Source organism: Saccharopolyspora galaxeae, assembly GCF_016526145.1.
Lineage (GTDB): Bacteria > Actinomycetota > Actinomycetes > Mycobacteriales > Pseudonocardiaceae > Saccharopolyspora_C > Saccharopolyspora_C galaxeae.
In genome coordinates this window covers 1-57,671 of the sequence record NZ_JADDUE010000005.1, presented here as the reverse complement: position 1 = coordinate 57,671, position 57,671 = coordinate 1, and the positions used below count along the sequence as shown (strand labels likewise).

Genomic DNA, 57,671 nt, shown 5'->3' with positions numbered 1-57,671 from the left:
GTGTCGAGTTCGCCCTTGCGCCAGTAGGAGCGCTTCGGCTCCAGGAACACGACCGGATCGTCGCAGCGGACGGCCTGCCCGATCAGGTCGTAGGCGTCCTGCGCGGTGGACGGGCTCAGCACCCGCAATCCGGCCGTGTGCGCGAAGTACGCCTCGGGCGACTCGCCGTGGTGCTCGATCGCCCCGATACCGCCGCCGACGGGAATCCGGATCACCACCGGCAGCGACACCAGACCCCCGGACCGGTGCCGGTACTTCGCCAGCTGAGTCACGATCTGGTTCATCGCCGGGAAGGTGAAGCCGTCGAACTGGATCTCGCAGACCGGCCGGTACCCGGCCATCGCCAACCCGATCGCGCTGCCGACGATCCCCGCTTCACCGAGCGGCGCGTCGACCACCCGCGACTCGCCGAAGTCCTTCTGCAACTCGGCAGTGACGCGGAAAACGCCGCCGAGACGCCCGATGTCCTCGCCGAGCAGCAACACCTTGTTGTCCGCGGCCAGCGCGTCGCGCAGACCGCGGTTCAAGGCGTGGGCGAGCGCGGTGCCCGTCATGCCTGCTGCCCTTGCACGAACGCGAGGTGCTCCTCGAGCTGCTTGGCCAGTTCCCGCGGCAGCTCGGCGAAGGTGTGCCGGAACGGCGAATCCGGGGCAGGCACGGGAAGTTCGCGGCAACCGCGGCGCAGCCGGTCGGCCAGCCGGTCCTCTTCGGCCCGCAGCGATTCGCTGGATTCGCCGAGGTGCGACCGCAGCCGTTCGATCGGGTCCCGCTGCGCCCAGTCGTCGTTCTCCGCCGCGGCGCGGTAGCGCGAGTCGTCGTCGGAGGTGGTGTGCGGGTTGCGGCGGTAGGTGACCGCCTCGATCAGCGTCGGCCCGCCGCCGCGCCGGGCGGTGCTGAGCGCGTCGTGCGCGGCCGCGTGGCAGGCCACCACATCGTTGCCGTCGACCCGCACGCCCGGGAAGCCGAATCCCTGCGAACGCTGCGCGGCGGGAACCCGGCTCTGCACTGAATAGGGCGCGGAGATCGCCCACTGGTTGTTCTGGCAGAAGAACACCACCGGCAGGTTCTGCGCCGCCGCCCAGACGAACGCCTCGTTCGTCTCGCCTTCGCTGAGCGCGCCGTCGCCCAGGAACACCAGCACCGCGCGGTCCCGCCCCGGGTCTCCGGTGCCCACGTCGCCGTCGCGCACGATGCCCATCGCGTAGCCGACCCCGTGCAACGTGTGCGCGCCGATCACCAGCGTGTACAGGTTGAAGCCGCGCTCGTGCGGATCCCAGCCGCCGAGGGTCGTGCCGCGGAAGAGCCCCAGCAGGTCCACCGGGTCCACGCCGCGGCACCAGGCGGCCGCGTGCTCGCGGTAGGTCGGGAACACCACGTCCCGTTCGTGCAACGCCGAGGCGGCGCCGACCTGCGCGGCCTCCTGTCCCAGCAGCGACGGCCAGAGCCCGAGCTCGCCCTGGCGCTGCAAGGCGATCGCCTCGGTGTCCAGCCGCCGCGCCAGCACCATGTCGCGGTGGGCGCGGTGCAGGTCGAGCGCATCGTCACCGCTCGGCAGCAGCTCGTGCGCGGTCAACCGGCCTTCGGCGTCGAGCGCGGACCACGGCTCGGGCGGGGACGGCGAGGGGTCCATGGCGCTCCAAGGGGACGGGCGGATCAGCGGGCACGCGGTGCGCACCGTTTCAGCGCCGCGCCGACAGCGACAACTGTTTGGTTCAATCAGCGCACGAAACGCAGCGGAACAAGCCTGCCGAGCCGTCCCGGACGCAAGATCTCGGCTGGCGGCGCAAGATACGTGCGAGGTGCTCCATGGACGACACGGACCGGCGGATCGTCGAGATCCTGCGAACCCGGGCGCGCACGCCCGTCAGCGAGATCGGCAGGCAGGTCGGGCTCTCCGGCGCGCCGGTGTCCCGCCGGATCGAACGCCTCGAACGCGACGGCGTGCTGAAGGGCTACGTGGCGATCACCGACGACGCCGCGGTGGGGGAGTTGGACGCCTTCACCGAGATCCGCCTGACCGGCGCCACCGACACCGCCGAGATCGAGCAGATCGCCAAGCAGGTGCCCGAGGTCCAGCAGTACTTCACCACCTCCGGCGACCCGGACGCGCTGGTGCGCTTCCGGGTGCGCAACGTCGACGACCTGCAGCGGGTCGTCAACGCCATCCGGCGCACCGGGAAGGTGGCGGGCACCAAGACGCTGATCGTGATGGCCTCGTGGGACCGCAACTTGGACGGTTGAGCCCTTCCCGGTCGGCCCTCGCGCACGGCCGTGAGTCCGGGCTCGTCGACTTCCTGCGGGTGAGGAGTTGCTTCGAGTTCGCCGCGTTCAGCGCGACTCGGGCAGCGTGGTCGCGGTCGCGATCAGCGTCCTGGCGGCGGCTTCGATCCTGGGGACGTCGCCGGTGACGATCCGGTCCAGGCACAGCCCGCGCAGCCCGGAGATGAGCAGGCTCGCCCGGGCGCGCGCCTCCGTCTCGTCGAAACCGAGATCGCGGTGTACCGGGACCAGCGGATCGACCATGGCGGTGACGGCCTCGGAAGCCACCGCGCCGTACCGGTCCGGTTGCGTCGGCGCCAGGCTCAGCACTTGGAACAGGATGCGGATCGGCCGCTGCTGGTGGCCTTCGGTGATCGCCGTCCACAGCGCCCACGCCGCCTCGCGCAGGCTCGCGGCGTCGTGCACACCGCTGAACAGCCCGGCGACGTCCGGCCTGCTGGCGGCGATCGCCTCGGCGATCAGGTTGTCCCGGCTGCCGAAGTAGTACAGCAACATGCGCTTGCTGGTGCCCAGCTGCGCGGCCAGCGGGCTCAACGACATGTCGGCGATGCCGTGCTCGGCCAGCTGGTCCACCACCTGCCGCAGCAGTTCGGCGCGCTTGTCGGACCTGGAACTCACCAGCCGAGTGTACCGACCGGTACATGTCGTGTTCAACGCGCGCGCTCGTGGCGGTGAGCCGCCGTTCGGGGGTTTCCGCTAGGCCGGGCGGCCCTCGGCTCCGCTGCTCTGAACGCGAAGCCGGCGGCTCGCCGTTGTTCACCGTTAGCGATCTGCGTCGACTCCGGGAGCTGATGCAGGTATTCCTGGAGAGCGGGCCGCGCTCGGCGAACCGGGCGGGCTCGTTGTTGTGTGCAGGTGTTGGCGGAATTGCGGGGGTTTGGTGCAGATGCCGGTAGACGATCGCGCGGCCGGTGCAGGTGCCGAGCGCCCGGACTCGGATGAGGCGCTTCGGCCGATCGAACCGGACGACCTGTTCCGCCTCCGGTTCGCGACCTCGGCGGACCTGTCGCCGGACGGCGAGTCGGTCGTGTTCGCCCTGTCCCGCACCGACGTCGAGGCGAACACCGACCACACCGACCTGGTGCAGGTGGCGGTCTCCTCGGGCGGTCAACGGCAACTCACCAGCGTCGACGCGGTGCACGCGCACCCCGCGTTCGCGCCGGACGGGCGCGAAATCGCGTTCCTGTCCACCCGCACCGGCGTGCCGCAGATCTTCGCGCTGCCCCTCGACGGCGGCGAAGCGCGCCAGCTCACCGCCTTCCCGGACGGGGTCGGTGGTGGGCCGGTGTTCTCGCCGGACGGGACGCGCATCGCCTTCACCGCCGTGCCACCCGGAACGCGGCGCGACCCCGCCCTGCCGTATCGAGTCGACCGCGCGGCCTGGCGGGCCGACGGTGTGGGCGTCATCGAGGACGCGCTGCAGGACGTCTACGTGGTCGCGGCCGAAGGCGGCGAACCCGTGCGGTTGACCGAAGACCGCTCGTTGAACACCGCTCCGCAGTGGACACCGGACGGTGCGGCGCTCGTGTTCAACGCGAGCTTCGACCCGGAATCGATGGGGATGCTCAACCGGCTGCGAAGGGTCGACCTCGACGGTTCGGTGTCCGATGTGGCCAGTGGCGGGGCCATCGCGAGCCACGCGGTGTGCCCCGACGGGCGCATCGCGTACGTGCTGACCAATGAGGACGGTCGGCGCGCGGGATCGAAAGCCGACCTGTGGGTCTACGACCCGGAAACCGGGGTTCACCAGCGGCGCACGACGGGGCTTGTGGACGATGTCGGCGGACGGCTCGTCCCGGACATGCCCGCGTTCGCCTTCACGATGGCGGGCGTCCTGATCTCCGCGGACTCCCGGCACGCTTACCTGCCCGCGCAACGCGGAGGTGAAGTGCGGGTGCTGCGCGTGGGATTGTCCGGGGCCGAGTCGCACGAACCCGTGGCGGGGGGTGAGCGCGGGTGCGCACCGGTGCGGTTGCGCGGGAACCGGCTGCTGTTCGCCGCCTTCGGCATCCGCGACCCCGGTGACCTGCACGTGCTCGACACCGCCACCGGGACCGAGAGTCGGCTGACCGAACTCAACGCCGAGCTGCTGGCCCGGCTCGAGTGGCCCGCCGTGCACCACCTGGAGTTCACCAGCACCGACGGCACGGCCGTCGAGGGCTGGTACCTCGAACCCGCGCGCGCGAAGCGCCCGTTGCCGACACTGCTGGGAATCCATGGTGGACCGCACGCCGGATGGGGCCACACCTTCGTCTTCGACTTCCTGATGCTGGCCGGTGCGGGATACGGCGTGCTGTTCGTGAACCACCGCGGTTCCACCGGTTACGGCGACGACTTCGGTACCGCGATCACCTCGGATTGGGGCAACCTCGACTGCGCCGACCTGATGGCCGGTGTCGATCACGCGATCGCGATCGGCCTGGCCGATTCCGACCGCCTCGGCGTGTTCGGCGCTTCCGCCGGCGGCACGCTCAGCGGCTGGCTCACCACCCAGACCGACCGGTTCCGGGCGGCGTGCCCCGAGGACCCGTTGTTCGACTTCTCCAGCATGTACGGCACCAGCGACATCGGAATCTGGGCGGGCCGCTCGTTCATGGGCGGCGACCCGCACGAACGCGCCGAGCTCTACCGGCGCTGCTCACCTGTTACCTACGCGCACAGGTCCAGCACGCCGACCTTGTTCTTCCAGCACGAGAGCGACCACCGCGCGCCGCCGGGGCAGACCGAACAGTTCTACACGGTCCTCAAAAGCCGCGGCGTCACGGCGGAAATGCTGCGGTTTCCCGGAACCTCGCACGTCGGTTCGGTGCTCGGGCCGGTCACCCACCGGCGCGCGCAGAACGAGGCGCTGCTGGAGTGGATGGACCGCTACGTCCTCGGCGAAAAGTAGCCGGGGACTGCCAAGAGGCTGCTAGGCCGAACCGGACCCGAACGGATCGCGGACGTGCTCGATGATGTCCGCGACCGAATCGACGATCGCAGTCGGCTGATACGGGTGCCCCGCCACGGCATCGGGGCCGGAGAGCCCGGACAGCACCAGGATCGTCCGCATCCCGGCCTCGATGCCGCAGCGCACGTCGGTGTCCATCCGGTCGCCGAGCACGATCGCGTTCGCCGAGCGCGCGCCCACCGCCCGCAGCGCGGAGCGCATCATCAGCGGGTTCGGCTTGCCGATGTAGTAGGGCTCGTGCTCGGTCACCCGTTGCACGAGCGCGGCGACGGCCCCGGTGGCGGGCAGCGGCCCTTCCGCACCCGGCCCCTTCTCGTCCGGGTTGGTCGCGATGAACCGGGCGCCGCCTTCGATCAGCCGGATGGCGTGCGTGATCGCCTCGAAGCTGTAGGTGCGCGTCTCACCGAGCACGACGTAATCCGGATCGTCGCCGGTGAGCACGTAACCGGCGTCCAACAGCGCCGCGGACAGCCCGGCCTCACCGAGGACGTAAGCCGACCCGCCGGGACGCTGTTCGCGCAGGAACCGGGCAGTGGCCAGCGCCGAGGTCCAGATCGTGTGCTCGGGGACGTCCAGGCCCCGTTCGAGCAGCCGCGCGCGCATGTCCCGCGGCGTGTGCACGGACTCGTTGGTGAACACCAGGAACGGAATTCCCGCCGATCGCAGGGCTGCCAGGAACTCCTCGGCGCCCGGCACGGCGTTCTCCTCGTCGCGCATCAACACGCCGTTGAGGTCCATCAAGTAAACCCACGAATCCGCATCCACCACATCGGGATGGTCCCATGCGGCGCCCGGCGCGACTGCCCGCCCGCGCGGCTCGCAGCGCTCAGGGTCGGCCGGTGCTCACGACCGGCCAGCGCGGCTGAGGGTCGGCAGGATCGTCCGCTGGTGCACGTCCTGCAGTGCGAAGGCCGCGGCCGCGTAGAGCGCGACCACGCACACCCCCAGGCCCAGCCAGCCATCGCAGAGCCGTGCGATCGGTAGCTGCCGGTACTCGACCACGCCGGTCAACGCGAACCGGCACCCGGCGAACGTGAGCACGATCGCCACCAGCGGTTTCCCGGCGGCGGTCACGACCGCGCACAGCAACACCGCCGCGGCGAGGAACAGCACGGCCACACCCAGCACCGGGCTGTGCCCGCCGGGTGCGCTGCGCAGCGTCAGCACGCTCGTCGTCAGCCAGGTGGCGCTGAGCGTGCTCATCCCGATCGCCAGGACCGGGTCCCTGTTCAGGAAACCGAAAACGCCCGCGAGCAGTTGCAGGGGCACCGCGATGGTCAGCACGGCGGCGGCTCGCGGTGCGCACCCCGCGATTCGACCGTCTTCAATGGACAGTCGTGCTGCCCGCCGGACGCGCCGGATCAGCGGTCGTCGCGGCCGTTCCCCGGAAGCGCCACGTGCCGTGCGGCGAGGTCGGCGCTGCGACGCACTCCGAGCAGTTGCATGCAGCGCTGGTACTCCTCGGCGAGGAGTTCGTAGGCGCGCACGACGCCGTCCTGGCCCCCGGCCATGATCCCGTACAGGTAAGCGCGCCCGATCATCGCCGCGTCCGCGCCCAGCGCCCGCGCGACCGCGATGTCCGCGCCGTGCCGGACACCGCCGTCGATGAGCACGGTCGCCCGCTCGCCGACGGCGGCGCGGACGGCGGGCAGCACCTCCAGCGTCGCGGCCGAGCGGTCGAGCTGCCTGCCGCCGTGGTTGGACACGACCACGCCGTCGGCGCCGCGACGCACGACCTCGCGCGCGGCCTCGGCGGTGTTGATCCCCTTGACGATGAGCCTGCCGGGCCAGCGCTGCCGCAGCCGCTCCAGCGCGGCGAAGTCCAGACCGGGGTCGAACAACGTGCGCGCCAGGTCCTCCGAGGTGTAGTTGCCGCGCACCCCGTCGAGGCAGGCGAAGCCGATGCCCGGGGTGGTCAGCTTGTGCAACCACCACGCCGGGAACATCGACATGTTCAGGAACGTCCTGGCCGTCAGCGCAGGCGGGATGGTCAGCCCGTTGGCCACGTCCTTGAGGCGCTTGCCCGGCACCGAGGTGTCCACGGTCAGCAGCAGCGTCGAGCAGCCCGCGGCTTGGGCCCGCGAGATGAGCAGTTCGTTCAGCTCGGCGTCCTGCGTGTAGTAGAGCTGGAACCACAGCGCGACGCCGGGCGCGGCCTCCCGGACGTCCGCGACGGACGTGGTGGCCATGGTCGACAGCGAGTACGGGACGCCGAAGTGCTCGGCGACGCGGGCCACCGCCGCCTCGCCGTGGTGGTGCATCATCCGCGTGTAACCGGTCGGCGCGAACACCAGCGGCAGCGCACTGCGTTCGCCCGCGAGCTCGATCGCGGTGTCCGGATCCGTCACCGGGCGCAGTGGTTCCGGACGCAGCGTCACGCGCCGGAAGGCGGCGATGTTGCGGGCGGCGGTGATCTCCTCCTCGGCCGAGCCGTCGACGTAGTCGAACACCGCGCGGGGAGTGGTGCGCCGGGCCGCGGCGCGCAGCTCGCCGATGGTGCGGGCGTTCTCCAGGCGGCGGGCGGTGCGGCCGAACGCCGGCTTGCTGAACTGCACGACCTCGCGCAGCTGCGACCACTTCGGCAGTTGCCGCGCCCGCGAGACGGCGGCCAGGGAGATCTTGTTCGGCATCGGTTCCTTCCTCGGGCGGGACATCATCACACGATTGCCCCGCTTCGGTCACCGGCAGCGGGCGACGGCCCGAGCGCGGGCCGGGGTTCGCTCGTGCGCTGGTGCCACCGGGCTCGGACCCGAGGCCGCTCGGCGCCGATTCCCGGCCGCACCGGGCCGGACGTGTAATTCGCTCTCCCCGCCGGAACGGGAGTTCTGCTGCGGTAGGCTGAAACGAGTCGGTGCTGGGGGCGGCAGCCGCACTGGGGTTCTGGCGCTGGGGTTTCCAGCACTGCGGATCACGGCATTGCGGGCTGCGGCATCGGGGGTCGCGGCGCTGGGGGCGTCGTTTCGCCGACTGTGATTTTCCTTGCGACCGGGGAGCTGGGGACGATCAGCGGCATCGGGAGTGCAAAGCTGGCCGTGCCGTGCAACGCCGTCCGATCCCCGCTCGCAGGCGATGCGGAGCGGATCGCCGCTCTTGCACGACCGGCCGCCCGCGCGCTGCGAACAGCGCCGGACGGCGAACCGGAACTACCGCTGCGAGGTGTGCCCACCCATGACCGACTCCGCGAGCACCGCGACAGCGGACTCCGGCCGGGACGTCGCAGCACCGCGGGCGGCGGTGCTGATCGCCGTGCTGGTCGTCTCGGCCTTCGTGATGATCCTCAACGAGACGATCCTGAGCGTCGCGTTGCGCGATCTGACCGAGGACCTGGGCGTGTCCACCACCACCGTGCAATGGCTGACCAGCGGGTTCCTGCTGACCATGGCGGTGGTCATCCCGATCACCGGATTCCTGCTGGAGCGGTTCACCCCGCGGCAGGTCTTCCTGGCCTCGCTGACGCTGTTCAGCGCAGGCACGTTGCTCAGCGGGCTCGCACCTGGATTCGGAGTCCTGCTCGCCGGGCGCGTGGTGCAGGCGTTCGGCACCGCGGTGATGCTGCCGCTGCTGATGACCTCGGTGATGCGGCTGGTCTCGCCCGCCAACCGCGGCGCGACGATGGGCACCATCACCATCGTCATCGCGGTCGCCCCCGCGATCGGTCCGACGATCGGCGGAGCGGTGCTGGCCTGGCTGGGCTGGCGGTGGATGTTCTGGCTCGTGCTGCCGTTGTCGTTGCTGGCGCTCGTGATCGGTGCGGTCTGGATGCGGCTGGACGCCGCGACCCGGCGGGTGCCGCTGGACGTCGGCTCGGTGCTGCTGTCCGCGCTCGGATTCGGCGGTGTCCTCTACGGGCTTTCCGCGATGGGGGAGTCCGCGGGCGGGCACCAGCCGGTGCCGCCGTGGGCGGCCATCGCCGTCGGCGCGGTCGCGCTGGTGGTGTTCGCAGCGCGCCAGGTGCGGCTGCAACGCGACGACCGCGCGCTGCTCGACCTGCGCCCGCTGACCTACCGCCCGTTCGTCGTCGCGCTGGTGCTCGCCGCGCTGCTGTTCATGTGCCTGCTGGGTGCCGGGGCGATCCTGCTGCCGCTGTACCTGCAGACGGTGCTGGGAACCAGCACGTTCGTCAGCGGCCTGGCGGTGCTGCCGGGCGGGCTGGTGCTGGGAATGCTCGGGCGCCCGGTGGGGCGGTTGTTCGACCGCTTCGGCGCGCGGCCGCTGGTGATCCCGGGGGCGCTGGCGATGGCGGTGTCGCTGTGCCTGTTCGCCACGCTCGGGCCGGACTCGGCGCTGGGCGCGGTCATCGGGATCCACATCCTGCTGATGACCGGGCTCGGGCTGATGATGACGCCGCTGATGACCGAGTCGCTGAGCGTGCTGCCGGACCACCTCTACTCGCACGGCAGCGCGATCCTGTCCACGCTGCAACAGGTCGCGGGCGCGTTCGGCACCGCGGTGTTCGTCACCGTCGCGGCCGCTGGCAGCGCGGCCGCGACCGGAGCGCCCGACGCCGCCGGGTTGCGGACCGCGTTCGTGGTGGCTGGAGGTGTCGGGGTGCTCGCGTTCGTCACCGCGCTGTTCGTGCGCGGGCGCGGGGGCGCCGCGGCTGCGGGCGCGACCATCGGCGACGGTCGCCAGGAGCCCTCGGACCGGACGTTCTCCAAGCGGTAGCGCGGAATCGTCCGTGCGCCGGAACGGGCGCTCAGCCGCCGGCGGGTGGTGGCCCGAGCGAGGCCGCCGCTCGCACCAGCTCGTCGATGTAGTGGCGTCGTTCCCCGAGGTCGACGTCCTGCCGCAACGGGCCGATGTGGAGCTCCCAGGCGGCTCGCCCGGTGCCGTCGAACACCGGAGCCGCCAGATGCGTCAGCGGCTGCCGTTTCCGCGAGCGCAGCTGCGCGGAACCGTAGGGCTCGCCGCTGATCCGCGCCAGCAGCGACAGCACGCGTTCGCGCAGCTGCGCGGCCGGATCGTTCGTGAGGTGTTCGACGACTTCCGAGAGCACGTCCAGCATCGCTGGGTCCGCGGCGTCGATGCCCCACAACGCCGCCCCGGTCGTGCGGATGTGTTCGAGCGCGTCGGCGAGGCCGGGCCGCTGCCCGGGTTCTGCGGTGTCCAGCCAAGCGCGCTGCCGCCGCTCGTCGGCGAAGGCCACCACGGCCGCGCCCGCGGGAGCGCGCAGCGGCAGTCTGGTGCCGGTCGTGATGCCCGCGGGCAACCTGCCCGGCCCTGCGGTCACCGCCACGAACTCCGACTCGGTGCGGGTGACCAGGCTCAGCGACGCTCCGCAGGCAACCCGCTCGGCGAGTTCGGCGAGCACGTCTTCCGTGCCGGTGGGCATCGCCGCATCGGTGCCCGACGCACCTGCGAGCGTGCGGAGTCGCGGTCCCGGCCGGTAGGTGCGGTCCGGTGCGCGGCGCACCCAGCCGCGCTCATCGAGGGTGTCGAGGATCGCCGCGACGGTCGACCTGCTGAGCTCCAGCTCGTCGGCGATCTCCGCGCCCTTCACCGGACCGGTGTCGCCCGCGATCAGTTCGACGACGCGGACCACTCGTCGCGTGGGCGGCGACGCCGACCGGTCGTTGCCCTCCGGCACAGCGCCCCCTAATCTCGATCGAACCGAATATCGGTGACCGTAGCACGAATAGTCGTGCCAGGAGGTTCGCGATGAAACCACCCGGACCCGCCGACCCGGAAGGCATCGACTTCGCCTTCGACGACATCCCCGAACTGCACGAAGTGCTGGCCCGCCTGCGCGCGGAAAAGCCCTATGCGAGCGTGCCGTTCGCCGGCACGCGCGCGGTGCTGCTGCTGACCCGGGAGCTGGTCAGCGCCGCGTTCAAGGACGAGGGCACGTTCCCGGCCGCGGCGATCTACCCGCTGACCACACAACCGGTGCTCGGCCGGACGTTGCAGTGCATGTCCGGCCGGGAACACCGCATCAACCGGGCCGTCGCCGCACCACCGTTCCGCCGCAGCAAGGTCGCCGAGTACGTCGAACCGCTGCTGGAGCCGCTCGCGCACGAGCTGATCGACCGGTTCGCCGCGCGCGGGGAAGCCGACCTGGTCGCGGAGTTCACCAGCCGCTACCCGGTGCTGCTCATCAGCCGCATGCTCGGGTTGCCCGCGGAGAGTGAGGGAACCGTGCGGCGTTGGGCGCAAGACCTGTTCAACTACCCGCTCGATCCCGATGCGGCCATGGCGGCGTCCGCGGAGTTCACCGAACACGTCCGCCCGATCCTCGACCGGCGCCGCCGCGAACCCGGTGCGGACCTGATCTCGATGCTGGTCACCGAAACCGCCGAAGACGAGCACCTCGACGACGAACAGGTGCTGGCGTTCCTTCGCCTGCTGTTCCCGGCCGGTGCGGACACCACGGTCTTCGCGCTGGCCAACACGCTGGCCGCGCTGCTGAGCCATCCCGATCAGCTGGAGCTGGTGCGCTGCGACCCGGACGAGCACGTGCCGTGGGCGATCTGGGAGGGGTTGCGCTGGGAGCCGCCGGTGGGCCTGCTGCCGCGCATCTGCCCGGAAACCACCACGTGGCAAGGAATCGAGATACCCGCGGGGACACCGATGATCTTTTCGATCAACGCGGCGCTGCGCGACCCGGCCGCGCACGCCGATCCGCACCGCTTCGACGTCACCCGACGCTCGGCCGACCTGCTGGCGTTCGGACAGGGGCCGCACACCTGCCTCGGCACGTGGTTCGCCGTGGCCGAGCTGCAAGCGGGCTTGAAGGTGCTGCTGCGGCGCCTGCCGGGGCTGCGGCTGCGCGCCGGGTGCGCCGTCCGCATCACCAGCCAGGTCGGCACCGCGTTGCGCGGCCCGGACGAGCTGCCCGTGCGGTGGGAGAGGTGACGGCGCCTGCGGCGGAAAGTCGCGTGCCGACGAGGAATCCGGTTGGCAGGATGAGCCCGTGAACGATCACCCCGATCCCACCCGCCGAGCGGACTGGATCAACACCCCGGTCACCGCGGAACTCCTGCGCGGTGCGTTCGAACTCGAACGCACCGAGCACGGCCTGTTACCGCACCGCCTGCCCGCCCGCGCCCGCGCGCAGAGCGCGGACGAGCGGCTGGCCATGATGGAGTCCCAGCCCGCCGGCGTGCGGCTGGTACTGCGCACCTCGGCGACCGCGCTCGAACTGGACACGCTGCCCACCAAGCTGGTCTACGCGGGCGCGCCACCTCGCCCGGACGGCGTGTACGACCTGCTCGTGGACGGTCGGCTGACCGGGCAGGCCACCGTGACCGGCGGGAACACCCGGAGCATCGACATGCGCACCGGCGCCGCCGAGTACCGGCCCGGACCGCCCGGCACGGCGCGGTTCACCGGCCTGGCCGAAGGCCGCAAGGACGTCGAGATCTGGTTGCCGCACAACGAGATCACCGAACTCGTCGCGCTGCGCACCGACGCTCCCGTGGAGCCGGCGCCGGATCGGGGCCGGCGGGTGTGGCTGCACCACGGCAGTTCGATCAGCCACGGCTCCAACGCAGCGAGTCCCAGCACGACCTGGCCCGCGACGGCGGCCGTGCGAGGCGATGTGGAGCTGATCAACCTCGGGCTGGGCGGCAACGCGCTGCTCGACCCGTTCACCGCCCGTGCCATGCGCGACACGCCCGCGGACCTGATCAGCGCGAAGATCGGGATCAACCTGGTCAACTCGGACCTGATGCGGCTGCGCGGGTTCACCCCGGCGGTGCACGGGTTCCTCGACACCATCCGCGACGGGCACCCCACCACGCCGCTGCTGGTCATCTCACCGATCCACTGCCCGATCCACGAGGACACGCCCGGACCCGGCGCTTTCGACCTCAGCGCGCTCAGCGCTGGGCAAGTGCGGTTCCGGGCCACCGGCGACCCGGCGGAGCGCGCCGCGGGCAAGTTGACGCTGGGCGTCATCCGGGACGAGCTGGCCAGGATCGTGCGCGAGCGGACCGCCGAGGACCCGAACCTGCACCACCTGGACGGCCGCGAGCTGTACGGCGAAGCGGACTTCGCCGAGCTGCCGCTGCCCGACGAGCTCCACCCGGACACGGCCGCCCACCGCCGCATCGGCGAGCGCTTCACCGGACTGGCCTTCGACTCCGGTGGGCCGTTCGGCATCCAGCGCTAGCCGGTGGCGGATCACCACCCGACGTTGAGGTGCTGCAGCCCGTAGATGGCTTGATCGGCGGCGTAGGCGATTTCCTCGTCGACCACGTGCAAACCCGGGAATCGCTGCAGCAGCGCGGGAAACGCGATCCGCATCTCCATGCGGGCCAGCGGAGCGCCGAGGCAGTGGTGGATGCCGTGCCCGAATCCGACGTGCGGCGCGGCGGAGCGGGTCACGTCGAACCGCTCCGGTTGCTCCAGCAGGCCGGCGTCCCGGTTCGCCGCGGGCAGGTTCACGTTCACCAGATCGCCGCGGCGGATCGTGACCCCGTCGAGTTCGACGTCGCGCACGGCCATCCGCGGAGAACCGCCGTTGACCACGCTGAGCCAGCGCATCAGTTCCTCGACGGCGCCGGGCACCGCGGCCGGATCGTCGCGGACGATCGCGAGCTGCTCGGGGTGGCGCAGCAGCGCCAAGGTGCCGAGACCGAGCATGTTCGACGTCGTCTCGTGCCCTGCGACCAGCAGCAGGTTGGCGATGCCGATGAGTTCGGCGTTGCTCAGCGCGTCGGCGTGGTCGCGGATCAGCATCCCGATCAGGTCCTCGCCGGGACGCTCGCGAGCCCGGTCGACCAGACCGGTCATGTAGGCGATGGATTCCTCGGAGAGCTCGATCCGGTCGGCTTCGGGCGCTGTGGTGTCCAGCTGGCGCCGGGTGCGCTCCTGGAACTCCGCGCGGTCGGTGGTGGGCACCCCGAGCAGTTCGCAGATGACCAGCGACGGGATCGGCAGCGCGTACTCGGCGACGAGGTCGGCGGGCGGTCCGTGCCGTTCGAGGGCGTCCAGGTGCTCGTCGACGATCTCGGCGATCCGGGGTTGCAGCCGCCGCATCCGCCGCACCGTGAACTCCGGTGTGAGCAACCGCCGCAGCCGGGTGTGGTCGGGCGGGTCGAGCGAGAGGATGTTCCCGCTGCGGTGCCCGGACAGCTGCCGCGGATCCCGGGCGGGCCGCTGCCCGGCGTCGAGGTCGGCGGGCCCCCAGCCGTTGATGAAGGAGTCGGCGTCGCCGAGCATCCGCCGCACGTCGGCGTGCCGGGTGAGCAGCCACGCCGGCGGGCCGAACGGGGTCGGCACCCGGACGATCCCTTCCGCCGCGCGCACCGCCGCCACCTCCGGGGCGGGGCCGAACCCGCTGCGGCGGGTGCTGATCGGCGTGGGCTCTCGGCCGGTGGTGGACGGCTGGGTCACTGGCGCTCCTGCGTGGTCGGTGCTCGTCGCGGCATCCCCGGGACCAAGTTAATTCAGTTGCCTGACTGAATGCAATTGCCTGGGTACGGCGCGAACTTCGGCCGAAGAATCCTCCGCGGCGCGCAGTCCCGCGAGCCGGATCAGCACGGCGGGGAGGTCTCGGCCGGGGCGCGCATCAGCATGTCGGCGACCAGCTCCGGCTCGGTGATCATGAGGTCGTGCCCGGTGTCGATCTCCCACAACCGGCCCGCCGCGCGGGCGGTGGCCAGCCGAGCGGGGTCGCGACCGTGCAGCGCCGAGGAGCACACGATCTGGGTCTGCGGGATCGCATTCAGCGCCGCCTCGTTCGTCAGCAGCAGCGGCTGTTCGAAGCACCGATACGGGTGCGGTGTGAGTTTGCTGCGCACCCATGCGGCGTCCTCCGGGTCGGTCACGCCGAAGATCGGGGACGACCCGGTGTCCGGGAAGTGGACGAGTTCGACCCCGTCGACCACCTGGGTGTGCTCGCGGATCGCGACGGGCGCGAGATCGATGATCGCCTCACCGTGCGCCGGGGTCGCGGCGTCCAGGTAGACGAGGTGCCGGATGCGCTCGGGCGCCCGGTCGGCGACGCCGGTGACGACCATTCCGCCGTAGCTGTGCCCGGCCAGGACGACGTCGAACAGGTCCTCGGTCCGCAGCACCGCCAGGACGTCCTGGACGTGCAGGTCGAGATCGACATCGGGACCGAGCAGATGCGCGCGTTCGCCGAGTCCGGTCAGCGTCGGTGCGTGCACGTCGTGCCCGGCCGCGCGCAGAATCCGCGCGACCCGCCGGTAGCACCACCCGCCGTGCGCCGCGCCGTGCACCAGGACGTAAGTGGACATGCCCGCCTTTCGGCTCCGGATCTTCGCCAGCGGATCGGATCGCCCGGGCAGCGGCGTTCGGCGAACCCGGCCGCCAAATCCTAAGACAGCCAAGTGACTCATCCGTCGCCGCGGGCGGACCCGAGCGGGTGCTCCGATGTTGGACTCGCACCCGCCGGACGCTCATCATCAACACCATGAGCGAGGTGGCAGCAGAGGACTTCGAGGCCATCAGGCGGCAGGTGCGCGAGTTCGTCCGCTCCGCGGTGCTGCCGCGCGAGACCGAGATCATGAACGCCGACCGGGTTCCGGACGACCTGCGCTCGGCCGCCGCGCAGATGGGCCTGTTCGGCTACGCGATCCCCGCGGAATGGGGCGGGCTCGGGCTCGACCTGGCCCAGGACGTCGAACTCGCGATGGAGTTCGGCTACACCACGCCGGCGCTGCGTTCGCTGTTCGGCACGAACAACGGCATCGCGAGGCAGGTGCTCGTCGGATTCGGCACCGATGCGCAGAAGCAGCGGTGGCTCGAACGCATCGCCTCCGGGGACGTGGTGGCCTCGTTCGCACTGACCGAGCCGGGCGCCGGCTCGGACCCGGCGGGCCTGCGCACCCGCGCGCACCGGGACGGCGACGAGTGGGTGATCGACGGCAGCAAGCAGTTCATCACCAACGCGCCGATCGCGGACCTGTTCGTCGTGTTCGCCCGCACCGCCGAGCCGCAGCCGGAGAACCCGGGCATCGCGGTGTTCCTGGTGCCCGCGGGCACGCCGGGAATCACCGTCGGCCCGAAGGACGCGAAGATGGGGCAGGAAGGCGCCTGGACCGCGGAGGTCGGCTTCGACCAGGTCCGGGTGCCCGCCGACGCGCTCGTGGGCGGCGACGAGGCCGCCGGGTACCGCGCGGCGATGACCTCGCTGGCGCGCGGGAGGGTGCACATCGCCGCGCTCGCGGTCGGCGCCGCCCAGCGCGCCCTCGACGAGTCCGTGTCCCACGCCGCCACGAACACCCAAGGCGGTCGGCGCATCGGCGAATTCCAGCTGGTGCAGGCGATGCTGGCCGATCAGCAGACAGATGTCCTCGCCGGTCGCGCCATGGTCCGCGAAACGGCGCGCGCCCACGTCAGCGGCGAGGACCGCCGCATCGGCCCTTCCGCGGCGAAGCTGTTCTGCACCGAGATGGCGGGCAGGGTCGCCGACTCGGCCGTGCAGGTGCACGGCGGCGCCGGCTACATGCGCGAGATCCCGGTCGAGCGGATCTACCGCGATGTGCGGTTGCTGCGGCTCTACGAAGGCACCAGCGAGATCCAGCGGCTCATCGTCGGTGGGGGACTGGTGCGCCAGGCGGTGCGCGGCTCGTGACCACCGGAGAGCTGCCGCTGGCCGGAACCACCGTCGTCGCGCTGGAGCAGGCCGTCGCGGGGCCGCTGGCGAGCCGCCACCTCGCCGACCTCGGCGCCCGCGTGATCAAGATCGAGCGGCCGGGGCAGGGCGACTTCGCCCGCGACTACGACGCCGCGGTGCACGGTTTGTCCACCCACTTCGCCTGGCTCAACCGCGGTAAGGAATCGCTGGCGATCGACCTGAAGTCGGACGGCGGGCTGCGCGCCGCCCGCGAACTCATCGCCCGGGCCGATGTGTTCCTGCACAACACCGCGCCGGGAGCGCTCGAACGGCTCGGGCTGGACGGCGAGACCTTGCGGGCCGCGCACCCGCGGCTGGTCGTGGTCAACATCTCCGGCTACGGGACCGGCGGACCGCGCCGCGACCGGAAGGCCTACGACATGCTCGTGCAGGCCGAGACCGGGATGGTCGCGGTGACCGGCACACCGGAGACGCCGTCCAAGACCGGAGTGCCCAACGCCGATATCGGCGCCGGTCTCTACGCGGCGATGTCCGCGATGAGCGCGTTGCTGCGGCGCGAACGCACCGGTGCAGGCGGCGTGGTCGACGTGTCGATGTTCGACGCGGCCGTCGAGTGGATGGGCCATCCGCTCTACATGCAGCTCTACGGCGGCGCGCAGATCCCGCGGATGGGACTGAGCCACGCGGCGATCGCGCCGTACGACGCCTATCCGACCGCGGACGGGCAGATCCTCATCGGGGTGCAGAACGACCGCGGATGGCGCCGGCTGGTGACGGAAGTCTTCGGCGCCCCGGAACATGCGGAAGATCCGCGGTTCGCCACCAACGTCGCCCGGGTGCGCAACCGGGCCGAGTGCGACGCCTTGGTGGCTGCGTGCACCGCGCGGTTCGCCACGGCCGAACTCGACGAGCGGCTCGCGGCCGCGGGCATCCCCGCCGCTCAGATCAACGGCACCGCGGAACTGGCCGAGCATCCCCAGCTCGCCGAGCGGGACCGGTGGCGCACGGTGCCGACCGAAGCGGGCGAGATCCGCGGGGTGCTGCCGCCGATGACGTTCCGCGACGCCGAACTGCCGATGGGGCGGATCCCGGCGCTCGGCGAGCACAACGCGGCGATCCTCGCCGAACTGGAACTCGATGATCAACCCGACGGCGGAGGGGACTTTGATGGCTGAGCAGCTGTCCGCGCAGCGCGTGGCGATCGTGACCGGCGCGGCCAGGGGAATCGGCGCGGCAACGGCGCTGCGCCTGGCCGCGGACGGGTTCGCGGTCGCCGCGCTCGATCTGGAGGAAGCGGCGGCCGAGGACACCGCCGCTGCGATCGCCGCAGCAGGCGGCACCTCGCTCGCGGTGGGTGCCGACGTCTCCGACGCCGCAGCCGTCGATGCCGCCGTCGCGCGGACCGCAGAGACGCTCGGCTCGCCTTCCGTGCTGGTCAACAACGCCGGGATCACCAGGGACAACCTGCTGTTCAAGATGACCGAGCCGGACTGGGACGCGGTCATGGGCGTGCACCTGAAGGGTTCGTTCCTGATGAGCAGGGCCGTGCAGCAGCACATGGTCGCGGCCGGGTACGGGCGGATCGTGAACCTCTCGTCGACGGCTGCGCTGGGCAACCGCGGTCAGGCGAACTACTCGACCGCGAAGGCCGGGCTGCAAGGCTTCACCAAGACGCTCGCCGTGGAACTCGGCAAGTTCGGCGTGACCGCGAACTGCGTCGCGCCCGGCTTCATCGCCAGCGACATGACCAAAGCGACCGCGCAGCGCATCGGCGTGCCGTGGGAGCAGTACGCGGCCGACCGCGCCGAGGCGATCCCGGTGCGCAGAGCGGGTGAGGTGGACGACATCGCCAACGCGGTGTCGTTCTTCGCCGACGAGCGGTCCGGCTTCGTGTCCGGGCAGATCCTCTACGTCGCCGGCGGTCCCAAGGCTTGAGCCTGCGAAGCTCGGTGCCGTCACCGGGAAACGTATGCTGCGGGCATGGCCCTCGTGGACACCTTCAGAGCGCTGCACCACCGCGGTGACGTGCTGCTCATGCCGAACCCGCCGGACGCGGGCGCGGCGAAGATCATGCAGTCGCTCGGGTTCTCGGCGCTTGCGACGACCAGCAGCGGTGCGGCCGCCGCCCGGGGACTGCCGGACGGCGGCTTGAACCGCGAGTCGGCGTTGCACGCCGCCGCCGAGATCGCGGCAGCGGTCGACGTGCCGGTCTCGGCGGACCTGGAGAACGGGTTCGCCGCGGAACCGGCCGGGGTCGCCGACACGATCCGGCTCGCGGTCGAGTGCGGGCTGGCGGGCGCCTCGGTCGAGGACTGGGACGGCACCGCGCTCTACGAGCCCGAACACGCCGCGGACCGGGTGCGCGCGGCCGCCTCGGCCGCGGCGGGTGAACTCGTGATCACCGCGCGGGCGGAGAACCACCTGCGCGGAGTGTCCGATCTGGACGACACCATCGCCCGGTTGCAGTCCTATGTGGAAGCCGGCGCCGATGTCGTGTTCGCCCCGGGGTTGAACACGGCCGAGCAGATCGGCGCGGTGGTGCGCAACGTAGATGTTCCGGTCAGCGTGCTGGCCGTGCCCGGCGTGCCGCCGGTGGCCGAGCTCGCGGAGCTGGGCGTGCGCCGCGTTTCGACCGGCGGTGCGCTGGCGTTCGCCGCGCACGCGGCACTGGCCGACGCGGCGCGGGAACTGCGCGAGCACGGCACCTTCGGCTATTTGGACGCGGGCGGGCGCGGGCGCGTCGCCCTCGACGAAGCGCTCGGCTGACGCGGCCGCCGGCAACCACGGAGTACGGAGGAGACCTCTCATGCCCACTGCACTGTCCCTTTTGGACCTCGCGCCGATCGCCCGTGGCGGTACCGCCCGGGAAAGCTTCGACGCCTCGATCGAGCTGGCGCAGGCCGCCGAACGCACCGGATACCGGCGCGTGTGGTACGCCGAACACCACAACATGGGCTCCATCGCCTCCAGCGCCACGAGTGTCCTCATCGGACACATCGCGGCGCGCACCGAGTCCATCCGGCTGGGCGCGGGCGGAATCATGCTGCCCAACCACGCGCCGCTGGTGATCGCCGAGCAGTTCGGCACGTTGGAGACGCTGTTCCCCGGGCGCATCGACCTCGGCCTCGGCAGGGCCCCCGGCAGCGACCAGAACACCGTGCTGGCGCTGCGCCGCGACCCCGCCCAGGCCGACGCGTTCCCGCAGGACGTCCTCGAACTGCAGGCGTACCTGGGCGGAAAATCGGTTCGCGGCGTCCGCGCCGTGCCGCACGCGGAAACCGCGCCACCGCTGTACATCCTGGGCTCGTCGCTGTTCGGCGCGCGGCTGGCCGCGCAGCTGGGCCTGCCGTACGCGTTCGCCTCGCACTTCGCGCCGGACGCCCTGCACGAGGCGGTGTCGGTCTACCGCGCGGAATTCACGCCGTCCGAGCAGCTGACCGAGCCGTACGTGGTGGCGGGGGCCAACGTCTTCGCCGCCGAGGACCACGACGTCGCGGTGGAGCAGAAGACCACCGCCTACCGCGCGCGGGCGCGCATGATGATCAAGTCCGGGCGGCCGGGGGTGAACCTGACCGACGCCGAGATCGACGCGTTCCTCGCCTCGCCGAGCGGCCGCCCGCTGGCTTCGATGACCAAGTACACCGCGGCCGGGACGGCCGACGAGGTCCGCGAATACCTGGAAGGTTTCGCCGAATCCAGCGGGGCCGACGAGCTGATGCTCGCCCACCAGGCCATCGGCACCGCCGAGCGGGTGCTCTCGGTCGAGCTGACCGCAGGGGCGATGGCCCGGTCCCGCTGACTCACCGGCACGAGTTCGATCCACTGTGGATGGAAAGGCGGTCGGGAATCTCGGAGATCCGCGGCGATCCTGGAGGTTCCCGCTGCCCGGCGGGCTCCGCGAGACCGGATCGGGCGAAGGCGTTCAGCCGGTGCTCGCCCACATGTCGGCGGTGAGCCGGAAGCTCGGCAGGTCGGCGAACGACATCTTCGCCTCGTAGAGGCGGACGTAGCCGGTGTGCGCGATCTTCCACGCGCCGTCCACGTGGCGGTACCGGTCCTCGTAGTAGGCGGAACCGATGATCGCGACCTCGTAGCGCGGCACCAGAACGGTGTCGCTCAGGCACCAGCTCCCGCTCGCGTGCTCGCCGTCGACGGTGATCTCCGGGCCGGTGCAGTGGTGCACGGTGGTCATCCCGGAGCCGAGCTGCTCGCGCATGTAGGACACGATCTCGTCGCGGCCGGTGAACGCCAGCGGGCGCCCGCCGGACGGCGACCCGTAGTCGGTGGTCGCGTCTTCGGCGAGGGTGGCTGCGAGCTCGTCCCACTGCTTGAGGTCGATGCTGCGCAGGTAGCGGTGTTTGAGGGCACGGATCTCTTCCAGCGCGATCAGGTCCATGCTCTCAGCCTGGAGCACCACCGGCGCGCGCACCAGACCCCGGATGCACCCGGTATCGCCCGGACCGAGCAAGCGCTCGGGGCGGCGATCACTGCGGACGCGGTATTGAACCTCGCCGGGGATGACCTTAGAGTCCTCGCTAGAACCTGTTCTAGCGAGGGAGGTTCCGGTGAGCGGCTCCGAGGATGCGGTGCGTTCCGGCCAGGCGTGGTCGGAGTTCTGCCGCGCGCTGGAACGGGCGGGCGAGGTGGTGCTGTCCGGCAGCGCCCCGGACACCCCGTTCGACCGCGCCGAAGGCTTCCGCTACCTGACCCGGCTCACCCGCGAGATGCTGTATTCGTGCGTCGACAACGCCGATCCCGACTTCCCGCGGCTGCACGAGCTGGACCTGGTCAAGATCGGCGCGGACAACCCGGACAACGTCTACCTGTCGGCCAACATCCGCGGTGACCGCGAATACCGGATCACCGGCGAGCGCGGCACGATCAGCTACTTCAGCATCGGGTCGAAGGCCAACCGCTACGCCAAGGACGGCACCATGGCCTCCACCGGCGAGCTGACCGACGCCGATCTCGTCGCCGAACCGGACGGCACGATCGAGATCATCGCGAGTGCGACCCGGCGGGGCCGGAACTGGCTGCCGCTGGCACCGGACTCGACCGGGCTCGTGGTTCGCCAGACCTACCTCGACCGCGCCGCCGAGGCACCCGGCCGATGGCGCATCGAGCGGCTCGACGGTCCGGGCGAACCCGCCGAGTTGGCGCCGGACTTCCTCGCCGCGGCGCTGCGCCGCACGGCGCTGGCGGTGCACGGCACGGCGGCGACCTTCGCCGGGTGGGCGGAGCTGTTCGCGACCAAGCCGAACGAGCTGCCCGACTTCGGCCAGGAGATGTTCCAGCGCGCAGGCGGTGACCCGGAGATCCACTACCTGCACGGCTACTGGACGTTGCGGCCCGGCGAGGCGTGGCTGATCGAGACCGACGTGCCCGAATGCCCGTACTGGAACTTCCAGCTGGACAACTGGTGGATGGAGTCGCTGGACAACCGGCGGCGCACCACCGTGAACAAGCACACCGCCCGGCTCGGCCCGGACGGCAGGCTGCGGATTGTCGTGGCCGACCGGGACCCGGGCGTGGGCAACTGGATCGACACCTGCGGGCACGATCGCGGCACCGCGCTGCTGCGCTGGCTCGGAGCCGATGAGCACCCGATCCCGGAATGCCGGGTCGTGCCGCTGGCGTCGCTGAGCTCCGAGGGGGACCGGTGACGGGCACCGAACTACGCGTGGACGACCTGCTCGCGGCCGCACGGGACAAGACCGGGTTGACGGAGTTCGGCGACGACTGGTTCCTCGAACCGCTCGGCGTACTGGTCACCTCGCTCAACGACGAGGCCCGGCTATCCGCGACCGGTCTGGAACTGACCCGCCGCAGGCTCACCGCGCTGCTGGCCGACCGCCTGCGGCTGCGCGCCGTGCAGCGGGCGCACCCGGAGATCCTGGAGGTGCGGCCGGTGGTCGCCGCCGAGATCTGCGGACTGCCGCGGACCGGGTCGACCTTGCTGCACCGGCTGCTGGCCACCTCGCCGCAGCTGACCTCCACGATGTCCTGGGAGACGACCTACCCGCTGCCGTTCCCCGGCGAAGGCCCGGACGCGGCCGAGCGCAAACGCCGCGCGCAGGAACGGATGCGGGCGTTCCTGGAGCTTTCCCCGGATTTCGGCGACATCCACACCGTGGCCTGGGACGAGCCGGAGGAGGACGTGATCCTCGTCGACCGGTCGTTCACGTCGATGAGTTTCGAGTCGTTCCACTGGGTGCCCGGCTACGGCGACTGGCTGCGTACCACCGATCAGACCAAGGCGTACGACGAGCTGCGCCAGTGGTTGCAGGTGCTGCAGTGGCAGCAGCCCGCGCGTTCCGGGCTGCGCTGGATCCTCAAGTCGCCGCACCACCTGACCGCGGTGGGCACCGTGCTGGACGCCTTCGAGGACTGCTCGATCGTGATGACGCACCGCTCGCCGGTGCGGGCGGTGCCCTCCTACGCCTCGATGGTCAGCAATCTTTCCGCGCAGTACAGCGAAAACGTGGACGACGCCGGGCTCGGGCGGTATTGGAGCGACCGGTTCGTCGCGTCGTTGCGGGAGTTCTGCGCGGTTCGCGAGGCGCGCCCGGACCGGTTCGTCGACGTGCGGTTCGACGCCTTGCTCGACGATCCGGTCGCCGAAGCGCTGCGGGTGCTGCGCGCGCTGGGCCGGTCACCGGGGGAGGGCGACCGAGCCGCCTTCGAGTCCTATGTGGAGCGCGACCGCGCGAGTCGCACCGCTGCGCACCGGTACTCCCCGGAGGAGTTCGGATTGTCCGAGTCCCGGCTGGAACGGGACTTCGCGTTCTACCGGGAGGCTTACCTGTGATGCTCTCCGACGAAGTGGTGCTGATCTCCGGAGTCGGCGCGGGGCTCGGCGCGAAGCTCGCCACCCGCGCTGCGGCCGAGGGGGCGAAAGTGGTCGCCGTGGCCCGCTCCGGCGACGTGCTCGCACAGGTGGAGCAGGACGTCGCCGCAGCGGGCGGTGAAGCGCTGGGAGTGCGCTGCGACGTTCGCGATCCCGACGACGTGAGCAGGGTGGTGCGCACCGCGACCGAGAGGTTCGGCCCGATCACCGGGCTGGTCAACTCCGCCTACGGGCACCCCGGTTTCACCGATCTGCTGGATACGCCGGAGAAGAAGCTGCGCCGGTCGATGGACATCATCCTGTTCGGCGCGCTGAACATGGCGCGCGAGGTCGTGCCGCACATGCGCGCCGCCGGCCGCGGCTCGATCGTCAACATCGGCACCATGGCCACTCGCAAGCCCCTCCGTGGTGAAGGCGGTTATGCGGTCGCGAAGGAGGCGATGGCCGCGGCGACCCGGTTCCTCGCGCTGGAGCTCGGCGAGTCCGCGATCCGCGTCAACCAGGCCGTGCTGGGCTGGCTGGACGGGCCGGGCGTGCGGTTCTACCTGGAGATGACCGCGCAGCAGCGCGGGGTGGACGAACAGCAGGTCTACGACGAGATCGCGGCGCGCAACCCGCTCGGCCGGATACCGACCGACGACGCGTGCACCGGCGGAATCCTGTTCCTGCTCTCCCGCTACGCCAGCGAGATCACCGGCGCGACGTTGGACGTCAACGGCGGGGAGTACATGCCTTCGTGACGGCCGGAGGCAGCCGTTGCCGCCGGGCCGTCTCTGAGCGAACGGACCGTTTGACCAATCTAGTGGGACCAACAGGCCGTTCACTCGTGACGGCTGAAGGCAGCCGTTGCCGCCGGGCCGTCTCTGAGCGAACGGACCGTTTGACCAATCTAGTGGGACCAACAGGCCGTTCACTGTCTGCGAGGCATGGTTACCGCCCGGTGCGGGAACTCGACGGGCAGGATGACCGGACGGGGCGCGGCCGAGGTGATCGGCGCGGTCTCGCGACGTGAGGACCGCCGGAGATGGTGCAGGTACTGACGTTCGGGCACGGCACCGCCACGCAGGACGAGATCATCCGGCTGCTCGGCGGAGCTGGCGTGGCCGGAGTGGTCGACGTGCGTTCCGCGCCGGGCAGCAGGCGCCACCCGCACGTGGCGAGGCACGAGCTCGAGAGCTGGTTGCCGCAGCAGGGCATCTCCTACCGCTGGGACCGGCGCCTGGGCGGATTCCGGAAGCTGCCGCCGGATTCCCCGGACTCGGTGTGGAACAACGACGCGTTCCGGGCCTATGCGGCGCACATGCGGACTTCGGAGTTTCAGTCCGCAGTGGACGGACTCGTCGACCAGGCCGTTGGCCAGGTGACCGCGATCATGTGCGGCGAAACGGTGTGGTGGCGTTGTCACCGGCGGATGATCGCCGATTTCCTGCAACTCGCGCGGGGGGTCGAAGTGCGGCACCTGATGCACGACGGCTCGCTGGCCGAGAACCGGCCCATCTCCGGTGTCCGGCTGCGCGACGACGGCCTGCTCGTATACGACGGGGGCAAGCCGACGCCGCAGCACGGATGAACCATCCACTATGGACGAAGGGCGTCAAGCGGTGCTCCGCCCGTGGCCGGCGCCGTGCAAATCGAGGTCCGCCGTGAGCGGTTTTCCCCCGCTGAAGCGGATTTCCCGAACCGCGGGCGTGTAGAGGCTCGCCACCACCACGTAGTCGCCCGGCGCGAGTCCGCCGAGTTCGTAGCGGCCGTCGGCGTCGGTGCTGGTACTGCCGATGACGTTGCCGCCGCTGTCGGTCACGGCCACGGTCACCTCCGGCAGAACACGTCCGCCGGGCGCGGTCACGGTTCCGGCGACGACACCGAGTCCGGCGAGCGTGAAGTCCTGAACGGCACCGGAACCGTTTACCGGGACCGACGCCGCTTCCGGGCGGCACTCGTCCGCGGTGGCGATGATCGTGTAGTGACCCGGCTGCAACGCGGGCACCGAGTAATTGCCCTCGGCGTCGCTGCGAACTCGGCCGACCTGGCGGCCGCCGGGCTCGGTCACCGTGACCACCCCGGCGACGGTGCTGCCGGACGCGGTCCGCAGCGTGCCCGCGATGCCGCCCGGCTCAGCGGCGGCGTCCTGCGCGTCGTCGCCGGATCGGCGCTGGGCGGGCAAGAACGCCGCGATCGCGAGGGCGACCAGCGCCGCGAGCGAACCGATGCCGAGCACGACGCGGAACCCGTTCTGCGCGGGCACGGCGACCGGGCCGAGGTCGACGGTCATGTGCGCGAGGATCACGCCGGCCACCGCGCTGGAGGTGGACGTGCCGATCGAGCGCATCAGGGTGTTGAGGCTGTTGGCCGCGGCGGTCTCCGAGACCGGCACCGCCGCCATCACCAGCGCGGGCATCGCGCCGTAGGCGAGCCCGACCCCGGCACCGATGATGCTGGAGGCCAGCATCAGCTCCCAGATGGCCGACATCAGCACCAGGTTCAGGCCGTAGCCGGCGGCGACCACGACCGCGCCGGTCATCAACGTCACCTTCGGGCCCATGGTCCGGGAGATCCACGCCGAGATCGGCGCCATCGCCATCATCACCAGCCCGTTCGGGGCCATCACCAGGCCGGCGGCGAGCACTGTCTGGCCGAGCCCGTAACCGGTCGCTTCCGGCAGCTGCAGCAGCTGCGGCAGCACCAGGGACATCGCGAACATCGCGAACCCGAACACCACCGATGCGATGTTGGTCAGCAGCACTTGCCGCCGGGCCGAGGTGCGCAGGTCCACCAGCGGCCGCGGGCTGCGCAGCTCCCACCAGCCCCACACCAGCAGCACGACCAGCGCGGTGGCCAGCAGGCCCAAGGTCATGCCGCTGCCGAAACCCCAGTCCGCGCCTTTCGAGATCGCCAGCAGCAGGCACAGCAGCGCGATCGACAAGCCCACTGCGCCGGGCAGGTCGAACCGGCCTCCGGTGCGGACCCTGGACTCCGGCACGAGACCGAGGACTCCGGCCGCCGCGATGGTGCCGAGCCCGGCGGCGACCCAGAACAAGACGTGCCAGTCGGCCGTCTCGGCGATGAACGCCGCCGCGGGCAGGCCGAGCGCGCCGCCGACGCCGAGCGAGGCGCTCATCAGCGCGGTCGCCCCGCCGAGCCGCTCCGGCGGCAGCTCGTCGCGCATGATGCTGATGCCCAGCGGGATCACGGCCGAGGACAACCCTTGCAGCGTCCGGCCGACGATCATCATCCCCAGCCCGGCCGACAGCGCGCACAGCGCCGAACCGAGCACCAGCATCGCGAGGCTGAACAGCAGCATCCGGCGCTTGCCGTACATGTCGCCGAGCCGCCCCACCGTCGGCACCGCCACGGCGGCGGCCAGCAGGGTGGCGGTGATCGCCCACGCGGTGTCGGCCGCGGGTGCGCCCAGCAGCGCGGGCAACTGCGGCACCAGCGGGATCACCAGGGTCTGCATCAGCGAGACCACGATTCCGCTGAAGGCCAGCACCGGGACGACGACGCGCGGGTGCGCCGGTTGCGCCGGGTCGGCAACGGGCGGCGAGCTGAGCGTGCGGGTCATCGGCGGAAGGCTCCCGTCGGTGCGGCGTGGCCGACTGGTGATTCAGTCACGTGACTTACGCTAGCAAGCCGGCCCGCGCTCTTCAGCCCTTCCGGATTGTTGTGCGGTGACTCACGTCCGCTCGACGCGGTTTCACCGCACGGCTCCCGGCCTCACCGCCCGGCGCCGATCAGCCGCTCCCGCAGCCGGGAGGTCAGCCCGGCCAGCATCGACGAGCGCCGCTGCGGCTCGGGGAGTGCGCCCGAAACCGCGTCGTCGAGTAGCGTGCCGACCGTTTCCCGCGCGCATTCCCGGTTCGCGCCGATGCCGCCGGACGGGCCGCGCTTGATCCACCCGACGACGTAGGTGCCGGCACGCCCCTCGACGCGCCCGTCGGAATGCGGGATCGTGCCGGTCTGCTCGTCGAAGGGGAGGCCCGGCAGCGCGGTCCCGCGATAGCCGATCGCCCGCACCACCTGCCCGGCCGGGATCTCGGCGCCACCGGTGACTCGCAGCCCGCGTACCTCGGTGTCGCCGAGGAGTTCCTCCGGCGCGGAATGGAACCGCAGCACGATCCTGCGCTGCGAGGGGGTGGCGGCCCAGTCCACCTGCTCCCGCGGCACGGTCCGCAGCAGAGCCGCCTTGTCATCGGACGCGGCGGAATCGATGGCCGCCGCGATGCGCGGATCGTGGTCGTCGACCACCAGGGATGCGCCCTGCTGCTGGGTCAGCGCCAGCATCTCCGGCCTGGTGTAGGCGGCCGATTCCGGGCCTCGCCTGCCGAGCAGCACGACCTCGCGGACCTTGCTGGAACGCAGCCGCTCCAAGGCTTCCGGGGAGATCGAGGTGCCCTGCAGCGCATCCGGGTCGCTGGTGAGGATCCGTGCCACGTCCAGCGCGACGTTGCCGTTGCCCACGATCGCCACCCGCTCACCGGAGAGGCCGACCGCGTCCGCGGGCACGTCCGGGTGGCCGTTGTACCAGGCCACCGCGCTCGTGGCGGTGATGCTGCCTGCCAGGTCCTCACCCGCGATGCCCATCCGCCGCGCGGAGGAGGCGCCGACCGCGTAGATCACCGCGTGGTGCTGGGCGCCGAGTTCCTCGGCGGTGACGTCGCGGCCGACCTCGACGCCGAGGCGCAGCCGCAGCCGCGGGTGGTCGTGGAAGCGCGCGAACGTCTCACCGATCTTCTTCGTCGACGGGTGGTCCGGAGCCACGCCGTAGCGCAGCAGGCCCCCGGCGACCGGCAGCCGGTCGATCAGCGTGACCTTGGCGTTGGTGTGCAGCAGCAGGTCCTCGACGGCGTACATCCCCGCGGGCCCGGTCCCGACCACGGCGACATCCAGCGGCGCGAGGTCGCTGGGGACATTGCGGTCGAAGACCGGTTGCTGCCAGGAGTGGAAGTTCGGCGAGGGCTGCGCATCCGCTGCTGCGGCCGGAGATTCCGCCGCGGCCGGTCCCGGATCCTCCGCCACCGGTGACTTGTCCGCGAAGTAGTCCGCGTTGACTTCGGCGTACGCCTTCAGCGGCCCGGTGAGCCGGTCCACCGGGAAGATCGCCTCCACCGGGCAGGCATCGGCGCACGCCCCGCAGTCGATGCAGGTTGCCGGGTCGATGTAGAGCATCTCGGTGCTGCCGAAGTCCCGTTCGTCCGGCGTCGGGTGGATGCAGTTGACCGGGCACACCTTCACGCAGGAGGCGTCGTTGCAGCAGGTCTGGGTGATCGCGAAGGCCATCGGTGCAATGCCTGTCTTCGAGTCCGGTCGGGCAGGTGGTCAGGTGGCGAAAGCGGGCCGCTCGCTCCCGCAGCAGGCTCGACGTCCGGCTCTGCCGAGCCGCGGCTCAGAGCAGGCTGGCGCGCTTGTAGAACCAGGTGGCGGGCTTGGTGAGCAGCCCGGCCGAGTGCAGGAACTCCATCAGCCCGGAGCAGCTGGAGCGCAGCATCGACTTGTGCTGCTGGTTGGCCTTCGCCTCGCGCTTGGCGCGCTCGGGATCCAGCCCGGCGTTGGCGTAGACCTCGTCGTTGACCATGCTGGTGACGATGAAGTAGGCGGAACCGGCCACCACCACGGCGTTGATCTGCCGCCGCAGCCACCCGGCGGACTTGAGCCGCTCCTTGGTCTCCTCGCGGGCGAACTTCATGTGCCGCGATTCCTCGACCACGTGGATGTTGTTGATGGTCCGCACGAACGGCACCACCCGCTGGTCGCGCATCCAGTCGCGCTGCATGACGTCGAGGACCTCCTCGGCGACCAGGATCGCGGCGTAGGCGGCTTCACCTCCGGCCAGCGTCTTGAACACGCGGCCGAGTTCGACCACCGAGCGCTTCGGCCGGTACGCGGGTGCGCCCAGCTTCGCCGCACCGCGGGCGAACATGATCGAGTGCCTGCACTCGTCGGCGATCTCGGTCAGCGCCCACTGGAACGCCGGGTCGGTCGGGTCCTTCGCGTAGAAGTCCCGCAGCATCATCTGCTGCAGGATCATCTCGAACCAGATCCCGGTGCTGGCCACCGATGCGGCTTCCTGGCGGGTCAGCTCGCGCTGCTGGGCCGGGGTCAGCTCGTCCCAGTAGGACGTCCCGTACAGCGTGCTCCACTCCGGGCTGGCGCCGTGGAAATCGGTGTCCAGCGGGGTTTCCCAGTCGACTTCCTGGGCGGGGTCGTAGGAGAGCTGCTCCGAGGAGTCCAGCAACCGGCGCGCGGTGCTGTCCCGCTCGGCGTCCGCGGGCGCGGCATCGTGGTCTTCGGACTGCGCCGGTCGCGTGTCCGTGCCGGTGATGTTGCTGCTCATGGGTACTCCTCGAGAGGTCGCGTGACACCCATTACCGTTACCAGCGGTAACCTGTTACCAAACGTAACACATACTGCGGGCGTGGCAAGAGTGCGCGCGGAACAGCAGGTGGCGCCATGGTCAGGACGGCGAATCCGGCCGGGGGAGTGGAGCTCGCCGAGTGCGCGGTGCGGCGCTGCCGAACGAGCGGCGGAGTCGTTTGCGGGCCGGGACTCGGCAGGCGTCAGCCGCAGCCTCGGCAGGCGCTGCCCCGGGGTCTTCGGCGTCCGCTCGGGAGGGAACCGGCCCAGGGCCGGTGTTCCGCGGCAAGCGCGTTCCCGGCGCGCGGCCGTTTGCCGCCACGGCCGGGAACGCCTTGCCGTCGGGTCAGTCGTCCCCGGGGGCCAGCGGTGGCTCGTGGCCGGCCCACGGCCGGGCCCGCTCCAGCTGTCCTGCCAGCTGGAACAGCGTGCTCTCGCCCGCGAGCGGGGCCACGAACTGCACGCCGAGCGGCAAGCCCTCGGGCGTCCAGTGCAGCGGGACGGACATCGCCGGGCGGCCGGTGATGTTGGCCAATTGCGTGTAGGGCACCCGCGACATGCTGTCCTGCGCGAGCTTGTCGAGAATGCCCGAGCGGCGCACCAGCCCTCCCGCGCGCAGCGCCAGCACGGCCTTCCCGAGCACCCGCGATGCCCGCGGGGTCTCGAGCTCGCCGACTCGCCACGGCGGGCTGGCAACGCTCGGCGTCAACAGCAGGTCGTAGTGCTCGTGAAACCGCGCCAGCCGCCGGGCGTGCCCGTGCCAGTTCTGGAGTGCGGACAGCAGCTGCGGGGCGCTGGTGCTGCGGCCGACCGCAGCGAGCAACCGGGTCTCGAGCTCGAAGGAGCTCTGCGGTGCGTGGGCGGAGGCGGCTTCGACCTCGGAAGCCAGGTGCACCGACCAGGCACGCAGGAAATCCACGGATATCTCGGCGAAGTCCACCGGCGGCGGAACCTCCTCGACCTGGTGGCCCAGGGAGGTGAGCAGTTCCGCCGCGTCGGTCATGGCCCGGACCGCTTCCGGATGGGGTTCTCCCAGCGCCGCGGAGGCGTTGAACCCGATCCGCAAGGTCCCGGGCTCCCGGGTGACCTGCTCGGTGAAGCTGCGGTCCGGCGCCGCTGCCGCGAACGGCCCCGCGGGATCGAAGCCGGTGAGGCAGTCCAGGCCCGCCGCGCTGTCCCGCACGGTGCGCGAGAGCACACCGTCCACCAGTCCACCGTGAAAGCCCTCCGCGCGCGCCGGCCCGGCGGGCACCACGCCCCGGCCCGCCTTGAACCCGAACACTCCGCAGCACGCGGCCGGGTTGCGCATCGAGCCGCCGCCGTCGTTCGCACCGGCCAGCGGGACGATCCCTGCTGCCACCGCGGCCGCGGCACCACCGGAGGAGCCGCCGGGGGTGCGGTCGAGCCGCCACGGGTTGCGCGCCGGGCCGAACGCGGCCGGCTCGGTAACGGCACTCGTGCCGAACTCCGGGGTGTTCGTCCGGCCGAACACGACGAGTCCGGCGTCGGTCCAGCGGCGCACCACCTCGGCGGTCTCGGCGGCGGGAACGTTGGCCAGTGCGCGTGATCCGGCGCTGGAGGACATTCCTGCCATCTCCTGGTACAGGTCCTTGAGCAGGAACGGGACTCCGGCAAAAGGGCCTCCGCTAGCAGCGGGGCCGTCGGATCCGCCGCGCACGCGCTCGCGGGCCTGGTCGTAGAGGCGCTGCGTGAGGGCGCCCAGCCGCGGGCCGACCTCCTCGGCGCGCGCCACCGCGGCTTCCAGCACCTCTTCGGCGGGCACCACGCCGGAACGGATCAACTCTGCCAGCCCGAGCCCGTCGTGCTCGCGGTACTCCGAATACTGCACGCCACCACCTTGCGCATAGCACTTTCCGATTCGGTGGCAATTTTGCCGAACCGTGCGCGGAATCCGGCGCCCGGACGCACGACTCCGGGGTTTTCCTCCACTATGGACGAACGTGCGCCCGCGGTGCGGGGAAATGCGCGTTTCGCCCGGAATCCAGGCTGGGTGTGAGTTGCGAGCGCATTCCTCGCCAGGGTCGGTTCAGCCGTGCGCGGCGGCGCGCAGCGGTGGCTCGTGACCGGCCCAGGGCCGAGCCTGTTCCAGCTGTCCTGCCAGCTGGAACAGCGTTCCTTCGCCCGCGAGCGGGGCGACGAACTGCACGCCGAGCGGCAAGCCCTCGGGCGTCCAGTGCAGCGGGACGGACATCGCCGGGCGGCCGGTGATGTTGGCCAGCTGGGTGTAGGGGACGTGCCGCAGGTTGCCGCGCGCGACCCGGTCGACCACGCCGGAGCGGCGCAGCAGGCCGCCGCCGCGCAGCGCCAGTGCGGCTTTGCCGAGGACCTGCAACGCCTTCGGGGTGTCCAGCTCGCCGATGCGCAGCGGCGGACCGGCCAGGCTGGGCGTCAACAGCAGGTCGTGGTGCTGGTGGAACTCCGCCAGCCGCCGGGTGTGCTGGTGCCAGCGATCCAATGTGGACACGTACTGCGCAGCGCCGGTGCTGCGACCCGCCGCGGCGAGCAGCCGGGTGTCCAGCTCGAAGGAGCTGTGCGGCGCGTGGCGGGCGGCTTCGTCGAGCGCTGCGGCCAGCCGCACCGACCACGCCTGCAGGAAGTCCACGGCGAGTGCGGAGAGGTCCACCGGCGGCGGGACTTCCTCGACGTGGTGGCCAAGTGAGGTGAGCAGTTCCGCCGCGTCGGTCATCGCCCGGACCGCTTCCGGATGCGGATCACCCAGCGCCGAGACGGCGGTGAAACCGATCCGCAGGGGCGCAGGCTCCCGCGTGACCTCCTCGGCGAAGCTGCGCTCCGGTGCCGCCGCCGCGAACGGGCCCGCGGGGTCGGGACCGGCGAGGCAGTCCAGCGCCGCCGCGCTGTCCCGGACGCTGCGCGAGACCACGCCGTCCAGCGCGGCGCCGTGGAAGTTCTCGCCGCGCATCGGCCCGGCGGGCACCGAGCCCCGCCCGGCCTTGAGCCCGAACACCCCGCAGCAGGCGGCCGGGATGCGGATCGAGCCACCGCCGTCGCTGGCACCGGCCAGCGGGACGATCCCCGCGGCGACCGCGGCAGCGGCGCCACCGGACGAGCCGCCGGGCGTGCGGTCGAGCTGCCACGGGTTGCGCGCCGGGCCGAACGCGGCCGGTTCGGTGATGGGTTTCGCGCCGAACTCGGGGGTGTTCGTCCGGCCGAACACGACGAGCCCGGCGTCGGTCCAGCGGCGGACCACCTCGGCGGTCTCCGCGGCGGGAACCGTGCGCAGCGCGCGTGATCCGCCGCTGGACGGCAGCCCGGCCACTTCCTGGTGCAGGTCTTTGAGCAGGAACGGGACTCCCGTGAACGGACCTTCGGGTGCGCCGCCGCGGACGCGCTCGCGGGCTTGGTCGTAGAGCCGTTGCGTGAGCGCCCCGAGTCGCGGGCCGACGTCCTCGGCGCGCGCCACCGCGGCTTCCAGCACCTCGGCGGCGGGCACCGCACCGGTACGGATCAACTCCGCCAGGCCGAGCCCGTCGTGTTCGCGGTACTCCGAGTAGTGCACGCAGCCTCCTATCGCGTCCGGCGAGACGCGGCCGATCTTGCCGGGCCGCGACCGGAGTTCCGCATCGGGTCTCCGGGGGAGCGACCCGGCGGACGACGGTAAGTGTCGCTGCGAAGTTCCGGCTCAGCGCAGGCGGTCGGCCATGAGTTCACCGGCCATGATCGCGGCCAGGTTCGTGTTGGCCCGCGGCACCGACGGGAAGATCGACGCGTCGATCACCCGCAAGCCATCGAACCCGAGCACGCGGCAGTCCGTGTCGACCACCGCGTCGCGGTCACCGGCACCGCCCATCCGGCAGGTGCTCGTGGCGTGCTGCGCGTCGGCGACCGTGCTCAGCAGGTACCGATCCAGTGCGCGGTCGTCGTCGAGCGCGGCGAACAAGGCGCTGTGGTGCGAATCCGGCGAGTCCCTGGTGATCTTCGCGGTGGCCGGGGCGCGCGCCAGCTCGACCAGCGCGCGCAGCCCGTCGCGCATCCGCGCGAGGTCCCGCTCATCGGAAAGCATCCGCTCCTGCACCTGCGGCTGCGCCTCCGGATCGAGCGAGGTCAGCCGCAGCAAGCCGCGGGAACGGCACTGGTTGACCCACACTCCGAACGCGCCCGCTCCGGCGCCGGTGTCGGCTTCGGCCATCGACAGCACGTTGCGGTTCATGGCGGTCAGCAGCATGTCGTTGCTCGCCGTCGGCGAGCTGGCGTAGCGCACGCAGACGTTGGTGTGCCGGGCGTCCGGGTCCGTGGTGGTGGCCTCGGCGGTCAGCGGGATCTCGACGAGCGCCAGCGGATGGTCCTGCAGCCCGCGCCCGACCGGCAGGTCCGCGCGCACCTCGACGCCCAGCGCCCGCAGCTCGGCACCGGGACCGATCCCGGAACGCAGCAGGATCGCGGGCGAGTGGATCGCTCCGGCGCTGAGCACGATCTCGTCGGCGTACTCGGTGACCGCTCGCCCGTCGATGCGCGCCTCGACCCCGACGGCCCGTTCCCCGGCGAAGACCAAGCGCTCGACCAGCGCATCGCCGCGCACCGTGAGCCCGCCACCGTCCCGGTTCGCTTCCAGATATGCGTCGTTGACCGAAACCCGTCGCCCGGAACGCGAATTGATCGGGTAGGGCGAGACCCCGGTGGCGCCCGGCGCGTTGACGTTCTCGGACCACGGGTACCCGGCGTCCAGCGCCGATCGGCACAGCGCGGCGTCGACCGCACCCCACTCGTGGTCCGGCGTCCGGTAGATGGGCGTCGGGCCACCACGGCCGTGGTAGGGGAGGTGGCCGTAAGCCTCGTCGTCCTCCAGCTTCACGAAGTACGGCAGCACGTCGTCGCGCGACCAGCCCGCGAGGGCCCAGTCGTCGAAGTCCTCCAGCGGCGGGCGGATCGCGATCTGGCCGTTGACCGCGGAACTCCCGCCCGCGCCCTTGCCGCGCCAGTACGGCGCAGGCGGCTGCTCGTCCGTGCGAGTCGCGTCGAGACCCGCCCACAGCAGGTGCGCGGCCGCCGCGGGATCCAGCAACGCCCGGCCCGGGTTGGGGGAGCGCCAGGCCTCGGGCATCTCGGCCGAGCGGTAGTCCGATCCCGCTTCCAGCAGCAGCACCCGCTTGCCCCGCTGCGCGCAACGCGTCGCGAGCGGTGCGCCCGAAGAACCGGCGCCGACGACGATCAGATCCCAGCCCATGCGAACCTCCGCACTCCGGCGCAGGCGCGGCCGGTGTCCGGAAGCGTGCGGCGCGCGCGGTGTCAGGTCAAGAGCGGCCGGGCACCTCAGCCGCCGCTGTCGGCGGGATCGTTGCGGATGTCGTCGAAGATCAAGTGGGTGCGCGTGCCGCGCACACCGGGCAGGCTCGGCAGCTGTTCGAGCACCACGCGCCGGAGGTGTTCGTTGTCGGTCGTGTGCACCAGCAGCATCACGTCGAATTCCCCGCCGACCAGCGCCATGTGCCGGACCTCCGGGATGCGCCGCAGGTGCTGCGTCAGGTCGCGCCAGGAGTTCTGCCGCACGGTGAGGGTGACGTAGGCCGATGTGGACAGTCCCGCTCGCGCGGGGTCGATCACCGCGGTGAAACCGGTCAGCACGCCGGATCGCTTGAGCCGTTCCAGTCGGGTGTAGGCGTTCGCGCGCGAGATGTTCAACCGCTGGGCCAGCATCCGCACCGCCATCCGGCCGTCGCGGCTGAGCTCGCGCAGGATGTTCTGATCGAGTTCGTCCAGGCCCGGAGCAATCTGTCCGCCCGCGCCTTCCGGAGTGCTGCCGTTGCTGGACATCTGACTCCTCCCGAAGTGCTTTTTCGGCACTGTGTCTGCGAAATCGACGCACTTGTGGGCAGAACATAGCAGTGCTGCGCACAATCCAGGGAGATCTGTTCGACGCGGAGGTGCGCATGACGCGGGATGGGCCGATCCGGCTGCTGGCGGCGGACGGAGCGGTGGTCGAGGACCAGCGCCATTCGCTGCCACCGGCGGAATCGCTGCTGGAGCACTACCGCGCGATGGTGCTGGGCAGGCGGCTCAACGAACTGGCCGGTGCCTTGGTCCGCCAGGGCAGGCTCGCGGTTTACCCGTCTTCGCGCGGCCAGGAAGCCTGCCAGGTCGTCGCGGCCGGTGCGCTGCGCCCGGGCGACTGGTTGTTCCCGACCTACCGCGACTCGGTCGCGGCCGCCGCCCGCGGTGTGGACGCGGTCGAAGTCCTGACGCTGCTGGCGGGCGACTGGCATTGCGGTTACGACCCGCTGCGGCACCGGGTGGCTCCGCAGGCGACACCGTTGGCCACGCAGCTGCCGCACGCGGTCGGCGTGGCGCACGCCGCGCGGCTCAAGGGCGAGGACACCGTGGTCATGGCGTTGTGCGGGGACGGGGCGACCAGCGAGGGCGATTTCCACGAGGCGCTCAACTTCGCCGCGGTGCTGCGGGCGCCGGTCGTGTTCCTGGTGCAGAACAACAAGTACGCGATCTCAGTTCCGCTGGCGCGGCAGTCGGTGGCGCCTTCGCTGGCGGACAAGGGCGTCGGTTACGGGATGCCGGGCGTGCTGGTGGACGGCAACGACGCCGCGGCGCTTTCGGTGGTGCTGCAGGAGGCGGTCGAGCGAGCCGCGGCCGGTGCGGGCCCGACGCTCGTCGAGGCCGACACCTACCGCCTCGAAGCGCACACCAACGCCGACGATGCGGCGCGGTACCGCGCCGATGCGGAGGTCTCGGAGTGGCAACCGCGGGACCCGCTGATCCGGCTGGGCGCGCACTTGCGCGCCGAAGGGGTGCTCGACGACCGGGCCGACGCCGAAATCGCCGAGGCGGCCGAGGCCGAGGCAGAGCGCGTCCGCACCGCACTGGCGGCGGACTCCCCGGTCGACCCGGCCGAGCTGTTCGCCCACGTGCACGCGAGGCCCACACCCGACGTGACCGCGCAGGCCGCGGTGTTGCAAGCGGAACTGGCTGCACAGGAGGAGAACCGGTGACCGCGACGACTGCGATCCCGGGCGCGGAGACACAGCTGTCCATGGCCCGGGCGCTCAACACGGCACTGCGCGATGCGATGACCGCCGACGATTCGGTGGTCGTGTTCGGCGAGGACGTCGGCCCGCTCGGCGGGGTCTTCCGGGTGACCGACGGGCTGACCGCGACGTTCGGCGAACAGCGCTGCTTCGACACGCCGCTGGCCGAGGCGGGCATCGCCGGGCTCGCGATCGGGATGGCGATGAACGGGCTGCGCCCGGTCGTGGAGATGCAGTTCGACGCGTTCGCCTACCCCGCGTTCGAGCAGATCACCAGCCACTTGGCGAAGATGGCGAACCGCACGCGCGGACGCGTCCGGCTGCCCGTGGTGGTGCGCGTGCCCTACGCCGGAGGCATCGGCGGGGTCGAGCACCACTGCGACTCGTCCGAGGCGTACTACGCGCACACCCCGGGACTCACCGTGGTGGCGCCTTCGTCCAACGCGGACGCTTACGGGCTGCTGCGGGCGGCGATCGAGCATCCGGACCCGGTCGTCTTCCTCGAGCCGAAGAAGCACTACTTCAGCACCGAGCAGGTAGACACCACGCGCGAGGTGCCGCCGATCGGCCGGGCGGTGGTGCGCAGGCCCGGCGCGGACGCCACGCTGATCGCCTACGGCCCGTCCGTGCCGGTCGCGCTCGGCGCCGCCGAGATGGCCGCCGCGGAAGGGCGCGACCTGGGCGTGGTCGACCTGCGCTCGATCGTGCCGTTCGACGACGCGACCGTGCTCGCCGAGGTGCGCCGGACCGGGCGCGCGGTCGTGGTGGCCGAAGCGCCCGGGTTCGCCTCGGTGGCCTCCGAGATCGCCGCGCGGGTCGCCGAGGGGTGCTTCCACCACCTCGAAGCGCCGGTCCGGCGGGTCACCGGGTTCGACGTGCCGTACCCGCCGCCGAAGCTCGAACGGCACTACCTGCCCGGCGCCGAGCGCGTCCTGGACACCGTCGACGAACTGCAATGGGATCACCGATGAGCACCCGCACCTTCGCCCTGCCCGACCTCGGGGAAGGGCTCACCGAAGCGCAGCTGGTCCGCTGGCTGGTCGAACCCGGCGGCGCGGTCGCGATGGACGCGCCGGTGGCCGAGGTGGAGACCGCCAAGGCGATGGTCGAGGTGCCCTCGCCCTACGCCGGGGTGGTCGCCGAACTGCACGGCGCAGAAGGCGCCACGATCGCCGTGGGCGCACCGCTGATCACGGTGGAAACCGCGCGGTCCGAAGCCGACGGCGCGCCCTCCGGTGGGCACGAGCAGCGCGGCGGTTCCGGGAACGTCCTCATCGGGTACGGGACCGGACCTGCCGCCGATGCTCCGCCGCGTCGTCGTCGCCGCCGATCCGCGCCGGCGCCCGAGCGGGTGGCGGGGGAGCGGCCCGCGGTCGTGTCCCCGCTGGTGCGCAAGCTCGCCAAGGATCGCGGTGTCGATCTCACCGCGATCCGCGGGAGCGGTGCGAACGGCCTGATCACGAGGTCCGATGTGGAGTCCGCCGCGACATCGGCGGACATGGGCACTGCGGCACCGGTGGACGCGGGCGCTGTGGCATCGGCGGACACGGGAGCTGTGGCATCGGCGGACGCGGGAGCCGACGCGCGTACCGGCTTGCCGATCCGTGAACGCATCCCCCTGACCGGCACGCGCGGAGCCATCGCCGCCGCGCTCTCCCGCAGCAGGCAGGAGATCCCGGAAGCAACGACCTGGGTGGACGTGGACGCGACCGAACTGGTGGCACACCGCGCCGCCGACGCGGGCGGACCCGGCCTGCTGGCCCTCGTCGCGCGGTTCGCGCTCGCCGGCCTGGCCCGCTTCCCGGTGCTCAACGCGCGGGTCGCAGGCGGGGAGATCCAGGTGCTCGACGGGATCAACCTCGGCATCGCCACGCACACCGATCGCGGACTGCTGGTGCCCGTGGTGCGCGACGCGCACCGGCTCAGCGCCCGCGGGCTCGACGCGGAGATCCGCAGCGCGACCACCGCGGCGAAGGACGGCTCGGCCGGGCTCACCGGCGGGTCGTTCACGCTCAACAACTACGGGTCGTTCGGCGTCGACGGCAGCGCGGCGATCATCAACCACCCCGAGGTGGCGATCCTCGGCATGGGGCGCATCCTGCCGCGGCCGTGGGTCGTGGACGGGCGGCTGGAGCCGCGGCGGATCACTCAGCTGTCGCTGGTGTTCGACCACCGCGTGTGCGACGGCGGGACCGCCGCCGGCTTCCTGCGGTTCGTGGCCGATGCCGTCGAGTCGCCCGTTTCCGCGCTCGCCGACCTCTGAGTTCCTCGCTTTGCACGTCGTTCTGCGCAGGTGATCGGGAACCGCAGGCGCCGCCTCCTGCCCGACCAGGGGAATCGCGGGCAGCGGCCCGCCGGTTCCGGCACGTCCGCGGCCCGCGCACCGACCCCGGTTGCCGGTGTCAACTAAGTTGACAATAACCTGCCCGGGGCAGTCGCAGCCGGACTTCTCGAGGAGACGACATGGCGCAGGAACCCGGGACGGCGCAGGAACCGCGGCCGGTGCGGGCGGCCAGCACGGTCGACGAGTGGCTCGCCCACCCCGAGGGCGGCGTGCTGCTGCGCGAGATGCTCGCGCAGGCGGGCTTCGACGAGCAGGCGCTGGCGCCGGTCCGGCAGCTCTCGTTGCGGCAGCTGGCCGAGCTCAGCCAGGGCGCCCTGCCCGAGGACGTCGTAGACGACCTGGTGCGGCGTGCGAACGGCGGCACGATCCCGGACGAGGACGTTCCGGACGACCGGCCCGCCTGGCAGGAACGGATCACGCCGGGCCGCTTCGAGGGCCGGACCGTGATCGTCACCGGTGCCGGGTCCGGCATCGGCAGGGCCACCGCGTCCCGGGTGGCCAGGGAAGGCGGGCGAGTGGTCGCGGTGGACATCTCCGCCGACCGGCTGGCCGAGATCGCCGAGCTGCCGGACGTGGTGACCGTGCAGGCCGACCTCACCGACCCCGGCCACACCGAGCGGATCCTGGAAGCCGCCGGCGAGCGGATCGACGGGCTGGCCAACGTCGCGGGCGTGGTCGACGACTTCAGCCCGATCCACGAAGTCTCCGACGAGGTCTGGGAGCGGATTTTCGCGATCAACGTGGACGGGGTGTTCCGGCTGACCCGCGCGGTCGTGCCCGCGATGCTCGCGGCCGGGAGCGGTTCGATCGTCAACGTCGCCTCCGAAGCCGCGCTGCGCGGATCGGCCGCGGGCGTCGCCTACACCGCCTCGAAGCACGCCGTCGTCGGCATCACGCGCAGTGCGGCGTTCATGTACGGGCCACAGGGTGTGCGGGTCAACGCGGTCGCGCCCGGTGGCGTCGCCACCGGCATCGGCGGCGGCATCGGCAGCGGCGAGATGTCCGAGTTCGGGCGGGGGCGCGTCCGCGATTTCGTGGCGCTGATGCCGTCGGTCGCCACCGCGCAGCAGCTCGCCGCCTCGATCAGCTTCCTGCTCAGCGATGACGGGGTGAACATCTCCGGGGCGGTGGTGCCGTCCGACGGCGGCTGGTCGGCGCAGTGACGTTCGGGTGCGGACGCTCGGGTGCGGCGACGTCCGGGCCCGGCGACGTTCGTCTCGGCAACATGCGGGGCGCGGCGGCTCCCGGCCGTGCGCGGCCGGTGATCGCCTAGCCTGGCGGACATGCCCCGACCCGGTACCGCGCTGCCAGCGGCGATCCACGCGGCCGCGACCCGGTTGTTCCAGGAACGCGGATTCGCCGGGACCACCGTGCGGGAGATCGCGGCCGCGGCCGGTGCCGACCCGGCGCTGGTGATCCGCCACTTCGGCAGCAAGGAACTGCTGTTCCTGGAGACCATGCACCTGACGCTGGACGACGAGCCGCTGCTGGACGTGCCGCTGGAACAGCTCGGGGAGAAGTTCGTCGAGCTGCTGCTGGACCTGCAGCACGAGTCCGGCGGCGTGTTCGTGGCGCTGCTGCGCGGCAGCAACGAACCGCACATCGCCGACCGGCTCAAGGCCACCCACGAAGGCACGTTCGTCGAACCGCTGCGCGCCCGGTTGTCCGGGCCGGACGCGGACCTGCGCGCCCGGCTCGCGGGATCGCTGCTGGCGGGGCTGCTGTACGGGCTGCTGGTGGTCGGTGACGAGCGGCTGCTGGCCGCCGACCGCGGTGAGCTGGTGTCCCGGTACGGCGCCTTGCTGCAGGACCTGCTGACTCCGCGGGCCTGAGCGCTCAGGTCCGGGACCGCCGCGGGGATCGCTGGAACAGCACGAACATCCACAGCAGCGAAGGCACCAGCAGAACCGCTCCCACCGCCGAGGAGATCAGCGCCGCCAGCAGCACCGACGGGTTCGCCGCGGCCATCCGGATCGTGGTGTCCGGCAGCAGCACCAGCGGATATTGCGCGACCGCCCATCCCCACAGCAGTGCGGTGACCGCGAGCGCGGCCGCGACCCGGCAGGCCACGTAGCGCCGGATCAGCAGCAGCGCCAAGGAGGCCACCCCGGTCACGACCGAGACGATGATGATCGGCAGACCGGGCCCGATCAGTCCCCGGTAGAGCACCGGCGCGTCGGCGTGCAGCACGGCGATGCCCGCGAGCGCTACGACTCCGGTGACCGCCGCGGTCACCAGCGCCTTCGCGCGGAACGCGGTGGCGAGGTCGTCGGCGCCTTCGCGCACCGCGTCCGCGCACAGGTAGACCGCGGCCAGGTACGCGGCGGCCGCGACCGCCAGCACCCCGCCCAGCATCGAGGTCGGGTTGATCCAGCTGGTGATGATGTCGCCCTGCGCGATGCCCAGCGACGCGCGCCCGGACGCGATCCCGCCGGCGACGGTGCCCAGGAAGAACGGCGTGAGCACCGACGAGAGCGCGAACACGGAGCCGTAGGCGCGCCGCTGGGCGGTCGCGGTGCTGGCCTTGCGGAACGCGAAGGCGGAACCGCGCGCGATGATGCCCAGCGCCACCAGCGTCAACGGGATGTACATGGTGGACGAGACGGAGGCGAACACCGCGGGGAACCCGCTCCAGCACAGCACGATCACGAAGATCAGCCACACGTGGTTGGCCTCCCACACCGGGCCGATCGAGTGGTCGATCAGCTCCCGCTGCCGGGAGCCGTACCGGCTCCGGCCGGTCAGCAGCGCCCACCAGCCCGCGCCGAAGTCGGCGCCACCGAGCAGGACGTAGGCGGTCAGCGCCACCCACATCGTCCCGATCAGCAGGTTCGCGAGGATCACGGCACGTCCTCGTCCTGCGCCAGCGGCACCTTCGCCAGCCTGCGCAGCACGTACACGCTGGTGATCGTGAGCACCAGGTAGACCGCCAGCACCGCCAGCAGCCCCACCACGAGACCCGGCACCGGCGAAACGGCGTCCTCGGTGCGCATGTGGCCCCACACGATCCACGGCTGCCTGCCGACCTCGGTGGTGATCCACCCGGATTCCACCGCGATCGGGGCGGCCACCCCGGCGAGGGCCGCGCCCGCGAAGAACCAGCTCGAACGCGGCAGGTTCCGGCGCCGCCACCAGGTGATCGCGAACCAGACCCCGAGCGCCAGCAACGCGAACCCGATCGCCACCATGATCTGGAACGACCAGTGCACGATGTTGACCGGCGGGCGGTCGGCCGCTGGGAACTCCGCGAGCCCGATGATCGTGGCGCCCGGATCCCAGTGCGCCAGCAGCGACAGCCCGTCGGGGATCTCCAGCGCGTAGTGCATCTCGCCGTCGCGGTAGACCCCGCCGACGTGCAGCGGGACTCCGCTGGCCGTGCGGTACACGCCCTCGATCGCGGCGAGCTTCGCGGGCTGGTTCGTCGCGAGGAACTTCGCCGCCCAGTCACCGACTCCGATCTGCACCGGGGCGAGCACGGCGCCCACGGTGAACGGCAGCCGGAAACCCAGCCGGTGGTAGCGGTCGTTTCGGCCGCGCAGGATCGCCACCGCGTAGACGGCGGCCATGCCGAAACCCGCCACCATGAACGCGGCGATGATCATGTGCACGGTCTGCGGCCAGGCGGCCGGGTTGAACATCGCCGCCCACGGGTCGACCTGCACGACCCGGCCGTCGTCGACGTCGAACCCGCGCGGCTGGTTCATCCAGGCGTTCGCGGTGACCACGAAGAACGCCGAGGCGACCCCGGCGATGCAGATCGGGACGGCGGTGAGCATGTGCACGCGGGGCGGCAACCGGTCCCACGCGTACAGGTAGATCCCGAGGAAGATCGCCTCGATGAAGAACGCGAACCCCTCGAGGGTGAACGGCAGCCCGATGACTTCGCCGTAGGTGTACATCATCCCCGGCCACAGCAGCCCCATCTCGAAGCTCAGGATGGTGCCGGAGACCGCTCCCACGGCGAACAGCACACCCATCGCCCTGGCCCACCGGTGCGCGAGCAGGCGGTAGGTGGGGTCGTCGTAGCGGTGACCGCGCCATTCGGCGATGAGCGTGATCGCGGGCATCCCCACCCCGAAGCAGGCGATCACGATGTGCCAGCCGAGCGAGAACCCCATCTGCGTGCGGGCCGCGGCCAGATCGGCGGGGGAGTGCGCCACCGCGAGGACCGCGGCCTGCGCCGGGGTGCCCGGCACCGCCGCGCTCACGGCCTCCGCCGCGCTCACGGACGCACCCCGCACCGCCGGAAGCGTCGCCGGCGTTCGCTGAACCCGCCCATCCCCCTCCTTCCGGCGGCGGCCGGGCAGCACGGCCGCTCCCGTGCCGAGGGTGTCCCGCGGCGGGGATCGACTAACTCGCGCGGCGCCGATGCGACCGCGGTCAGCGCAGCTTGGCGACCACGGCCTCGGCGACGGCCTTGGCGCTACCGGGGTTCTGGCCGGTGATCAACCGGTCGTCCTCGCGAACGTACGTGGCGAAGGGCTGCTCGGCCGTCGAATACTCGGCGCCCCGCTGCTTGAGCTCGTCCTGCAGGCTGTAGGGCACGGCCCGGTCGCGTTGCGCCAGTTCTTCCTCCGGCCATGAGAAGCCGGTGACGTCCTTGCCGTCGACCAGGTACCGCCCGTCGGAAAGCTGCGCGCCGAGCAGCCCGCACGGGCCGTGGCAGACCGCGGAGACGACCTTGCCGGACTCGTGGAACTCCCGCAGCAGCCCGGCCAGCCGGTCGCTCTGGGCGAAGTCGAACATCACCCCGTGGCCGCCGGTGAGATAGATCGCGTCGTAGTGGGCCGGGTCGACCTCGGCCACGGACCTGGTCTCGCGCAGCTGGTCCATGAACTGCCGGTCGGCGTAGCGCCGGTCGGTGCCCAGCTCGCCGAGCACGTCGTGGGACAGGCTTTCCGGGTCGATGGGCACATGTCCGCCCGCGATGCTGGCGATGACGGGTTCGTATCCGGCCTGTTCGACCACGTCGTAGAAGTGGGTGAGCTCGCCGAGCCACAGCCCGGTGCGGAATCCGGCCTTCTCGTACTCGCCGACGCTCGTGACGATGATCAGTACCCGGTTGGTGTTGGCCATGTTGGAGTCCTCGTTCAAGTTCGGTCGTCGCCTCGCCGGTACTGATCGGCGAGTGCTTTCCGCGCGCGAACATTCCCCAGCGCCGGGTGGTGCAAACCCGTCGCGGAGAGCCGGTTCGGGTTCTCAGAGCACTTCGAGCGGCTGCGGGCTCGTCGGCGGCGGGAACGCCTCGTCGAGTTCGGCGAAGTCCTGTTCGGACAGCCGCAACCGCAGCGCCGCGTGGTTCTCCTGCACGTGCGCCCGGCTGCTCGCGCGCGGGATGGCGCAGACGCCCTCGTTGCGCAGCAGCCAGGCCAGCCCGATCTGCGCGGGGCTCGCGTCGTGGCGCTCGGCCACCTGCCGCAGCGCGGGCGAATCCAGCATCCGGCCCTGTTCGATCGGGGAGTAGGCCATCACCGGCAACTCGCGCTGCCTGCACCACGGCAGCAGGTCGTACTCGACGCCGCGGCGGGTGAGGTTGTAGAGCACCTGGTCGGTGCCGACGCCTTCGCCGCCGCGGGTGCGGGCGAGCTCGGACATGTCCTCGGGGTCGAAGTTGCTCACGCCCCAATACCGGATCCGGCCGGACCGCACCAGCTCGGCGAACGCCTCCAGCGTTTCTTCCAGCGGTGTCCGGCCGCGCCAGTGCAGCAGGTACAGGTCGATGCGGTCGGTTCGCAGCCGCCGCAGGCTCCGCTCGCAGGCGTCGATCACGCCCTGCTTCGTGGCGTGCTGCGGCAGCACCTTGTCGACGAGGAAGACCTCGTCGCGGCGGACGCCGAGTGCCGAACCGAGCAGTTCCTCGGCCGCGCCGTCGCCGTACATCTCCGCGGTGTCGACCAGCGTCATGCCCAGGTCGATTCCGGCGTGCAGCGCATCGATCTCGCCTTCGCGGCGCTCGGGGCGCTCGGCCCAGCCCCAGGTGCCCTGGCCCAGCGCCGGGATCACCTCGCCGGAGGGCAGCGCGATCGTCGGGGTTGCGGACACGGCCCGGACCTCCTTCCCGCAGGTTCCGCGCCGACGCTACCCACGCCGCCGCGGGCGGCAAACCGCGGCGTCAGCCCGCGGATCGCGCGGCGGTGCCGATGCGGTTCCGGCCTTCCCGCTTCGCTCGGTACAGCGCGTTGTCGGCAGCTTGCACGAGGTCTGGCAGCGCGCCTGCCGCGGAAGCCACGCCGATGCTCACGGTCACCTCCGCACCGGCCGCGCTGTCGCCGAGAACACCGCGCCAGTCGTGTTCGCCGACGCGGCGCCGGATCCGTTCCGCCGCGGCCGCACCTGCCGGTGGGCAGCCCGCCGCGCGGCTGTCGACGGCCAGCACGACGAACTCGTCACCCGCCCACCTGCACACCAGGTCCTGATCGCGGCATTCGCGCCGCAGCAGCCTGCTCATCTCCTGCAGCGTCCGATCGCCCGCGGCATGTCCCGCGCGGTCGTTGATGTCCTTGAAGTGGTCGACGTCGATCAGCACCAGCCACGGCACGACGGTTCCCCCGGCCCGGTCGAACAGCACCGTCGCGCGGTGCTCCAGGCCCCGGCGGTTGAGCAGGCCGGTCAGCGGGTCGCGGTCGGCCGCCTTCCGCGCGGCCTCTTCGCGCCGCTGCTCCCGCATGGACAGGTGGCGCTGTTCCAGCGCCTGCCCGAGACCCTCGTGCAAGGCGCGCACGGTCGTGCGCCCGGCCCCGATCATGCGGTGCAGCGCGGCGGCCTCGCCTGCCGGGTCGTCCAGCTCCCGGCGCAGCGTCGCCAGCTGCCACGAGAACCGGCGGAACAGCCGGTATTCGCGAGTGCGCTGCACCGCGTCCACTGCCCGGTCGGCGAAGGCCCTGGCTTCGTGCAGGCGTCCCTGGCGCTTGCGGACCTCCACGAGGACGCGGTTCGCGAACGACAGCGTGTAGTAGTCCTCCGTCCGGCGGCTGAGCTCGAGTGCTCGCGTGGCGCGGCTCTCGGCCTCCTCCAGGGAGTCCAAGCTGGCCAGCACCCGCGCGCTCGCGGTCAGCGCCCGGCGGCGGGTCTGGCTCGGCGAGGCCAGCGACAGCGATTCCTCGCAGAGCGCCTGCACCGCGGTGAAATCGGCGCGGGTGGCGTCGGGGTCGTCGATCAACCCGGCCAGCCGCGTGCCCGCCTCGCGCAGCAGGCAGTGCGCCAAGGTGTCGGGATCACCGCAGCGGCGGGCGAGCCGCACCGCCGAGGTGCCCATCGCCACCGCGGAATCGTGGCTGCCCACCGACGCCAGCAGATAACCGAGCATCCCGACCGCGTGCGCCGAGCTCGCGTCGTCTGCGCTTTCCATGTCGAGCCGGGACCACCCTTCGGCGGCCAGCTGGATCGTCCGCGGGATGCGGTCCAGCCGCGCGGCCAGCAGCGCCCGGTTCACCAGGACCACGGCCGGGGCGTATCCGGCCTCGTCCGGCGCGGCCGGGATCCGGTCGAACGCGGCTTCGGCCTCCTCGAAGCGGCCGGCGTCCAGCAACAGCCAGATCCGCCGCTCCGCTGCGGGAACGACCCCTGCCAGCAGCGGATCCTCGGGTTCGTCCTGGCAGCTGCTCACCTGTCGACCCCCCGCGTCGCGGCTGGTCCAAGGATAGGTGGCTCGCGACCCGGGGCACCGGCTGCGAGCGGTAGCGAATTGCTCGCCGGCGGTCGTTCTCGGCATTTCGGGCGATGTGGCACGCAGTGTCGAGACGGCGCGGTGATCCGTTCTATGATCGACACTCTGCCCGCGGTACGAGCAACAGGTGGTGGACGTGAGCGACCCGGTCTTTTCCCGGCTTTCCAGCGGGCGGGCGCCGGTCCCGTCGCAGATCGACACGAGCGTTCCTTCGATCGCGCGGGTCTACGACTACCTGCTCGGCGGGAAGGACCACTACGAGGCGGATCGGCAGTCGTGCCGGACGATGCTCGAGGCGGTCCCGGAGACACCGCTGCTGGCGAAGGCCAACCGCGCGTTCCTGCGCCGGGCGGTGCGGTACCTGGTCGGTGAGGCCGGCGTCCGCCAGCTCGTCGACATCGGCTCCGGCCTGCCCACCGCGGGCAACGTGCACGAGGTCGCGCAGCGCATCGATCCGGAAGTCCGGGTGCTCTACACCGACAACGACCCGATCGTGCTCGCGCACGGGCGCGCGTTGCTGCCCGCCGACGAGACCACCGGTCTCATCCAGGCGGACCTGCGCGACCCGGATGCGATCTTCGACGACCCCGAGACCCGTCGGCTGATCGACCCCGACCAGCCGTTCGCAGTGCTGCTCGGCGGAATCCTCATGCACCTCGAAGCCGAGGAGGACCCGGACGGCGTCGCCGCCCGCATCCGCGACCGGCTGCCCTCGGGCGGCTACCTGATGGCCTCGAACACCTGCGACACCGGCGAGCCGCACGCCCGCGACCTGGCCCGCGCGTTCGCCGAAGGCGGCATGGGCTCGAACTGCTTCCGCACCCGCGAGCAGCAGTTGCACTACTTCGACGGCCTCGAACTGATCGAACCCGGCCTGGTGCCGAACAACCAATGGCGACCGGACGAGGACTTCCCGGACCCGCAGAACCCGGCACACGCCCTGCACATCGGCGCCATCGGCCGGAAACCCTGAGCGACGCGGCGCTCGGCGGTTGGTGTGGTGGGGTGGTCCGGTACCTAACGCTGGAAGCAACGCACTGGATCGTCGGCGATGAGCACGATAGGACTCCAGTCGGATCCGCGACCGGGCCAGTCCCGCGACGGTTCCGACGGCTGTCGCCGCCCACCCGGCCCAGCACGAGCCGCCGTATCGGATATCCGCAGGTCGGTTCCGTCGCTGGCAATACCAGCCCTCTGCTGTTCTTATCGGAATGTAACGAAATCTCGCGGTATGCGTATGCTGCCCCCGGAGGCTCTCGCGGCGTTCCGGAAAGAAACGGAATTGCTCGTTTTTGCGGGAAGCGTCAGAACTTCACCCGCATCGATTCGGCAAACGAATTGGGGCGGCCTGCGTAAGTATCAGCTATCCGTGAGACCACATGTTCCGCGGACCAAACTGCATAACGCTCGAGTCCGATACAGTCTTCCGGGGTCGCCGACGTCCCCTCATCCGATCCTCCGGACGGGTCGAATATATCGCAATTGCCTGATATTGGATCCTGTCGAAAAAATCGAGGTATCGGCGGAAGGGCCTGGTTGGGCAGCTGCCGGATCGGCTCGCCCCACTTGCCGGAGGAGTATGCCGACTTCGCCACTGCAACGATGAACATCGGGTCATCGGTAGGGCGTCCAGCCTCATCAAAATTGGCCTGCCTGTTATAGAAGGCCCAGTACGGCGATTTCTCCAGCATCAGGCCGAAGGCGTGGTCGTCATCACCGGCCGGAACTTCAAAAAGCTTACCCGGCGAGAATGATATTCGCTTCATGCTCACCCCAATCAAGTAATGTCGATGTCCCTAGTTTACTGCAAGCCCCATTGACCTCTCGCAGCGTCCATGAAAGTTTGCCGCAGCGGGTTGTCCTCGGCGATCCCGCGGATCGCATTCCCGGACGTCCCTCCTGCTGATTGCGCACCACCGAAGAAGTCGATGAGATTCTGCTCCCTGCCCCTGATCATCTGGTATGCCAAGTCCTGGTGCCGCTGCACGAACGGCAAATTCGCATCGGCGAACTTGTCCAGCTGCGCCGGACCGAATCCATGCTCATCCATGTGGTGCCCGGCGTCCCGCGCCGCAACGATGTCCTCGGGAGCGCCAGTACCGCGTGCGCGACCGGAGTACACTGCGCCGGTTGTCGGATTCGACTTGATGTAGGTAACGTACTTGAGTCCGCATGGCGTCAATCCAAGAGGGTCGATTTCCGAGTTTGGATTGAACACATATCGATACGGGTTCGGTCCTGGCGCAAGCCCCAACGGGTCCGAGCTCGCATACCTGCCCAAAGCGGGACTGTAGTGACGCTGGTAGTTGTAGTTGAAGGCTGTTTCCCGATCTGCGTACTGGCCGGGGAACCGCAGTGGCATCGTGACACCACCGCCATCTTCATCGAGTGGTTCTCCCCAAAGCGTCGTCCTGTGGAACCACGCTACCGCACCCTTGTCGTCCACCAATTCTGACGGGGATCCGACCACGTCTGTGACTATCGCGTGGAAATGCTCGTCGATCCACTGCTGGGGTGCTTCGCGAAGCGGGGAGCGATGATGCTGAGTTAGGGGGCGAAAACTACCGGGCTCGTACTCCCAGACCGTGTTCCTTGCTTCGTTGTGCCGTGTTTTGTGGGTTTGTTCGGCGAGGGCGGGTCCGTCCCAGGTGAAGTCGATGCGTTCGATGACGTCGTCGTTTGGGCCGAGGTGTTGCTTGGCGATGCGGCGGCCGAGTGGGTCGTAGTGGTAGTGCCAGCGGGTGCCGTCGGGGGTGGTGACGCCGGTCATGCGGTCGTCGGTGTCCCAGGTGTAGTGCCAGGTGGCGGGTTTTTCGGAGAGGCGTTTTTGCTGGCGCAGGGTCATGCGGCCTTGGGCGTCGTGCTCGTAGCGGACTTTGCCCGCGCGGCGGATGAGGGTGCCGTTGTACTCGCGGTCTCCGAGTGCTTCGGAGTCGGGCGAGTCGGTGGGAGCTGGCCAGGTTCCTTCGGTGATGTTGCCTGCTGCGTCGTAGGCGTAGCGCTCGGTCCAGCCGGAGCCCTGCACCGCCGTCACGCGCCCGACCTGGTCCAAGCCGAAGGTACGGGTACCGCCAAGCTGGTCCTCGATGCGGGAGAGGAACCCGTCGGCGCGATAGCTGTAGGCGCGCTGCTGGATGCGTCGCCCGCCGCGCCCGGTGAGGGCCTGCGAGGTGAGCTGGTGATTGCCATCCCACTGCTGGGTCAAAACCGCGTCGTCGCCGAGCGAACGCTGAACTTCCCGCCCGGCTGCGTCGTGTTCGAAGTGGAGGGTGCGGCCTGCGGTGTGCAGCGCGGTCGGGTTGCCGTTCGCGTCGTAGTCCCAGTCGCTTGCCGCGCCGGACGGAGTCACTCGCCGGGTGCGGCGGCCCAGCGCGTCATAGGTGGAGGTCAGGGTGCGGTCGTTGATGGTTTCGGCCAGCACCCGGCCCAGCGGGTCGCGGTCGAAGAGCACCCGCGCGTGCGGGTTGGTGGCTTCGCGCAGTCGTCCGGCTTGGTCGTAGCAGAAGGTGGCGACGGCATCGCTGTTGCGGCGTTCGGTGACCTGGCCCAGCAGGTCCCGGGTGAAGGTGGTGGTCTCGCCTGCGCCGTTGGTGCGCTCGACGAGCTGGCCTGCCGCGTTGTGGCGGTAGGTGAGAACGCGGCCGTTGAAGTCGGTTTCCCGCGCCAAGTTCCCGACCACGTCGTAGTCGTAGCGCCACACCAAGCCCTGCTCGTTGGTGACGTTGGTCAGGCGTAGTTCGGTGTCGTAGCCGAACGCCAAGCGCGTGCCGTCGGGGCGGACTTCGGCCGCGGGCAGGTCGAAATGGGTCACCTCGGTGCTGGTGCGTTGCCCGAGAGCGTCGACGTGGGTGTGCAGGTTGCCTTCGCCGTCGTAGAGCCACCGCTCGGTCGCCCCGTCCGGCAGGGTGCGCCAGGCGGGTTTGCCATCAACGGTCCAGCCCAGGCGGGTCACCCCGCCGACCGGGTCCGACAGCGCGGTGACTCGACCGAACGCGTCCCGCTCATAGCGCGTCGTGGCGCCGAGCGGGTCGGTGATCGCGGTCGGCAAGCCCGCGGCATCGGTGTCGACGCGGCGGGTGTTGCCCAGCGCGTCGGTGACGCGAAGCAGGCGCCCTCGCTCGTCGTAGTCGTACGTCGTGGCCGCGCCCGCCGGATCCACAGTGCGCACGAGGTTGCCGCGGGCGTCGTACTCCCGGTGCGAGACCGTGCCATCCGGGGCAGCCACGGTCATCGGCTGACGTAGCTCGTTGTAATCCAACCGGACCTGGCCATCGTCCGGCCTGCGAACCGTGGTGAGGTTGCCGTCCTCGTCGTACTCGTAGCTGGTGGTGCGGCCCAGCGGGTCGGTGCGGGAGAGGAGGCGGCGGTGTTGGTCCCATTCGGAGTGGGTTTCGGCGCCGTGTGGGTCGATTTCGCGGACGACTTGGCCGTCGTCGTCGAGGTGGTAGGCGGTGGTGTGGCCGAGGGAGTCGGTGACGTGGGTGATCGCGTTGTCGAGGTCGTAGTGGAAGGTCGCCGACAGCGAACCGCCGGAGCCGTCGGTGCGCACGCACCTGCCCTCGGCGTCGTAGGTGTAGCGGTACCAGCAGTCGTTGCGGTCCCTCCAACCCGTGATGCGCCCGGCGTCGTCGTAGTCGAGCGTCAACGGTTGGCCGGAGGCGTTGATGACTTCGGTGAGCCGCTCGCCGTGGTAGCGGTAGCGCATCAGGGCCACGTCCGCACCGTTGTCGGCGTCGCACAGGTACAGCGCGGTCACCAGGCGGTTGGTGGTCTCGATCCGGATGCGGTAGCCACCACTGTGCTCGATCTCGGTGGGTAATCCGGTGTCGTCGTGGTGAAAGTCGATGCGGTGGCCGTTGCGGTCGGTGATCGCCGTGAGCGGCCAGTGGGTGTCGTGCTGGGTGAAGTGCAGCTGCTGGCCCAGGGGCACGTCGGTGATCGTGTAGCCGCCGTCGTCGGTGCGGGTCAGCGGCCAGCGCGGGCCCTCGGCCGGGTAGACCTCCACACCGGGCATCGGGTCCGGGTAGCACAGGGCGAGCCCGTCTTCGGAAGCGAAGTACACGCCCTCGGCGTCGACCTCGAGCCGCTGGTCCAAAGTGGACGCCCAGCTGGGGCCGAACGCGAGCCCGATCCGATACGACGACAGATGGGTGCGGCGCAGGATCAGCGGCAGCAGCCCGCCGAGTTCGACATCGGTCTGGGTCATCACCATGCGGCCGCTGTCGATGTCGATCGGGTCCTTGCACAGCGGCATCTCCCGGGTCGTCTTCGACAACCCCGCCGCATCACCCGCGTGTTTGGTGCCGCGCAGGCCCTTGGCGGCCTTCGACAAGCCCCCGATGGCTTTGCTGCCGAGTTTCGCGACTCGTCCGAACGGGATGACGGTTAATGCGGTGTCGACGAGGATCGAGGTGAGGCTGCCTTCGCCGGTGGCGGCGTAGATACCGGCGTCGATGGCCAACGCGGCGCCGCCGGTGATGCCGGCGGCGATGAGGAAGGCGCCGCCGACGGCGTTGCCGACCACCGGGATCGCCTGCAACACCAGACCGACGACCGCGAGCGCGCCCGAGACGACTTTCAGCGCCGAGGAGATCTCCTTGAGCACATCCTTGTTCTCGCGGATGAAGTCCTGCCCCTGCCCAATGAGGTCGTAGCTGGCCGGGGGTTCTTTGAACCGCATGCCTTTGGCGTCGTTGATGCGGTTGGTGCACTCGCGGGCGGCGGCGGTCATCTCGGTGCGCAGGCCGTTGGCCTTGTCCACGCAGTCCTGCCACGCCGCCCGCGCCGACGACAACGCCGCCGAGGCGTCCCCGGTATCCGACTCATACGCAGGGCCCGGCGGCGGAGCCTGCCCGGCCGGAGCATGAGCCGCCTTCTCCCGCTCCGCCTGGGCATGAGCACGGTCGGCCGACTCCGCCCGCTCCACACGACCCTCGCTGGCCTTGAGCTGCTCCCACAAGCCAGGCGCCTGATGCGCTAGCGGTCGCATCTTGCCCTGCAGCTCCGACAACCGCGACGAGAAGGTGTTCAGCGCCGTGCCGACCTGGCTGAAGGCCGTGCCGGTCACCCGCAGGTCCGGCGGCAACTCCGAATCGATCTTCTCCCGGAACTGCTCCGCCTCCGGACCCTGGAACTGGCCGGTGTCCATGCCGGTGATCCGCTCGGCCGCGTGCGCGGCGGACTCGCCGAAACGGTCATACCGGCGGGCCGAACCCGCGATCGCCTCCGGCGACCCGCCCAGCGAGAACAAGTGCTCCGGAAAATCCGCCATCGCAACCCCCACCACACGAACCCACGCCGAGACGGCGCGCACAGACGATCCGGCCAACGGCAACAGGCACGAACAAAGCGCATTGAGCAAGCGCTCGCACGCGACTGCACCCGTGATCACGACAGATCATCGCGAGTCTACGACACCACCCGGACCCGCCGAGGCCGAACGGAAATCCCGCGATCCACGACCGCAGCGACGTAACCGAACCGATGCCGGCCGCGAGGTGCCGCCTCCGAGTGGTCGATCATCCGCGCAGCCTTGACAACATGTCGACACAGGGCACAATCAGGCAACAACAAATCTTGAAGCGGAGGAAAACGGGCATGTACGGGGCCGAGCGGCAGCAGCTGCTGGCGCAGCGGGCGCGGCGCGACGGGCGCATCGACGTCATGGCCGCGGCGGCCGAGCTCGAGGTCGCACCGGAGACGATCCGGCGCGACCTCGGCGCGCTCGAACGGCAGGGGCTGGTGCGCCGCGTCTACGGCGGAGCCATCCCCGTGGGCCGCATCGACTTCGAACCGGGCGTGACCCAGCGCGACAAGACCAACGCCGCGGAGAAGGAACGCATCGCCCGCGCCGCGGTCGACCTGCTGCCGCAGCGCGGCACGCTGCTGCTCGACGCGGGTACCACCACCGGCAGGCTGGCCGGGCTGCTGCCCAGCGATCGCGAATACACCGTCGTGACGAACTCGCTGCCGGTGGCCACCCAGCTCGCCAACCGGACCAACTGCACGCTGCACATGCTCGGCGGGCGCATCCGAGGCACCACGTTGGCCTCGGTCGAGTCGTGGGCGCTGGACGTGCTGGCGGGGCTGACCGTGGACGTCGGGTTCTTCGGCACCAACGGCTTCTCCGCCCACCGCGGATGCACCACGCCGGACACCGCCGAAGCGGCGGTGAAGGCGGCGATGGTCGCGGCCAGCCGCAGGCGCGTGCTGCTGGCCGACCACAGCAAGTACGGCGACGACCAGTTCAGCCGCTTCGCCCGGATCTGCGAGATGGACGCCGTGGTGAGCGATGAGGCGTTGGACGCCGAGGCCCGCGCCGAACTCGCCGCGGAGACCGAAGTGGTCCCGGCATGATCGTCACCGTCACCCCGAACCCGAGCCTGGACCGCACCGTCGCGGTGGACCGGCTGGTTCCGGGCACGATCCACCACACCGGTGCCGCGCGCCTGGACCCGGGCGGCAAGGGCGTGAACGTGGCCCGGGCGCTGGCGGCGGCGGGCAGCCGCACCGTGGCCGTGCTGCCCACCGGCGGTGCCGAGGGCGCCGAGCTGGCCGAACTGCTCACGTCCGAAGGCGTCCCGGTGGCCGAGGTGCCGATCGCGCGGTCGATCCGCAGCAACCTCGCCGTCGTCGAAGCCGACGGGACCACGAGCAAGTTCAACGAGCCCGGCCCGGAACTGACCGGGACCGAACAAGCCGCGCTCGAAGCGCGTTCCGCCGAACTCGCCGAAACGGCGGATTGGCTGGTCACCTGCGGGAGCCTGCCCGCGGGCGGCGCGGACGACCTGCACGCGCGGCTTGTGGCCGCCGGGCGCGCCGCGGGCACGCGCGTGGCAGTCGACGCTTCCGGCGCGGCGCTGACCGCTGCCTGCGCGGCCGGGCCGGACCTGATCAAGCCGAACCTGCAGGAACTGTCCGGGCACGTCGGCAGACCGCTGCCGCGGCTCGGCGACGTGCTCGACGCCGCTGGCGAGATCCGGGCGTGCGGGGTGCGGGCGGTCCTGGTCAGCCTCGGCGAGCACGGGGCGCTCCTGGCGGAGCGCGGCGGAGCCTGGCACGCGACGAGCCGGGCGGTTCCGGCGGTGCTCAGCACCGTCGGAGCGGGAGACGCGACGCTCGCGGGTTTCCTGCGAGCGGGGGGATCCGGGCCCGCGGCCCTGCGCGCGGCGGTCGCCTACGGCACCGCCGCGGTCGGGCTGGCGGGCTCCCGGATGCCCGCCCCGCACCAGGTGCGCACGGCACGGGTGCGGGTGCACGAAGTGGACGAGACGTTGAGCCTCACTGGAGCGGCGGCATGACCCCCACCGAACTGATCACGCCCGGCCTGGTCGACCTCGACCTCGCGGCCGACGACCGGCGCGCGGCCGTGCGCTCGATGGCGCAGCGGGCCGTCGACGCCGGGCGGATCACCGACCTCGAACGGTTCCTGGCCGATGTGCGGGCCCGGGAGGAGCAGATGGCGACCGGGCTGGAAGGCGGCATCGGCATCCCGCACTGCCGCTCGGCCGCGGTGACCGAGCCGACGCTGGTGTTCGCCCGCAGCACCGCGGGGGTCGATTTCGGCGCCGACGACGGCCCGGCGACGCTGATCTTCCTCATCGCCGCGCCGGAAGGCGGCGGGGAGGAGCACATGACCGTGCTCGCCGCGCTCGCCCGGCGGCTGGTGCGCGAGGAGTTCACCACGGCGCTGCGCCGGGCCGACGATCCGGCGGCGCTGGCGCAGTACGTGCGCCAGGAGGTCTCGCCGTGAAGTTCGTGGCCGTCACCGCCTGCCCCACCGGAATCGCGCACACCTACATGGCGGCCGAAGCCCTGGAGCAGGCGGCGAAGGACGCAGGCGCCGAGATCCGGGTGGAGACGCAAGGCTCGGCCGGGTCGAGCCCGCTTTCCGAGGCCGACGTGCGGGCGGCGGACGCGGTGATCTTCGCTGCTGACGTCGGCGTGCGGGACCGCGAGCGCTTCGCGGGAAAGCCGATCGTCGAAGCCGGCGTCAAGCAGGCCATCAACGACGCCGCGGGTCTGCTCGAACGCGCAGGTACGGCAGCCGAGCACAAGCCCGAAGCCGCCGAAGCGGCGGCGCCGGACGATTCCGGAGCAGCCGAACTGGGCAGCAAGGTGCAGGCGGGCGCAGGTCCGGCCGCACGGCTGCGCCAATGGCTGATGACCGGCGTGAGCTACATGCTGCCGTTCGTGGCCGCGGGCGGACTGCTCATCGCGCTGAGCTACGCGCTCGGCGGCTACCAGATCACCGAGGCACCACCGGTCACCGAGCACTTCGACGCGGCCAGCGCGCAGAGCTGGGCGGCACTGGCCAACCAGATCGGTCAGCAGGCGTTCGACTTCCTGGTGCCGGTGCTCGCCGGCTTCATCGCCTTCGCGATGGCCGACCGCCCGGCGATCGCGCCCGGTTTCGTCGGCGGCGCGGTCGCGGTGACCGTCGGCGCCGGGTTCCTCGGCGGGCTCGTCGCGGGCCTGCTGGCCGGTGCCGTGGTCGCCGCGCTGGTGCGGATTCCGGTGCCGCGGGCGGTCGCCGGGATCATGCCGGTGGTGGTGTTGCCGCTGCTGGGCTCGCTGCTGGTCGGCGTGATCATGTTCGTGCTGGTCGGCAAGCCGATCGCCGCGGCGATGAGCGGGCTGACCGGCTGGCTCAGCGGCCTGTCCGGGGCGAACGCCGCGCTGTTCGGGGCGCTGCTGGGCGCGATGATCGCGTTCGACATGGGCGGGCCGGTCAACAAGGTCGCCTACACCTTCGCCGTCGGCGGGCTGAGCATCGCCAGCGAGACCTCGCTGGAGGTCATGGCCGCGGCGATGGCTGCGGGGATGGTGCCGCCGTTGGCGCTGGCGCTGGCCTCTGCGGTGCGCGCGAAGCTGTTCACCGCGGCCGAGCGCAACGCCGGTCGAACGGCGTGGTTGCTGGGCGCATCGTTCATCACCGAAGGCGCGATCCCGTTCGCGGCGGGCGACCCGCTGCGCGTGATCCCGCCGGTCGTGCTCGGCTCGGCCACCACGGGTGCGCTGTCGATGGCTGCAGGTGCCACGTTGCGCGCCCCGCACGGCGGGGTGTTCGTGCTGCCGCTCGCCGGACACCTGTTGCCGTACCTGGGTGCGATCGTCGCGGGCGTCGTGGTCGCGGCAGGGGCGGTGCTGCTGGCCAAGCGGCTCCGCCGGACCGAGCGGACCGGCGCCGCCGAAACCGCCGTCGCAGCCTGAATTCGCTGCGCGGGAAGCAGCTCGAGGGTTTTCGCACCGACGGACTGAGAGGCATTTCCATGAATCGTCGCGCCACGATCGCCGCCGCGGTCGGCCTGCACGCCCGGCCCGCCGCCCTGCTGGCTTCGGCCGCTGCCGGGCAGCCCGCCGCGGTGACCATCGCGAAGGTCACCGATGATCGTCCCGGCGACCCGGTCGACGCGAGCAGCGTGCTCGGCTTGATGACGCTCGGCGCCCGGCAGGGCGAGCAGGTGGAGCTGAGCTCGGAAAGCGCCGAAGCGCTCGACGAGCTGGTCGCGCTGCTCGAACGGGACCTCGACGAGGAACCCGCGGCCACCTAGGTGTAGTGCCTCGGGAGGTTGTGAATTTGGAACATGCGGTTGGATGATCTTGGAATAGGAAGGACCCCCAGGTTCGGTGTGGATCACCACATCACGCACCGAACGATGGAGGTCCTTGTGTG

Annotated in this window: 49 protein-coding genes (1 of these 49 running past the window's edge); 25 read left to right on the top strand and 24 right to left on the bottom strand. The window is 71.2% G+C overall.

Going from position 1 to position 57,671, the window contains the following annotated elements:
• Together INP57_RS13030 and INP57_RS13025 are read right to left on the bottom strand one after the other, a co-directional pair.
• Positions 1-554, bottom strand: partial view of an alpha-ketoacid dehydrogenase subunit beta gene (locus INP57_RS13030; RefSeq protein ID WP_200070459.1) — the 5' portion only. It extends 421 nt beyond the left edge of the window; only the first 554 of its 975 coding nucleotides appear in the window; its start codon is at positions 552-554; its stop codon lies beyond the left edge, outside the window.
• Complete coding sequence (locus INP57_RS13025) at positions 551-1,630, bottom strand: thiamine pyrophosphate-dependent enzyme (RefSeq protein WP_200070458.1); 1,080 nt, start codon at positions 1,628-1,630, stop codon at positions 551-553. Before INP57_RS13025 ends, INP57_RS13030 begins: the two co-directional genes overlap by 4 nt.
• A gap of 176 nt (positions 1,631-1,806) precedes the next feature.
• On the opposite strand from INP57_RS13025, the gene INP57_RS13020 reads away from it, so the two are divergent.
• Positions 1,807-2,241, top strand: coding sequence for an Lrp/AsnC family transcriptional regulator (locus INP57_RS13020; RefSeq protein WP_200070457.1), 435 nt, complete (start codon positions 1,807-1,809; stop codon positions 2,239-2,241).
• Positions 2,242-2,328: 87 nt separating this feature from the next.
• Here the strand turns inward: INP57_RS13020 and INP57_RS13015 are convergent, their stop codons facing one another.
• Positions 2,329-2,898 (bottom strand): TetR/AcrR family transcriptional regulator, encoded by a 570-nt coding sequence (locus tag INP57_RS13015; RefSeq protein WP_200070456.1) that lies wholly within the window; start codon positions 2,896-2,898, stop codon positions 2,329-2,331.
• A gap of 268 nt (positions 2,899-3,166) precedes the next feature.
• On the opposite strand from INP57_RS13015, the gene INP57_RS13010 reads away from it, so the two are divergent.
• The gene (locus INP57_RS13010; RefSeq protein ID WP_200070455.1) at positions 3,167-5,170 is read left to right on the top strand and encodes a S9 family peptidase; all 2,004 of its coding nucleotides are present in this window, start codon (positions 3,167-3,169) and stop codon (positions 5,168-5,170) included.
• Between the two features lie 21 nt (positions 5,171-5,191).
• Here INP57_RS13010 and INP57_RS13005 read toward each other — a convergent pair whose 3' ends face one another.
• From INP57_RS13005 to INP57_RS12995, 3 genes are all read right to left on the bottom strand, one after another.
• Complete coding sequence (locus tag INP57_RS13005; RefSeq protein ID WP_200070775.1) at positions 5,192-5,968, bottom strand: HAD-IIA family hydrolase; 777 nt, start codon at positions 5,966-5,968, stop codon at positions 5,192-5,194.
• 105 nt (positions 5,969-6,073) lie between these two features.
• Positions 6,074-6,514 (bottom strand): hypothetical protein, encoded by a 441-nt coding sequence (locus INP57_RS13000; RefSeq protein ID WP_233627502.1) that lies wholly within the window; start codon positions 6,512-6,514, stop codon positions 6,074-6,076.
• Positions 6,515-6,591: 77 nt separating this feature from the next.
• Positions 6,592-7,860: an alpha-hydroxy acid oxidase gene (locus tag INP57_RS12995; RefSeq protein ID WP_200070453.1), complete on the bottom strand. Its 1,269-nt coding sequence runs from the start codon at positions 7,858-7,860 to the stop codon at positions 6,592-6,594.
• A gap of 538 nt (positions 7,861-8,398) precedes the next feature.
• Between INP57_RS12995 and INP57_RS12990 the strand changes: the two genes are divergently transcribed.
• Positions 8,399-9,895, top strand: a complete 1,497-nt coding sequence (locus INP57_RS12990) for an MDR family MFS transporter (protein WP_200070452.1) — start codon at positions 8,399-8,401, stop codon at positions 9,893-9,895.
• A gap of 31 nt (positions 9,896-9,926) precedes the next feature.
• On the opposite strand, the gene INP57_RS12985 is transcribed toward INP57_RS12990, so the two are convergent.
• On the bottom strand, positions 9,927-10,817 hold the full coding sequence (locus INP57_RS12985; RefSeq protein ID WP_200070451.1) for a helix-turn-helix domain-containing protein: 891 nt from the start codon (positions 10,815-10,817) through the stop codon (positions 9,927-9,929).
• A gap of 71 nt (positions 10,818-10,888) precedes the next feature.
• Between INP57_RS12985 and INP57_RS12980 the strand changes: the two genes are divergently transcribed.
• Complete coding sequence (locus INP57_RS12980) at positions 10,889-12,082, top strand: cytochrome P450 (protein ID WP_200070450.1); 1,194 nt, start codon at positions 10,889-10,891, stop codon at positions 12,080-12,082.
• A 58-nt stretch (positions 12,083-12,140) separates the two neighbouring features.
• Positions 12,141-13,340 (top strand): SGNH/GDSL hydrolase family protein, encoded by a 1,200-nt coding sequence (locus tag INP57_RS12975; RefSeq protein ID WP_200070449.1) that lies wholly within the window; start codon positions 12,141-12,143, stop codon positions 13,338-13,340.
• Between the two features lie 11 nt (positions 13,341-13,351).
• Here INP57_RS12975 and INP57_RS12970 read toward each other — a convergent pair whose 3' ends face one another.
• Complete coding sequence (locus INP57_RS12970; protein WP_200070448.1) at positions 13,352-14,566, bottom strand: cytochrome P450; 1,215 nt, start codon at positions 14,564-14,566, stop codon at positions 13,352-13,354.
• A 140-nt stretch (positions 14,567-14,706) separates the two neighbouring features.
• Positions 14,707-15,432: an alpha/beta fold hydrolase gene (locus INP57_RS12965; protein WP_200070447.1), complete on the bottom strand. Its 726-nt coding sequence runs from the start codon at positions 15,430-15,432 to the stop codon at positions 14,707-14,709.
• 176 nt (positions 15,433-15,608) lie between these two features.
• Between INP57_RS12965 and INP57_RS12960 the strand changes: the two genes are divergently transcribed.
• Genes INP57_RS12960 through INP57_RS12940 form a run of 5 tightly spaced genes read left to right on the top strand, consistent with a single transcriptional unit; the run spans position 15,609 to position 20,574 of the window.
• Positions 15,609-16,772, top strand: coding sequence for an acyl-CoA dehydrogenase family protein (locus INP57_RS12960; protein WP_200070446.1), 1,164 nt, complete (start codon positions 15,609-15,611; stop codon positions 16,770-16,772).
• A complete protein-coding gene (locus INP57_RS12955; protein WP_200070445.1) occupies positions 16,769-17,950 on the top strand; it encodes a CaiB/BaiF CoA transferase family protein in 1,182 nt (393 codons plus the stop codon). Before INP57_RS12960 ends, INP57_RS12955 begins: the two co-directional genes overlap by 4 nt.
• The gene (locus INP57_RS12950; RefSeq protein ID WP_200070444.1) at positions 17,943-18,710 is read left to right on the top strand and encodes an SDR family oxidoreductase; all 768 of its coding nucleotides are present in this window, start codon (positions 17,943-17,945) and stop codon (positions 18,708-18,710) included. Before INP57_RS12955 ends, INP57_RS12950 begins: the two co-directional genes overlap by 8 nt.
• A 45-nt stretch (positions 18,711-18,755) precedes the next feature.
• Positions 18,756-19,541 (top strand): isocitrate lyase/PEP mutase family protein, encoded by a 786-nt coding sequence (locus tag INP57_RS12945; protein ID WP_200070443.1) that lies wholly within the window; start codon positions 18,756-18,758, stop codon positions 19,539-19,541.
• A gap of 40 nt (positions 19,542-19,581) precedes the next feature.
• Positions 19,582-20,574, top strand: a complete 993-nt coding sequence (locus INP57_RS12940; RefSeq protein WP_200070442.1) for an LLM class flavin-dependent oxidoreductase — start codon at positions 19,582-19,584, stop codon at positions 20,572-20,574.
• Between the two features lie 123 nt (positions 20,575-20,697).
• On the opposite strand, the gene INP57_RS12935 is transcribed toward INP57_RS12940, so the two are convergent.
• A complete protein-coding gene (locus tag INP57_RS12935; protein ID WP_200070441.1) occupies positions 20,698-21,171 on the bottom strand; it encodes a nuclear transport factor 2 family protein in 474 nt (157 codons plus the stop codon).
• A 169-nt stretch (positions 21,172-21,340) separates the two neighbouring features.
• Here INP57_RS12935 and INP57_RS12930 point away from each other — a divergent pair, with 169 nt between their 5' ends.
• The 4 genes from INP57_RS12930 to INP57_RS12915 all read left to right on the top strand — a co-directional run bounded on the left by INP57_RS12930 (position 21,341) and on the right by INP57_RS12915 (position 25,192).
• Positions 21,341-22,438: a DUF1214 domain-containing protein gene (locus tag INP57_RS12930; RefSeq protein WP_307850050.1), complete on the top strand. Its 1,098-nt coding sequence runs from the start codon at positions 21,341-21,343 to the stop codon at positions 22,436-22,438.
• Positions 22,435-23,583 carry a sulfotransferase family protein gene (locus tag INP57_RS12925; RefSeq protein WP_200070439.1) on the top strand — a complete coding sequence of 383 codons (1,149 nt, stop codon included), beginning with the start codon at positions 22,435-22,437 and terminating at the stop codon, positions 23,581-23,583. The genes INP57_RS12930 and INP57_RS12925 overlap by 4 nt, the downstream gene beginning before the upstream one ends.
• Complete coding sequence (locus INP57_RS12920; protein WP_200070438.1) at positions 23,583-24,362, top strand: SDR family oxidoreductase; 780 nt, start codon at positions 23,583-23,585, stop codon at positions 24,360-24,362. Before INP57_RS12925 ends, INP57_RS12920 begins: the two co-directional genes overlap by 1 nt.
• Before the next feature lie 284 nt (positions 24,363-24,646).
• Positions 24,647-25,192, top strand: coding sequence for a DUF488 domain-containing protein (locus tag INP57_RS12915; RefSeq protein ID WP_200070437.1), 546 nt, complete (start codon positions 24,647-24,649; stop codon positions 25,190-25,192).
• Between the two features lie 24 nt (positions 25,193-25,216).
• Here the strand turns inward: INP57_RS12915 and INP57_RS12910 are convergent, their stop codons facing one another.
• The 7 genes from INP57_RS12910 to INP57_RS12880 form a co-directional block, all read right to left on the bottom strand.
• Positions 25,217-27,184 carry an MFS transporter gene (locus tag INP57_RS12910; RefSeq protein WP_200070436.1) on the bottom strand — a complete coding sequence of 656 codons (1,968 nt, stop codon included), beginning with the start codon at positions 27,182-27,184 and terminating at the stop codon, positions 25,217-25,219.
• 152 nt (positions 27,185-27,336) lie between these two features.
• A complete protein-coding gene (locus tag INP57_RS12905; RefSeq protein WP_200070435.1) occupies positions 27,337-28,899 on the bottom strand; it encodes an FAD-dependent oxidoreductase in 1,563 nt (520 codons plus the stop codon).
• A 106-nt stretch (positions 28,900-29,005) separates the two neighbouring features.
• Positions 29,006-29,953: an AurF N-oxygenase family protein gene (locus tag INP57_RS12900; RefSeq protein ID WP_200070434.1), complete on the bottom strand. Its 948-nt coding sequence runs from the start codon at positions 29,951-29,953 to the stop codon at positions 29,006-29,008.
• Positions 29,954-30,319: 366 nt separating this feature from the next.
• The gene (locus INP57_RS12895; protein ID WP_200070433.1) at positions 30,320-31,822 is read right to left on the bottom strand and encodes an amidase; all 1,503 of its coding nucleotides are present in this window, start codon (positions 31,820-31,822) and stop codon (positions 30,320-30,322) included.
• A 198-nt stretch (positions 31,823-32,020) separates the two neighbouring features.
• Positions 32,021-33,511: an amidase gene (locus tag INP57_RS12890; protein WP_200070432.1), complete on the bottom strand. Its 1,491-nt coding sequence runs from the start codon at positions 33,509-33,511 to the stop codon at positions 32,021-32,023.
• Between the two features lie 123 nt (positions 33,512-33,634).
• Positions 33,635-35,176, bottom strand: coding sequence for a GMC family oxidoreductase (locus tag INP57_RS12885; RefSeq protein ID WP_200070431.1), 1,542 nt, complete (start codon positions 35,174-35,176; stop codon positions 33,635-33,637).
• 86 nt (positions 35,177-35,262) lie between these two features.
• Positions 35,263-35,763, bottom strand: coding sequence for an Lrp/AsnC family transcriptional regulator (locus INP57_RS12880; protein ID WP_200070430.1), 501 nt, complete (start codon positions 35,761-35,763; stop codon positions 35,263-35,265).
• A gap of 116 nt (positions 35,764-35,879) precedes the next feature.
• Between INP57_RS12880 and INP57_RS12875 the strand changes: the two genes are divergently transcribed.
• From INP57_RS12875 to INP57_RS12855, 5 genes are all read left to right on the top strand, one after another.
• Positions 35,880-36,950 (top strand): thiamine pyrophosphate-dependent enzyme, encoded by a 1,071-nt coding sequence (locus INP57_RS12875; protein ID WP_200070429.1) that lies wholly within the window; start codon positions 35,880-35,882, stop codon positions 36,948-36,950.
• A 41-nt stretch (positions 36,951-36,991) separates the two neighbouring features.
• On the top strand, positions 36,992-37,957 hold the full coding sequence (locus tag INP57_RS12870) for an alpha-ketoacid dehydrogenase subunit beta (RefSeq protein ID WP_200070774.1): 966 nt from the start codon (positions 36,992-36,994) through the stop codon (positions 37,955-37,957).
• Positions 37,954-39,249 carry a dihydrolipoamide acetyltransferase family protein gene (locus INP57_RS12865; protein ID WP_200070428.1) on the top strand — a complete coding sequence of 432 codons (1,296 nt, stop codon included), beginning with the start codon at positions 37,954-37,956 and terminating at the stop codon, positions 39,247-39,249. Before INP57_RS12870 ends, INP57_RS12865 begins: the two co-directional genes overlap by 4 nt.
• A gap of 200 nt (positions 39,250-39,449) precedes the next feature.
• Positions 39,450-40,493, top strand: coding sequence for an SDR family NAD(P)-dependent oxidoreductase (locus tag INP57_RS12860; RefSeq protein ID WP_200070427.1), 1,044 nt, complete (start codon positions 39,450-39,452; stop codon positions 40,491-40,493).
• A 120-nt stretch (positions 40,494-40,613) separates the two neighbouring features.
• A complete protein-coding gene (locus INP57_RS12855; protein WP_200070426.1) occupies positions 40,614-41,162 on the top strand; it encodes a TetR/AcrR family transcriptional regulator in 549 nt (182 codons plus the stop codon).
• Positions 41,163-41,166: 4 nt separating this feature from the next.
• On the opposite strand, the gene INP57_RS12850 is transcribed toward INP57_RS12855, so the two are convergent.
• From INP57_RS12850 to INP57_RS12830, 5 genes are all read right to left on the bottom strand, one after another.
• Positions 41,167-42,174: a cytochrome d ubiquinol oxidase subunit II gene (locus INP57_RS12850; protein WP_200070425.1), complete on the bottom strand. Its 1,008-nt coding sequence runs from the start codon at positions 42,172-42,174 to the stop codon at positions 41,167-41,169.
• Positions 42,171-43,556 carry a cytochrome ubiquinol oxidase subunit I gene (locus tag INP57_RS12845; protein WP_307850049.1) on the bottom strand — a complete coding sequence of 462 codons (1,386 nt, stop codon included), beginning with the start codon at positions 43,554-43,556 and terminating at the stop codon, positions 42,171-42,173. The genes INP57_RS12850 and INP57_RS12845 overlap by 4 nt, the downstream gene beginning before the upstream one ends.
• A gap of 154 nt (positions 43,557-43,710) precedes the next feature.
• Positions 43,711-44,406, bottom strand: a complete 696-nt coding sequence (locus tag INP57_RS12840) for a type 1 glutamine amidotransferase domain-containing protein (protein WP_200070424.1) — start codon at positions 44,404-44,406, stop codon at positions 43,711-43,713.
• Positions 44,407-44,529: 123 nt separating this feature from the next.
• Entirely contained in the window at positions 44,530-45,372 is an 843-nt protein-coding gene (locus INP57_RS12835) for an aldo/keto reductase (RefSeq protein ID WP_307850048.1), read from the bottom strand.
• A 70-nt stretch (positions 45,373-45,442) separates the two neighbouring features.
• Entirely contained in the window at positions 45,443-46,936 is a 1,494-nt protein-coding gene (locus INP57_RS12830) for a diguanylate cyclase (protein ID WP_200070423.1), read from the bottom strand.
• Between the two features lie 196 nt (positions 46,937-47,132).
• On the opposite strand from INP57_RS12830, the gene INP57_RS12825 reads away from it, so the two are divergent.
• Entirely contained in the window at positions 47,133-47,969 is an 837-nt protein-coding gene (locus INP57_RS12825; RefSeq protein WP_307850047.1) for an SAM-dependent methyltransferase, read from the top strand.
• A 331-nt stretch (positions 47,970-48,300) separates the two neighbouring features.
• On the opposite strand, the gene INP57_RS12820 is transcribed toward INP57_RS12825, so the two are convergent.
• Entirely contained in the window at positions 48,301-48,768 is a 468-nt protein-coding gene (locus INP57_RS12820; protein WP_200070421.1) for a hypothetical protein, read from the bottom strand.
• A 29-nt stretch (positions 48,769-48,797) separates the two neighbouring features.
• Complete coding sequence (locus INP57_RS12815) at positions 48,798-53,267, bottom strand: RHS repeat-associated core domain-containing protein (protein WP_233627500.1); 4,470 nt, start codon at positions 53,265-53,267, stop codon at positions 48,798-48,800.
• 326 nt (positions 53,268-53,593) lie between these two features.
• Between INP57_RS12815 and INP57_RS12810 the strand changes: the two genes are divergently transcribed.
• Genes INP57_RS12810 through INP57_RS12790 form a run of 5 tightly spaced genes read left to right on the top strand, consistent with a single transcriptional unit; the run spans position 53,594 to position 57,549 of the window.
• Entirely contained in the window at positions 53,594-54,352 is a 759-nt protein-coding gene (locus INP57_RS12810) for a DeoR/GlpR family DNA-binding transcription regulator (RefSeq protein ID WP_200070420.1), read from the top strand.
• Complete coding sequence (locus INP57_RS12805; RefSeq protein ID WP_200070419.1) at positions 54,349-55,296, top strand: 1-phosphofructokinase family hexose kinase; 948 nt, start codon at positions 54,349-54,351, stop codon at positions 55,294-55,296. The genes INP57_RS12810 and INP57_RS12805 overlap by 4 nt, the downstream gene beginning before the upstream one ends.
• Entirely contained in the window at positions 55,293-55,748 is a 456-nt protein-coding gene (locus INP57_RS12800; RefSeq protein WP_200070418.1) for a PTS sugar transporter subunit IIA, read from the top strand. Before INP57_RS12805 ends, INP57_RS12800 begins: the two co-directional genes overlap by 4 nt.
• On the top strand, positions 55,745-57,208 hold the full coding sequence (locus INP57_RS12795; RefSeq protein ID WP_200070417.1) for a PTS fructose transporter subunit IIC: 1,464 nt from the start codon (positions 55,745-55,747) through the stop codon (positions 57,206-57,208). The genes INP57_RS12800 and INP57_RS12795 overlap by 4 nt, the downstream gene beginning before the upstream one ends.
• A gap of 59 nt (positions 57,209-57,267) precedes the next feature.
• Positions 57,268-57,549, top strand: coding sequence for an HPr family phosphocarrier protein (locus tag INP57_RS12790; RefSeq protein WP_200070416.1), 282 nt, complete (start codon positions 57,268-57,270; stop codon positions 57,547-57,549).
• Positions 57,550-57,671 lie beyond the last annotated feature (122 nt).

What these genes read in the sequence shown, in the direction of transcription:
- INP57_RS12915 (WP_200070437.1), top strand. Translation starts at nt 24,647, where the DNA reads ATGGTGCAGGTACTGACGTTCGGGCACGGCACCGCCACGCAGGACGAG.
- INP57_RS12805 (WP_200070419.1), top strand. Translation starts at nt 54,349, where the DNA reads ATGATCGTCACCGTCACCCCGAACCCGAGCCTGGACCGCACCGTCGCG.
- INP57_RS12840 (WP_200070424.1), bottom strand. Translation starts at nt 44,406, where the DNA reads ATGGCCAACACCAACCGGGTACTGATCATCGTCACGAGCGTCGGCGAG.
- INP57_RS12900 (WP_200070434.1), bottom strand. Translation starts at nt 29,953, where the DNA reads ATGAGCAGCAACATCACCGGCACGGACACGCGACCGGCGCAGTCCGAA.
- INP57_RS12885 (WP_200070431.1), bottom strand. Translation starts at nt 35,176, where the DNA reads ATGGGCTGGGATCTGATCGTCGTCGGCGCCGGTTCTTCGGGCGCACCG.
- INP57_RS12960 (WP_200070446.1), top strand. Translation starts at nt 15,609, where the DNA reads ATGAGCGAGGTGGCAGCAGAGGACTTCGAGGCCATCAGGCGGCAGGTG.
- INP57_RS12945 (WP_200070443.1), top strand. Translation starts at nt 18,756, where the DNA reads ATGGCCCTCGTGGACACCTTCAGAGCGCTGCACCACCGCGGTGACGTG.
- INP57_RS13020 (WP_200070457.1), top strand. Translation starts at nt 1,807, where the DNA reads ATGGACGACACGGACCGGCGGATCGTCGAGATCCTGCGAACCCGGGCG.
- INP57_RS12815 (WP_233627500.1), bottom strand. Translation starts at nt 53,267, where the DNA reads ATGGCGGATTTTCCGGAGCACTTGTTCTCGCTGGGCGGGTCGCCGGAG.
- INP57_RS12865 (WP_200070428.1), top strand. Translation starts at nt 37,954, where the DNA reads ATGAGCACCCGCACCTTCGCCCTGCCCGACCTCGGGGAAGGGCTCACC.
- INP57_RS12870 (WP_200070774.1), top strand. Translation starts at nt 36,992, where the DNA reads ATGGCCCGGGCGCTCAACACGGCACTGCGCGATGCGATGACCGCCGAC.
- INP57_RS12875 (WP_200070429.1), top strand. Translation starts at nt 35,880, where the DNA reads ATGACGCGGGATGGGCCGATCCGGCTGCTGGCGGCGGACGGAGCGGTG.
- INP57_RS12855 (WP_200070426.1), top strand. Translation starts at nt 40,614, where the DNA reads ATGCCCCGACCCGGTACCGCGCTGCCAGCGGCGATCCACGCGGCCGCG.
- INP57_RS12790 (WP_200070416.1), top strand. Translation starts at nt 57,268, where the DNA reads ATGAATCGTCGCGCCACGATCGCCGCCGCGGTCGGCCTGCACGCCCGG.
- INP57_RS12910 (WP_200070436.1), bottom strand. Translation starts at nt 27,184, where the DNA reads ATGACCCGCACGCTCAGCTCGCCGCCCGTTGCCGACCCGGCGCAACCG.
- INP57_RS12860 (WP_200070427.1), top strand. Translation starts at nt 39,450, where the DNA reads ATGGCGCAGGAACCCGGGACGGCGCAGGAACCGCGGCCGGTGCGGGCG.
- INP57_RS12920 (WP_200070438.1), top strand. Translation starts at nt 23,583, where the DNA reads ATGCTCTCCGACGAAGTGGTGCTGATCTCCGGAGTCGGCGCGGGGCTC.
- INP57_RS12935 (WP_200070441.1), bottom strand. Translation starts at nt 21,171, where the DNA reads ATGGACCTGATCGCGCTGGAAGAGATCCGTGCCCTCAAACACCGCTAC.
- INP57_RS13010 (WP_200070455.1), top strand. Translation starts at nt 3,167, where the DNA reads ATGCCGGTAGACGATCGCGCGGCCGGTGCAGGTGCCGAGCGCCCGGAC.
- INP57_RS12880 (WP_200070430.1), bottom strand. Translation starts at nt 35,763, where the DNA reads ATGTCCAGCAACGGCAGCACTCCGGAAGGCGCGGGCGGACAGATTGCT.
- INP57_RS13025 (WP_200070458.1), bottom strand. Translation starts at nt 1,630, where the DNA reads ATGGACCCCTCGCCGTCCCCGCCCGAGCCGTGGTCCGCGCTCGACGCC.
- INP57_RS12950 (WP_200070444.1), top strand. Translation starts at nt 17,943, where the DNA reads ATGGCTGAGCAGCTGTCCGCGCAGCGCGTGGCGATCGTGACCGGCGCG.
- INP57_RS12940 (WP_200070442.1), top strand. Translation starts at nt 19,582, where the DNA reads ATGCCCACTGCACTGTCCCTTTTGGACCTCGCGCCGATCGCCCGTGGC.
- INP57_RS12905 (WP_200070435.1), bottom strand. Translation starts at nt 28,899, where the DNA reads ATGGCCTTCGCGATCACCCAGACCTGCTGCAACGACGCCTCCTGCGTG.
- INP57_RS13005 (WP_200070775.1), bottom strand. Translation starts at nt 5,968, where the DNA reads ATGGACCTCAACGGCGTGTTGATGCGCGACGAGGAGAACGCCGTGCCG.
- INP57_RS12965 (WP_200070447.1), bottom strand. Translation starts at nt 15,432, where the DNA reads ATGTCCACTTACGTCCTGGTGCACGGCGCGGCGCACGGCGGGTGGTGC.
- INP57_RS12980 (WP_200070450.1), top strand. Translation starts at nt 10,889, where the DNA reads ATGAAACCACCCGGACCCGCCGACCCGGAAGGCATCGACTTCGCCTTC.
- INP57_RS12800 (WP_200070418.1), top strand. Translation starts at nt 55,293, where the DNA reads ATGACCCCCACCGAACTGATCACGCCCGGCCTGGTCGACCTCGACCTC.
- INP57_RS12990 (WP_200070452.1), top strand. Translation starts at nt 8,399, where the DNA reads ATGACCGACTCCGCGAGCACCGCGACAGCGGACTCCGGCCGGGACGTC.
- INP57_RS12810 (WP_200070420.1), top strand. Translation starts at nt 53,594, where the DNA reads ATGTACGGGGCCGAGCGGCAGCAGCTGCTGGCGCAGCGGGCGCGGCGC.
- INP57_RS12995 (WP_200070453.1), bottom strand. Translation starts at nt 7,860, where the DNA reads ATGCCGAACAAGATCTCCCTGGCCGCCGTCTCGCGGGCGCGGCAACTG.